The organism is Aquimarina litoralis, from assembly GCF_019295435.1.
Classification (GTDB): domain Bacteria; phylum Bacteroidota; class Bacteroidia; order Flavobacteriales; family Flavobacteriaceae; genus Aquimarina; species Aquimarina litoralis_A.
In genome coordinates this window covers 57,672-115,342 of the sequence record NZ_WEKL01000015.1, presented here as the reverse complement: position 1 = coordinate 115,342, position 57,671 = coordinate 57,672, and the positions used below count along the sequence as shown (strand labels likewise).

General features: G+C 32.9%; 38 protein-coding genes (2 of these 38 cut by a window edge). 17 read left to right on the top strand and 21 right to left on the bottom strand.

Translation table 11 applies throughout. The features are described from left to right. The 6 genes from GBO31_RS10265 to GBO31_RS10240 form a co-directional block, all read right to left on the bottom strand. Positions 1-706: part of a G-D-S-L family lipolytic protein coding region (locus GBO31_RS10265; protein WP_219008243.1), annotated on the bottom strand (this coding region is incomplete at its 3' end). 639 nt of the annotated region lie to the left of the window's left edge; the window shows 706 of its 1,345 annotated nt. Positions 707-728: 22 nt separating this feature from the next. Beyond that, positions 729-3,494 carry a TonB-dependent receptor gene (locus GBO31_RS10260; RefSeq protein WP_219008242.1) on the bottom strand — a complete coding sequence of 922 codons (2,766 nt, stop codon included), beginning with the start codon at positions 3,492-3,494 and terminating at the stop codon, positions 729-731. 287 nt (positions 3,495-3,781) lie between these two features. Continuing rightward, the gene (locus GBO31_RS10255; protein ID WP_219008241.1) at positions 3,782-6,460 is read right to left on the bottom strand and encodes a TonB-dependent receptor; all 2,679 of its coding nucleotides are present in this window, start codon (positions 6,458-6,460) and stop codon (positions 3,782-3,784) included. Positions 6,461-6,659: 199 nt separating this feature from the next. Beyond that, positions 6,660-8,507 carry a glutamine--fructose-6-phosphate transaminase (isomerizing) gene (glmS, locus tag GBO31_RS10250; protein ID WP_219008240.1) on the bottom strand — a complete coding sequence of 616 codons (1,848 nt, stop codon included), beginning with the start codon at positions 8,505-8,507 and terminating at the stop codon, positions 6,660-6,662. A 19-nt stretch (positions 8,508-8,526) separates the two neighbouring features. Further along, the gene (locus GBO31_RS10245; protein ID WP_219008239.1) at positions 8,527-10,341 is read right to left on the bottom strand and encodes a DUF4270 domain-containing protein; all 1,815 of its coding nucleotides are present in this window, start codon (positions 10,339-10,341) and stop codon (positions 8,527-8,529) included. A 13-nt stretch (positions 10,342-10,354) separates the two neighbouring features. After that, positions 10,355-11,164: a glycogen/starch synthase gene (locus GBO31_RS10240; RefSeq protein WP_219008238.1), complete on the bottom strand. Its 810-nt coding sequence runs from the start codon at positions 11,162-11,164 to the stop codon at positions 10,355-10,357. A gap of 108 nt (positions 11,165-11,272) precedes the next feature. On the opposite strand from GBO31_RS10240, the gene panC reads away from it, so the two are divergent. The 5 genes from panC (at position 11,273) to radA (ending at position 16,225) form a co-directional block, all read left to right on the top strand. After that, the gene (gene panC / locus GBO31_RS10235; RefSeq protein ID WP_219008237.1) at positions 11,273-12,121 is read left to right on the top strand and encodes a pantoate--beta-alanine ligase; all 849 of its coding nucleotides are present in this window, start codon (positions 11,273-11,275) and stop codon (positions 12,119-12,121) included. A gap of 19 nt (positions 12,122-12,140) precedes the next feature. Further along, positions 12,141-12,491 carry an aspartate 1-decarboxylase gene (gene panD, locus GBO31_RS10230; protein WP_219008236.1) on the top strand — a complete coding sequence of 117 codons (351 nt, stop codon included), beginning with the start codon at positions 12,141-12,143 and terminating at the stop codon, positions 12,489-12,491. 37 nt (positions 12,492-12,528) lie between these two features. After that, the gene (locus GBO31_RS10225; RefSeq protein WP_343211303.1) at positions 12,529-13,473 is read left to right on the top strand and encodes a lysylphosphatidylglycerol synthase transmembrane domain-containing protein; all 945 of its coding nucleotides are present in this window, start codon (positions 12,529-12,531) and stop codon (positions 13,471-13,473) included. Positions 13,474-13,584: 111 nt separating this feature from the next. Continuing rightward, positions 13,585-14,733 carry an alpha/beta hydrolase gene (locus tag GBO31_RS10220; protein WP_219008234.1) on the top strand — a complete coding sequence of 383 codons (1,149 nt, stop codon included), beginning with the start codon at positions 13,585-13,587 and terminating at the stop codon, positions 14,731-14,733. Between the two features lie 121 nt (positions 14,734-14,854). After that, on the top strand, positions 14,855-16,225 hold the full coding sequence (gene radA, locus GBO31_RS10215; protein ID WP_219008233.1) for a DNA repair protein RadA: 1,371 nt from the start codon (positions 14,855-14,857) through the stop codon (positions 16,223-16,225). Here the strand turns inward: radA and GBO31_RS10210 are convergent, their stop codons facing one another. After that, the gene (locus GBO31_RS10210; protein WP_219008232.1) at positions 16,226-17,659 is read right to left on the bottom strand and encodes a hypothetical protein; all 1,434 of its coding nucleotides are present in this window, start codon (positions 17,657-17,659) and stop codon (positions 16,226-16,228) included. Positions 17,660-17,777: 118 nt separating this feature from the next. Continuing rightward, positions 17,778-18,809 carry an aldo/keto reductase gene (locus GBO31_RS10205; protein WP_219008231.1) on the bottom strand — a complete coding sequence of 344 codons (1,032 nt, stop codon included), beginning with the start codon at positions 18,807-18,809 and terminating at the stop codon, positions 17,778-17,780. Between the two features lie 521 nt (positions 18,810-19,330). Between GBO31_RS10205 and GBO31_RS10200 the strand changes: the two genes are divergently transcribed. Continuing rightward, positions 19,331-19,549 carry a hypothetical protein gene (locus tag GBO31_RS10200; RefSeq protein WP_219008230.1) on the top strand — a complete coding sequence of 73 codons (219 nt, stop codon included), beginning with the start codon at positions 19,331-19,333 and terminating at the stop codon, positions 19,547-19,549. Positions 19,550-19,607: 58 nt separating this feature from the next. Here the strand turns inward: GBO31_RS10200 and GBO31_RS10195 are convergent, their stop codons facing one another. From GBO31_RS10195 to GBO31_RS10180, 4 genes are all read right to left on the bottom strand, one after another. Continuing rightward, complete coding sequence (locus tag GBO31_RS10195) at positions 19,608-24,176, bottom strand: TonB-dependent receptor plug domain-containing protein (protein ID WP_219008229.1); 4,569 nt, start codon at positions 24,174-24,176, stop codon at positions 19,608-19,610. A 2-nt stretch (positions 24,177-24,178) separates the two neighbouring features. After that, positions 24,179-27,028, bottom strand: a complete 2,850-nt coding sequence (locus GBO31_RS10190) for a carboxypeptidase-like regulatory domain-containing protein (RefSeq protein WP_246615838.1) — start codon at positions 27,026-27,028, stop codon at positions 24,179-24,181. 415 nt (positions 27,029-27,443) lie between these two features. Continuing rightward, positions 27,444-27,740, bottom strand: a complete 297-nt coding sequence (locus tag GBO31_RS10185; protein WP_219008228.1) for a hypothetical protein — start codon at positions 27,738-27,740, stop codon at positions 27,444-27,446. 134 nt (positions 27,741-27,874) lie between these two features. After that, positions 27,875-28,474 (bottom strand): hypothetical protein, encoded by a 600-nt coding sequence (locus GBO31_RS10180; RefSeq protein ID WP_219008227.1) that lies wholly within the window; start codon positions 28,472-28,474, stop codon positions 27,875-27,877. A 282-nt stretch (positions 28,475-28,756) separates the two neighbouring features. On the opposite strand from GBO31_RS10180, the gene GBO31_RS10175 reads away from it, so the two are divergent. Then, entirely contained in the window at positions 28,757-29,173 is a 417-nt protein-coding gene (locus GBO31_RS10175; RefSeq protein ID WP_219008226.1) for a hypothetical protein, read from the top strand. 65 nt (positions 29,174-29,238) lie between these two features. On the opposite strand, the gene GBO31_RS10170 is transcribed toward GBO31_RS10175, so the two are convergent. The 4 genes from GBO31_RS10170 to GBO31_RS10155 form a co-directional block, all read right to left on the bottom strand. After that, complete coding sequence (locus GBO31_RS10170) at positions 29,239-30,198, bottom strand: OmpA family protein (RefSeq protein ID WP_219008225.1); 960 nt, start codon at positions 30,196-30,198, stop codon at positions 29,239-29,241. Between the two features lie 137 nt (positions 30,199-30,335). Beyond that, complete coding sequence (locus GBO31_RS10165; protein WP_219008224.1) at positions 30,336-31,100, bottom strand: exodeoxyribonuclease III; 765 nt, start codon at positions 31,098-31,100, stop codon at positions 30,336-30,338. 19 nt (positions 31,101-31,119) lie between these two features. Continuing rightward, entirely contained in the window at positions 31,120-34,497 is a 3,378-nt protein-coding gene (locus GBO31_RS10160; RefSeq protein ID WP_219008223.1) for a CHAT domain-containing protein, read from the bottom strand. A 401-nt stretch (positions 34,498-34,898) separates the two neighbouring features. Continuing rightward, positions 34,899-35,324, bottom strand: coding sequence for a cytochrome c oxidase assembly factor Coa1 family protein (locus tag GBO31_RS10155; RefSeq protein WP_219008222.1), 426 nt, complete (start codon positions 35,322-35,324; stop codon positions 34,899-34,901). Between the two features lie 158 nt (positions 35,325-35,482). Between GBO31_RS10155 and GBO31_RS10150 the strand changes: the two genes are divergently transcribed. Continuing rightward, positions 35,483-38,899 carry a hypothetical protein gene (locus GBO31_RS10150; RefSeq protein ID WP_219008221.1) on the top strand — a complete coding sequence of 1,139 codons (3,417 nt, stop codon included), beginning with the start codon at positions 35,483-35,485 and terminating at the stop codon, positions 38,897-38,899. Positions 38,900-38,947: 48 nt separating this feature from the next. Then, complete coding sequence (locus GBO31_RS10145) at positions 38,948-39,307, top strand: hypothetical protein (protein WP_219008220.1); 360 nt, start codon at positions 38,948-38,950, stop codon at positions 39,305-39,307. Here the strand turns inward: GBO31_RS10145 and GBO31_RS10140 are convergent. Beyond that, on the bottom strand, positions 39,304-42,288 hold the full coding sequence (locus GBO31_RS10140; protein ID WP_219008219.1) for a GEVED domain-containing protein: 2,985 nt from the start codon (positions 42,286-42,288) through the stop codon (positions 39,304-39,306). The two genes, GBO31_RS10145 and GBO31_RS10140, sit on opposite strands and share 4 nt — an antisense overlap. Before the next feature lie 282 nt (positions 42,289-42,570). On the opposite strand from GBO31_RS10140, the gene GBO31_RS10135 reads away from it, so the two are divergent. After that, positions 42,571-45,534, top strand: coding sequence for a proprotein convertase P-domain-containing protein (locus tag GBO31_RS10135; protein ID WP_219008218.1), 2,964 nt, complete (start codon positions 42,571-42,573; stop codon positions 45,532-45,534). 110 nt (positions 45,535-45,644) lie between these two features. Here the strand turns inward: GBO31_RS10135 and GBO31_RS10130 are convergent, their stop codons facing one another. Together GBO31_RS10130 and GBO31_RS10125 are read right to left on the bottom strand one after the other, a co-directional pair. Beyond that, positions 45,645-47,180: a glycine--tRNA ligase gene (locus GBO31_RS10130; protein ID WP_219008217.1), complete on the bottom strand. Its 1,536-nt coding sequence runs from the start codon at positions 47,178-47,180 to the stop codon at positions 45,645-45,647. A 140-nt stretch (positions 47,181-47,320) separates the two neighbouring features. Beyond that, the gene (locus tag GBO31_RS10125; RefSeq protein WP_246615837.1) at positions 47,321-48,202 is read right to left on the bottom strand and encodes a hypothetical protein; all 882 of its coding nucleotides are present in this window, start codon (positions 48,200-48,202) and stop codon (positions 47,321-47,323) included. Positions 48,203-48,280: 78 nt separating this feature from the next. On the opposite strand from GBO31_RS10125, the gene GBO31_RS10120 reads away from it, so the two are divergent. After that, positions 48,281-48,961 (top strand): ComF family protein, encoded by a 681-nt coding sequence (locus GBO31_RS10120; RefSeq protein WP_219008216.1) that lies wholly within the window; start codon positions 48,281-48,283, stop codon positions 48,959-48,961. A 58-nt stretch (positions 48,962-49,019) separates the two neighbouring features. Then, positions 49,020-50,633 (top strand): Ig-like domain-containing protein, encoded by a 1,614-nt coding sequence (locus GBO31_RS10115; protein WP_219008215.1) that lies wholly within the window; start codon positions 49,020-49,022, stop codon positions 50,631-50,633. Here the strand turns inward: GBO31_RS10115 and GBO31_RS10110 are convergent. After that, positions 50,620-51,408, bottom strand: a complete 789-nt coding sequence (locus tag GBO31_RS10110) for an amidohydrolase (RefSeq protein ID WP_219008214.1) — start codon at positions 51,406-51,408, stop codon at positions 50,620-50,622. The two genes, GBO31_RS10115 and GBO31_RS10110, sit on opposite strands and share 14 nt — an antisense overlap. A gap of 44 nt (positions 51,409-51,452) precedes the next feature. Then, positions 51,453-51,914: a hypothetical protein gene (locus GBO31_RS10105; RefSeq protein WP_219008213.1), complete on the bottom strand. Its 462-nt coding sequence runs from the start codon at positions 51,912-51,914 to the stop codon at positions 51,453-51,455. Between the two features lie 219 nt (positions 51,915-52,133). Between GBO31_RS10105 and ileS the strand changes: the two genes are divergently transcribed. From ileS to GBO31_RS10080, 5 genes are all read left to right on the top strand, one after another. Beyond that, positions 52,134-55,538: an isoleucine--tRNA ligase gene (gene ileS / locus GBO31_RS10100; RefSeq protein WP_219008212.1), complete on the top strand. Its 3,405-nt coding sequence runs from the start codon at positions 52,134-52,136 to the stop codon at positions 55,536-55,538. Positions 55,539-55,542: 4 nt separating this feature from the next. Next, positions 55,543-55,926 carry a TraR/DksA family transcriptional regulator gene (locus tag GBO31_RS10095; protein WP_219008211.1) on the top strand — a complete coding sequence of 128 codons (384 nt, stop codon included), beginning with the start codon at positions 55,543-55,545 and terminating at the stop codon, positions 55,924-55,926. Positions 55,927-56,048: 122 nt separating this feature from the next. Then, positions 56,049-56,582, top strand: a complete 534-nt coding sequence (locus GBO31_RS10090; RefSeq protein WP_219008210.1) for an RNA polymerase sigma factor — start codon at positions 56,049-56,051, stop codon at positions 56,580-56,582. 10 nt (positions 56,583-56,592) lie between these two features. Further along, a complete protein-coding gene (locus GBO31_RS10085; RefSeq protein WP_219008209.1) occupies positions 56,593-57,384 on the top strand; it encodes a HEAT repeat domain-containing protein in 792 nt (263 codons plus the stop codon). Between the two features lie 34 nt (positions 57,385-57,418). After that, positions 57,419-57,671 carry the beginning of a DUF4097 family beta strand repeat-containing protein gene (locus tag GBO31_RS10080; RefSeq protein WP_219008208.1) on the top strand. 506 nt of this gene lie beyond the right edge of the window, so the window shows 253 of its 759 coding nt (coding positions 1-253); its start codon is at positions 57,419-57,421; its stop codon lies beyond the right edge, outside the window.

The following is a 57,671-nucleotide window of genomic DNA, read 5'->3' as shown; positions in this document are numbered from 1 at the left end:
CTGTTCCATCACCACCTGATAATGCGTACCCTAACACATCGTTGTTACCAATCCAAAGAGAGAAAAATGTTGGATTCTGCGCCATAGCATCTTGAATCACAGATGCACTTGGATCCGAAGCAATTCTCACATAATATGGATTTGCAGTAGCAGGCATTGTTCCTAAACCAGCAGGATTACCATAACCAGGAGCTAATAAATGGAAACTTTTAGCACCTGGAACTCCCATATTGTTAAAAGTTGAACCAAGATTGGCAGTTCCTTCTGTTGTCGGCACCTCTGGAGAAAAATCCAATTGGTCTGGTATTACGCCCAAAGGGTAAGGTCCAGAATCAAAATCATCATCAGGATTTACATCACTATAAAAATATAATCTTGGCCCAAAACTACCATCCGCCATTGGCATTCCTCCAAAAAGAAGTCCTCCAATATTATCATTCATTAAAGGTTGTGTAAATGTTCCTCCTCCTACTAACCCAAATTGTTGAGACAAAATGTTAGGAAGCGAATTTTCTTGCCCAGCAATAAACAAAGCATTATCTGTAAAACCAGCTGTAAGCGAATTTCCTAAAGCTACATAATTAGAGAAATCTGCCGTTCCCGCTGTAAGAACTACTTCTTGTGTTGTTGTTGAATCATCATCAGATTCACAAGCTATAAATCCAAAAACTAATAGAATCAATAGCCATTTATATTGAATATTCATATTTAAAATATTTTTAGATTAATTATAAGTTATTTATAGATATCCCTATATAATATTGTGATCCTATAAACCCTGTACCAAAAGCTGTAAAATACTCTTCGCCAAGAATGTTTGTTGCTCCGGCTTTTAGCGTTGCTTTTAATTTAGGAATTGTATAATTAATTTGTCCATTAAGAACATTAAAAGAAGGCACATTTCCATCACCAAATGCAGCCTCCCAAAAATAAGCGTCACTCCAAGTCCAGCTTGTATTGAAACCAAAGTTTTTAAACAAACTCGTGTGACCAAAAGATGCTTTTACTTTATGTTCAGGAGTGTTGAAATTTGTTCTGAAATCAGGATCTTCGTTCTCATCAAAATCTTGTTTTGTAAATGTGTAATTCACTCCAAAATCAAAGTTCCCTAATATTTTAGTATCTACACCAACAGTACCACCAAATGATTTAATATCTACATCAGAATTCGTATATGCCTGATATACTTCTGTATCTCCGTTCTGCAATGCAGCAAGCGATAAAGTTCCATCTCCAACTTGTCCATAAAGTGGGACTAAAACATTTTCAGTAGATATAAAATCAGTATAGATGTTATAATACCCACTTAAATCAATAACAAATTTCTTAATCTTAGCACGGTATCCAAGCTCTACAGCAATCACCTTTTCCGGTTCTACTAGATCAACGTTTGAGACGGTAGGAGTTCCATTTAATACAGAATTTAGAGAGAATGAATTTTCGTAAGCTTGTCGACCTACCACATCTACACTGCTGTTTCCAGTTAATAATTGACCATCACCACTTAAATCAAAAGTTCTAACATCACGATCTAAGTTCTCGGAGGCAGATCCTACTAATATTGCTCTACCTACATCTAACCCAATAAATAAATCCTGAGTAGTTGGATTTCTAAAACCACTTTGAGCAGATAAACGGATATTGTGATTTCTATCTGCTCCTGCAGTATATCCGAGTGATAATCTCGGAGAAATATTTCCATCAAACAATTCGGACTTATCATATCGAATAGAACCAGTAATTTTTAATCTATCATCAATTAATTTCTTTTGAATTTGAGTATAAACTCCAAATTCTGAATATCTGATAGGCCCATCGAAATCGGTAAAAATAGTTCCTGCAGAGTTTAGTTTGTATTCTCTAAAAGATCCTCCAACTTGAATATCAGCAAAATTACTAGTAATATGACTAAAATTATAATTAACATCTACATGTCTCAATTGACTAGCGTCTTGAAATTTAGATCCACTAGTAAGATCAGGATCTGTTGTTACTGTATTAAATGCATTTTCAAATTCCGGTGTACCTGGCAAAAATCTTCCTGTATCTGCTGTTTGTCTTGCAATTAGATGCGCTTGTTCTGGTAATTGTCCAGCTAAAGTTGCCTGAACAAAAGCTCCTGCATATTCACCAAACCAAGTCTGATCATCTTTCCATAATCTATTAATGTTTATCCCTGTAAATCTGGAATCATAAGAATCCCCAGCATCTTCATCAGTGATATACCCTCTTATAAAGAAGTTATCATTTTTAATTTCCAACTTATGTTGTTGTAAAAAGAAATTACGAATAGAATATCTGTTTGCTCCTTGATAAATTGTAGTTCCTCGACCAACCTTTCCTAAATAAATGATTTCAAAATCATCCGCAAAAGGACGATAGTGTAATGCAGCATCAAACTTTATACTTTCTGCATTATAATTATTTAAATCACTTTCTAGATATCCTGTTCTACTTACCTCACCATTAGGCAATAAATTTTCTGCTCCAGCTGGTAATATACCTGCATTGACCAAGGCAACACCAACACCTCTAATATTAGTACTAACTTCATCCCCATATACATTAAGTCCATCGTAATTAGGATCTAATCGCGTCCCTGTTATAATATCGTTAGACACGCTCACTTCATTGGTTGCAAACCAATCGGTACCTCTTAAGTATGAAAAATTCACTTTACCTGCGAACTTATCAGAAAACGCATGAGCAATCCTGATTCCGTAGTCATAATATTCATTATCTCCACCTGCTTCTTGAGAAGTTATTCCTCCTTTAAAATATGCACTTATTCCTTGATGATCAAATGGATTTTTACTTGTCATGAATAAAATCCCGTTAAAAGCATTCGCACCATATAGGGCAGAAGATGCTCCTGGAAGTAATTCAATACTGTTTACGTCTAATTCTGTCATACCTAATAGATTCCCTAAAACAAAGTTCAAGGCAGGTGCTGAATTGTCCATTCCATCAACCAGCTGCACAAATCTGGTGTTCGCAAAATCTGCAAAACCTCTGGTATTAACAGATTTAAAAGTTAAACTATTTGTATTAATATCAACTCCTTTTAGATTCTCTAAACCATCATAGAAATCAGCTGCTGGGGTAGTTTTAATTTTTTTAATTCCGAAACGTTCCACGCTCACCGGAGATTCAAATACTCGCTCTGGAGTTCTAGAAGCAGAAATAACAACCTCATCTAACTCTGTTCCTTCTTTTAACGTAACCGTTAAATCAGATGTATTTGATGTAATATCTACGCTAGCAGATTCAAAACCTATACTACTTATAATGATTGTAAATGGAGGTGTTTCCTCCAATGTTAGTGTGAACAGTCCATCAAAATCTGTAACTGTCCCTACTGAAGCTCCTTGCAAAGCTATATTAGCCCCTGGTATGGGTTGATTGTTATCATCAACAACCTTCCCACTAATTGTTGTTTGTGCAGTAGAAATAACGMCCATAAAAAGCATTATTACTAACGTGATTGTCCTCATATCCTGAATTAGTTTTTATGTTATGACAACAATATACGTTTTTTTATCAATTCTTTAAAAAAAAGTTAAAATCATGTGTTTTTCACAAACTTAAGTCCTATATTTTGAAAATTATTCTGTTTATATTAACTATAATTATCTTTTAAACAATTCTAAACCTATCAATACACAATACATAACCCTCAAGTATTCAGTCTTTTAAAGACAAAAGCCTGTCTAGTATTTTAGACAGGCTTTTGTATGATTTTATTACTTATTAACGAATCGACTGTTAATTAAGTATCAAATTAAAAATTGTTAATCGTAAGTCCTAAGTAATATTGAGAACCTATTGGCGCTGTTCCTACAGCAGTAAAATACTCACTTCCTCCAATATTAGTACCACCAAGCTTAAGCGTAGTTTTTAAAGAAGGAATTCTATAATTAAGCTGAGCATCAAAAACTGTAAAAGAAGGAACTTCTCCTACTGCAAAAGCAGATTCCCAAGTATATTCGTCACTCCATTTAATTGCCGTATTAAATCCAAAGTTTGTAAACAAATTATCATGTCCAAAACTTGCTTTAGCTTTATGTTCTGGAGTATTGAAATTAGTTCTAAATCCTGGATCTTCTTCTTGGTCAAAGTCTTGCTTAGCATATGTATAACTAGCACCTAAATCAAAATCTCCGAATACTTTAGCACTAATTCCAAGAACTGCTCCATAAGAATTGATATCTACATCAGAATTTGTTATAGCCTGAAATCCTGCAAAATTACCTGATGCTATAGCTGTTTGAGCCTCTGCACTACCTACTGAACCATCAAGTGGACTAACCACATCAACCGTAGAGATAAAATCTTGATACATATTATAATACCCACTAAGGTCTAGCAATAATTTGCCAAAATCTGCTCTATACCCAATTTCAATTGCTGTAACCTTTTCAGGCTTCACAATATCAGGATTAGCTATTTCCAATGCCGCAGTTCCTCCAGATCTAATAAAAGCTTCAACAGACTCTGCCGTAAATGAATTTTCGTAGGCAATTCTACCTGTGTAGGTAACTCCTGTAGTTGATGTTCTAACAAAACGATCCAAGTTATCAGGTGCAGAACCAACAATCGCTCCTTCTCCAATGTCTAGACCTAAATATAAATCTTGAGTTGTAGGATTTCTAAAACCAGTTTGTATGGAAGCACGTAAATTTCTATTTCTATTCTTACCTAAGGTATATCCAACTGAGAATCTTGGTGAAAAATTACCGTCAAATAATTGAGATTTATCATAACGAACAGATCCTGTAAGCTTCAATCTATCATCTAATAATTTCTTTTGAATTTGAGAATACACACCAATTTCTGAATAATTAATAGCTCCATCAAAATCCGTATAGAAAGTACCCGCAGAGTTTAAAGAATATTCTCTAAATGATCCTCCAACCTGGATATCCGCAAAATTATTAGTGATGTGACCAAAATTATAATTTGCATCCGCATGTCTTAATTCTGTTTTAGATTTGAATCGAGATCCTGTCTGAAAATCTGGCGTACTTGTAACTTCATTAAAAGCAGTCTGGAAACCATCTGTACCCGGTTCTAATCGACCTGTGTCGGCTACTCTTCTTGCTTCTTGATGTCTTTCTTGATCAGTACCTACCGTTGTAGCGAATGCTGTTGCATACTCATTAAACCAATCTGTATCACTCTTCCATCTTCTGTTTATATTTATCCCTGTAAAACGCAAATCATAAGTATCCCCAGCATCCTCAGCGGAAATATAACCTCTTACAAAGAAATTATCATTTCTAACTTCTAATTTATGTTGTTGGAAAAAGAAATCATTTAAAGAAAATCTGTTAGAATCCTGAAATATAGTTTGACCTTTTCCTAGTTTTCCAGCATAAATAATCTCAAAATCATTATTGAAAGGCTTATAATGAATCGCTCCATCGAACTTAATACTTTCTGCATTATAATCTGTTAAATCAGCTTCATTGTATCCTGTTCTTGTAACAACACCCGCACCAGGAAGAATTGCTCTTACCTCATCACCATAAACATTCAATCCGTTATAAGCTGGATCTACAAGTCTGCTTTCTCCTGGATTTTCAATATTGTCTTCACTTACTGCAAACCAATCAGTAGCTGTTAAATAAGAAAAATTCACTTTTGCAGCGAAGTTATCTGTAAAAGCATGAGCCATTCTAATACCTACATCATAAAAATCATTATTACCTGCAGCGTCTTGAGATGTAAAACCTCCTTTGGCATATGCACTTATTCCTTGTTTATCAAAAGGGCTTTTACTTGTCATAAACAATATACCATTAAATGCATTCGCTCCATATAGTGCAGAAGAAGCTCCTGGTAAAAGCTCCACATTTTCTACATCCAGTTCATTCATTCCAATAAGGTTTCCTAAGGCAAAATTCAATGAAGGCGATGTATTATCCATACCATCAATTAACTGAACGAATCTTGTATTTGTAAATGACGCAAAACCTCTGGTATTAATAGATTTAAAAGTCAAACTATTTGTATTAATATCAACTCCTTTAAGATTTTCCAAACCATCATAGAAATCAACAGATGGTGTATTTTTGATCTCTTTTACACCAAATCTTTCAATACTTACAGGAGATTCAAAAAGACGTTCTGGAGCTCTCGAAGCAGATATTACAATTAAGTCAAGGACATTACCTTCAGTAAGCACTATTACTACTTCTTCTGATTCCGAAGTTACTTCAATGGATCCATCCTCATATCCAATACTACTAGCTGTAATTGTAAATGGAGGTTTTTTGGTTACTGTAAGCGTAAAAACACCGTCAAAATCGGTAACCGTTCCAATAGATTCTCCTTTTAAAGAGATATTTGCCCCTGGTATTGGCTGGTTAAAATCATCAACCACCCTACCATTAATTGTAGTTTGAGCATTACCAATGACGCACATTAGCAACGCTACAATAAATGTAATTTTTTTCATAAATAGGTTATTTTAATTTTAAGTTTATTTGGGGGAACTTAAATTCAAGAAAATGAATCTATTAAGATTCGGTCGCGAAACTAACGAAAAAATATTATTCATGCATAATGTTTTTTCATTTTTTTATCGATAAAAAGCAAAAAAGTACGATATATCGTACTTTTTTGCTTAAAAATGATGTTTTTTATCGATTTTTTATTTACTCAACCGTAACTGATTTTGCTAAATTTCTTGGTTGATCTACATTTTTATCGAGCATTACAGCTATATGATATGATAACAATTGTAATGGTATTGTAGTTAGAAGCGGTGTTAAAAACTCAATCGTCTCAGGTATCTCGATTACATGATCCGCTAGAGCCTTTACTGTTTCATCACCTTCTGTAACAATTCCAATAATTTTTCCTTTTCGGGATTTAATTTCCTGAATATTACTTACTACTTTATCATAATGTCCTTTTTTGGTTGCAATTACAACCACTGGCATATGCTCATCTATCAGAGCAATAGGACCATGCTTCATTTCAGCCGCAGGATATCCTTCAGCATGTATATAAGAAATCTCTTTTAACTTTAAAGCTCCTTCTAATGCAACTGGAAAATTATATCCTCTTCCTAAATACAGGAAGTTTCTTGCATTCTTATACGTATCAGCGATCAATCTAATGTGATCATTAGATTCTAATGCTACTTTAACTTTTTCTGGAATACGCTCTAATTCCTGAAGATAATAGTGGAAATCACTATTTGAGATAGTTCCTTTTCTTTCTGCCAATTTTAAAGCAATTAGAGATAGAACCGTTATTTGAGTAGTAAAAGCTTTAGTAGAAGCCACACCAATCTCTGGACCTGCATGGGTATAAGCTCCTGCATGTGTTTCTCTAGAAATTGAAGAACCAACTACATTACATACTCCAAAAACAAAAGCACCTCTTTCTTTCGCTAGTTTTATGGCAGCCATAGTATCTGCAGTTTCACCACTTTGAGATATTGCAATTACAACATCATCTTGATGAATCACTGGATTTCTATATCTGAACTCTGAAGCATACTCTACTTCTACAGGAATTCGAACAAGTTCTTCAAAAATATACTCTGCCACTAAACCTGCGTGCCATGAAGTACCACAAGCGATTACGATAATACGTTTCGCATTCAATAATTTAGCCAAGTTATCATCAATTCCTGCCATTTTTATGATTCCTTCAGCCACTCTTATTCTACCTCTATAGGTATCACTAATAGCATTTGGTTGTTCATAAATTTCCTTCAGCATAAAATGATCGTAACCACCTTTTTCAATTTGCTCCAGATTGATTTGTAACTCCTGAAGATATGGATCTACTAAACTATCGTCTTTTATCTTTCTTACTTTAATTCCTTTTTTTCTTCGAACGATAGCCATTTCACCATCTTCGAGATATATAGCATTATTAGTATACTCAATAAAAGGAGACGCATCTGATGCTATAAAGAATTCATCCTCTCCAACTCCTATCGCTAATGGACTTCCTAATCTAGCTACTACAATCTCATCTGGTTTTTGCTTATCAAAAACAGCAATTGCATATGCTCCAACAGTTTGGTTTAATGCTATTTGAACTGCTTTTCCAAGCTTAACATTTTCTTTGGTTTTAACATCTTCAATAAGATTCACTAATACCTCTGTATCTGTTTCAGACGTAAAAGTATACCCTCTGTTTACCAACTCTTTTCTAAGTGATTCATAATTTTCAATAATCCCATTATGGATAATCACTAAATCGCCAGAATTTGAGTAATGTGGGTGAGAATTCACATCATTGGGAACACCGTGAGTTGCCCATCTTGTATGACCAATCCCAACAGTTCCGTCGGTAGAAATTTCTTTTACTAATCTATCTTCAAGATCTACTACTTTTCCTTTGGTCTTAGACAGTTTTATATCGTTACCATCGTAAAGAGCAATTCCTGCGGAGTCATAACCCCGATACTCTAATCTTTTTAATCCTTTTAATACAATTGGATAGGCCTCCCTATGACCTATATACCCTACTATTCCACACATGATTTATTTTTTTTGTTGATTAATTGGTTGTTGATTCTGTATAAAAAATATCAAGTTTTAATCGTTTTTCTACAGGAACATTTGTCCCATTTCCATAAAGGATAGTTCCTTCATGAGATATTATTGACGAAAAGGGGATAATTAATTCGTCTTCATTATTAGTGGGGGTAAATCCTTCAGCATTAACAACTACGTTAACATTTTGGGACACTGACAAACCTAATTTTACATTTTCAGCATCTTCATTTAATAAGTTAATTAAATATCTTGTTAATTTTATTTTGTAAAACTCACCATTTTGATCACTATCTCTAACAATAGGACCCAAATGATCAGTCGCTGATAATATTGGGCTTGTTGTATTTAATGTAGGATCTAAAGGATAATCAAAAAGAACAGCTCCTGTATCCATATTAAAAATATAAATCCTTTCAGGTTCTGTTTCTCCTGATACCACAAGGTCTTGATTTATATAAAGTTTCATACTCGCTTCATTGATAAGCCAATCTCTACTTTTAAGGAAATCAAGCTCTGTTTTAACCTTTTCTTCTTCAGTAGGATTTTCAATAATAATAGGATTTTCATTTTCATCTAATATGAAATCTCCATTAGCATCAACCTCTACATATTTGTTAAAAAGATCTATTACAGCATACGCGCCTTGACCACCTTTAAGATACAAATTCTCCTCACCATTCTCCACATCTTGATTCGTCAATTCATCTTGAATTGAGCTATTGAGATCAGTGACAATACCGTTTACAATATTATTAGAAAAATTGAATGCTAAATCAGCTGTTCCTCTCTTAAACTCTGTAGTATCTCCATCTCCATCTTCATCATCTGTATCAATTTCATCTGTTTCAGAGGTAAAATAAAGGGTAAAATCAGCGTCAGTTATATCAAAAAACATTAGCACACCATCATTAGGAGCTGAATCGACTTTAAAATAAAGCCCTCTAAAATAGTTAAAGAAGTTATTGGCGTTACTTAGCTCAATGCTTCCATCTCTATCTAAAAAAACCTCTGTAAAATAATTGATAATTTCCTGATTTCCCGTTCTCAAAACATCAGAATCAGAGTTCAATATATTCGCGGCATCCGCAGCAGCATCAGAAAGCAACGCTCGTCTTAAAGCTGGAGCTGAGGTAGCAACTTGAGGCTCTCCATTAGTATCACCATCACTATCGCCATTATCAGCATCATCATCTGATTCATCTGCTTCTGATAACAATCGAATTTCATCTGGTTCAGGTATAAAATTGTTTATTTCAAATAACAATCGTTCTTCAACTGTTGCTCCAAAATTGTCATTGATATCGTTCGAATAATATATTTGTCTTTCCTCTATATCACCTGTTGTATCAAAATCTCTTAAGAAATATCCAGATCGATATACGGATATATTAATTTCATTTGACCCATATATAGAATCCAACTCATATGTATTAACAATCTCTCCATCATCATTGGTTTCTGTCTCAACTAATCTACTAAAATATGGGATCGTTAAAACTACACTATCTAGAACAGGGTTTCTACCAAAATCAGGATTAAAGCCCTCTGGTTGTACCTGTGCTACTATATTGTATGTAGATTTACCATACACCGGATCATTATAAATACCCAATAGATTATTAGGCAAACCACTGGTTTGTACTCTACCGAATTGCTGACTATAAGCTACTGGAGTAGCATTATACTCATTATCTTCAAAATTTACGTCTCCAATTACTTCACTTCCGACTGAATTAAAATCATCATCACACGATACCACAGTTATAACAACAGTTATCATAACCGTTATTTTGATCCAAACTTTCTTCAAATTCATAATAGTTTTCTTGCTACACCAGAACCTCCGTTTGATAGAAGGCTTCGTAGGCATCTGCAAATTCATCTGGTTTTTTATATTCTAATACAGGTTGATCAATAGTCTTTAAATGTTTAGAAAGCTCTTCTGGTATTTCTTCAGAACCTACGATTATGGCATCTGAATTATCAATAGCTACTTTCATAACATTATTATACGTTGGCTTGGCTAAATCTGCGATTTTCTCCTCTGCAATACCGTCAAACTTTACCTTTTCCAACATATTTTTATCTAATGTACCCTTATATCCATGATCATATACAGAAGTCACTATCTTACTATCATTAAATAATGGTTCATTAGCATAATAATTCCTTAAGTACAGTGGCAACATAGATGCTAGCCAACCATGTACATGAATCACATCTGGAGACCAGTTTAATTTCTTTACCGTTTCAATCACTCCTTTTGCAAAAAATATTGCTCGTTCGTCATTATCTGGAAATAAATTCCCGTCTTCATCTGTTAATGTTGCCTTTCTTTTAAAGTAATCTTCATTATCAATAAAATAAACTTGCATCCTTTCTTTAGGGATTGATGCTACTTTAATAATTAGCGGCATATCCAAATCATTAATAACCAGATTCATCCCAGAAAGGCGAATTACTTCATGTAATTGATGTCTTCGCTCATTTATGTTACCGTATCTTGGCATAAAAATTCTAATTTGTCCGCCTTTACTATTTACCATTCTCGGCGCTTCAAAAGACATGGATGAAATCTCAGTCTCTGGTAGGTAAGGTATTACTTCTGATGATACGTACAATATCCTCTTATCTTTCATATGGTCTACTTTTCTCGTCTCCTTCGGAATAAATTTTTGCAAAATTACGAAAATTTATGTAGTCTGCTAGTAATATCTTATTTTTGCACGCCTTTAACTTATAGATAAATGCGGGTACACGAGAAAAGACTGGACATCGAACAAGATGTTGCAGACTTACATAAACAAAATAAAACTATAGGTTTTGTCCCTACAATGGGGGCTTTACATGATGGACATCTTGCATTGGTTCAACGAGCGATTGATCAAAATCAAGTTGTAGTTGTAAGCATATTTGTGAATCCTACTCAATTTAATAAGTCTGAAGATTTAGTAAATTATCCAAGGACATTGGATGCAGATATTGAGTTACTCTCAAAAGTTTCAAAAAACATTATAGTTTTTGCCCCACAACCTAAAGAAGTTTATGGTGCTACAACTTCTTCTTTGAAGTATGACTTTCAAGGATTGGAATTCGAAATGGAAGGTAAGTTTAGACCTGGACATTTTGACGGCGTAGGTACTGTATTAAAACATTTATTTTCAATCGTATCACCAAYAAAAGCTTATTTTGGTGAAAAAGACTTTCAGCAATTACAGATTGTCAAAAAGTTAGTGGAGATTGAAAAAATGTCAGTTGAGATAATAGGCTGTCCAATTTATAGAGAAGAAAGCGGATTAGCGCTAAGTTCTAGAAATAAAAGGCTTAATGAAAAACAAATCCAAGAAGCTCCCCTCATTTACCAAACATTGAAACAAGTTAAGAATGACTTTGGCACAAAAAGTGTACTATATCTAAAGAATTGGGTTTCAAAACAATTCGAAGAAAACTCAACATTGGAATTAGAGTATTTTCAAATTGCTAAAGTATCTGATTTGAAACCAATTCAAAGAAAACAAAAGAACACTAAATATCGAGCTTTTATTGCTGCTTTTGCAGGAGAAGTAAGACTTATTGATAACATTGCCCTAAATTAAAAATAACTAAATTTGTAACATGTTTGTACACGTTGTTAAATCAAAAATTCACCGCGTTAAAGTAACTGGCGCAGACCTAAATTATATTGGTAGTATCACCATTGATCAAGATTTGATGGATGCCGCCAATATTATTGAAGGAGAAAAAGTGCAGATCGTTAATAATAATAATGGTGAAAGATTAGAAACTTATGCAATTCCAGGCCCTCGGAATAGTGGAGAAATCACTTTGAATGGAGCTGCAGCCAGAAAAGTAGCTAAAGGAGATGTGTTAATTCTTATTACATATGCGATGATGGATATTGAAGATGCTAAGAATTTTAAACCTGCGTTATTATTTCCAAATGAGGAAAATAACTTACTAAAATAAAAGAGTGAACCCTAAACTCGTTAAATTTTTAAAAATCGTGCTCCCACTATTGTTGGGAGTTTTTTTAATTTGGTATTTTTTAAGTTCCGCAACTCCAGAATATCGAACTCAATTATTACACAACATTAAAAATGCGGATCCTTATTGGATTGTCGCCTCTCTTATCCTAGGAATTATTTCTCACCTCTCGAGAGCATATAGATGGAAATTTTTGTTAAACCCACTTGGTTATCATATAAAATTACATAATAGTTTTATGGCTATAATGATAGGGTATCTTGCTAATCTTGGAGTGCCTCGTTCTGGAGAGGTATTAAGAGGATTAACCACATCCACTTACGAGAAAATCCCATTCGAAAAAGCTTTCGGAACTATTGTATCTGAAAGAATCACAGATCTTATCATGCTTATCATAATTACCACAACTGCTGGTATTTTACAAACAGAATATTTACTAAACTTTCTTGAAGAGAAAAATATAAACCCTTTATTAACTCTTGGAATTATCCTTTTATTAATTCTTTGTGGTTTTTTAGGATTAAAAATCCTCCAAAAATCCTCCAATAAATGGATTATTAAAATTAGAGATTTTGGAATGGGGCTTTTAGATGGAATGAAAAGCATATTTAATATGAAGCAAAAATGGGCTTTTCTTTTTCATACGATTCTCATCTGGTTCTTGTATATATTGATGTTTTATGTTATCAAATTTGCTGTTCCCAATTTACATGATTCAAGTATAGGAGTAATTCTAGTAGCTTTTGTTGTAGGTTCCTTCTCTATGTCTACCACAAATGGAGGTATTGGTATTTTACCTTTTCCTATTGTAGTAGGTGCAGTTTTTGTTTTCTTTGGTTTTGAAAAAAGTGATGGGGAAGCCTTTGGCTGGATTCTTTGGGGATCTCAGACTGCAATAAATATTGTAGTGGGCGCGTTATCATTCTTATTCCTCCCAATTTTGAATAGAAGTAAAACAACCTAACAAAAAACATTAAACCCCTTATAAACAATAGATTGATTATTTTTACAACTAATTTTACAGATTTAAAATAATTTATATCTTGTCACTCGCTTAACCTTAATCTTACTACTTATGAATAAAAGTATATTTCTAATTCTTGTATCTTTCTTTACATGTGTCTCATATGGCCAGGTAAAATATGAAACTTTCCGATCTATAAAACTAGATCAAAATAGAGATTTAAAGATTCAATTGCCGCGTAACTATGAGAAAAACGAAGACAAAATATATCCAGTTATTATTGTTTTAGATGGAGATCATCTATTTGAACCTGTAGCTGGTAATGTGGATTATTTTTCTTATTGGGAAGATATGCCAGAATCAATTGTAGTAGGTGTTTTACAACGTAAAACCAGAGAGGAAGATTGCAGATACGATTTAGCTAGTTATTTGCCAGAAGGAAAAGGAGCGGAATTTTTTGAGTTTATTGGTCAAGAGCTTTTACCTTATATTGACGAAACATATAGAACTGCTCAATTAAAGATGATTGTTGGTCATGATTATACCGCTAATTTTATAAACTATTTCCTATTTAAAGACAATCCAATTTTTCAGGCTTACATCAACTTAAGTCCGGAGTTGACACCTCCAATGGAAGAACGTCTTTTTAATGTGCTAAGTGGGACAAAATCCGATCTATGGTACTACCTAGCTACAGCAACAAATGATGCAGATAATATCAAGAAAAACTTAATCGCTGTAGACGAAAAACTTTCTACTATAGAGAATCCAGAAGTGAATTATTTCTTTGATAATTTTGATGAATCCTCTCATTACACTTTAGTTGGACGAGCAATTCCAAAAGCGTTAGAAACTATTTTTGAAATGTATCGCCCAATAAGTAAGAAAACTTATAAGGAAGACATCCTTACTTTGGAAACTTCTTTGTATGATTATTTAGTGGATATTTATGATACTACAGAGAAACTATACGGATTCAAACGTCAGGTAAGAATCAATGATTTTATTGCTATTTCTACTGCTATAGAAAAGAAAGAATTATGGGAAGAGCTAGAACCACTAGGTAAATTAGCTATCAAAGAACATCCTGAAACCATGTTAGGATATTATTACCTTGGTTTAGGTTATGAGCAACTAGGAGAACCTAAAAAAGCTATGAGAGCTTATGAAAATGGATTCTTATTAAATGAGGTTGCTTTTCTTACTAAAGATTATATGTTGGAAAAGGTAAATAAAATCAAAGAAGATTTTGGTTTTTAGCAAATTGATATTTTAAGAATTACCATATACAAAGATCCCTGCTTAAAGGGATCTTTTCATTTTTAGACTTTTATAAAAAAACAACTTAAATAATAGTATTTTTACCATCAATTTATAGGATATGGCCAAAACAAAAACTACTTTTTTCTGCCAGAATTGTGGCGCTCAGTATGCCAAATGGCAAGGACAATGTACTTCTTGTAAAGAATGGAATACTATCGTAGAAGAAGTAGTTCAAAAGGCTTCAAAAAATGACTGGAAAGATGCTGGTAGTAACACTTCCAAAGAACGTAGAGCTTCAAAACCATTAAAAATTTCGGAAATTGATTCGAGTCAGGAGGCTAGATACAATACGGATGATGGAGAATTGAATCGCGTGCTTGGTGGTGGATTGGTTCCTGGTTCACTAACACTATTAGGAGGAGAACCTGGTATCGGAAAAAGTACATTATTATTACAAATCAGTCTAAAACTACCTTATAAAACCCTATATGTTTCAGGAGAAGAGAGTCAGAAACAAATAAAAATGCGTGCTGAACGTATTCATTCTAAAACTGATAATTGTTTAATTCTTACAGAAACTAAAACTCAGAATATCTTTAGGCAAATAGAAGAGACAGAACCCGATATCGTCATTATTGATTCTATTCAAACCTTACACAGTGATTATATAGAAAGTAGTGCTGGAAGTATTTCTCAGATCAGAGAATGTACTACAGAATTAATCAAATTTGCAAAAGAAACAGCAACTCCTGTAATTCTAATAGGTCATATTACTAAAGATGGAAATATAGCGGGACCAAAGATATTAGAACATATGGTAGATACGGTACTTCAGTTTGAAGGAGACCGTAATCATGTATATAGAATTTTAAGAGCCTTAAAAAACCGTTTTGGTTCAACATCAGAATTAGGAATTTATGAGATGCTAGGGAGTGGGCTTAGAGAAGTTTCTAATCCTAGCGAAATTCTAATCTCTAAAAAGGAAGAAGAATTAAGTGGTACTGCTATTGCCGCTACTGTAGAAGGCATGCGCCCATTAATGATTGAGATTCAAGCATTAGTAAGTACTGCGGTGTATGGAACGCCGCAACGCAGCGCAACCGGTTATAATCTAAAACGCTTAAACATGTTATTAGCTGTTCTCGAAAAACGTGCTGGTTTTAGATTAGGAGCCAAAGATGTTTTTCTTAATATTACTGGTGGTATTTCTGTAGATGATCCTGCAATTGATCTAGCAGTTGTTGGTGCTATTTTATCCTCTAATGAGGATATCCCAATTGCTAAAGACTTTTGTTTTGCAGCCGAAGTTGGACTTGCTGGAGAAATTAGACCCATCACCAAGGTAGAACAAAGGATTCAGGAGGCCGAAAAACTAGGTTTCTCGACCATTTTTGTTTCTAAATACAATAAAATTTCTAACCGAAATAATACGATCAACATTCAACTTGTTGGTAAAATTGAAGATGTTGTAGAATACCTTTTTGGATAATTAGGTTTTTACATTAGGTCTCAAATAGTCTGGTAGTAAACTAGCTATATATTCAATATGACTTTTTGTATAAGTATCCTTCTGATTATATCTAAAATTATGATATAAATAAAACATAATCAACCTATTGTAATCGTCTAATTCAGAATCTTTAATAATTTTTACCAATTCTGAAGCTATTTCATCTTTTTGATCACTTTCGGCTAATGCCCTACCAACTCTTCTAATATTAGAATAATAGTGATTCTTACTTGGGTTTTTAACCCTAAAGCTTATACCATAAATCAAATCAGAAACATTAATATTTAAAACTTCCAACTCCTTAATATACGTCTCCCTTCTAGCCCATGCATAGCTGCCATCTGAATTTCTGTGAAAACGATCATTCATTATATTAAGATGAGCCCTTAAAAACACATCCCAATTATAACTTTCTGCAGAAAGTTGAGCAATATTCATAGCATGAATTCTTGGTCTTTGATCTTGACTACAACTGCCATAAACTATTCTTCCCCTTTTAAGTTCTAATGCTTTTTCTTTGGAATAATATGAAGCAATATAACCTTCTAACTCATCATGTCCACTATTACTCAAAATAGCTTCACTGCAGGCTTCTTCAAGTAATTGCTTAAATTCTAACTTTTTTGATAAATTTTCTTTTATAAATTTAGTCCTATTTCTATCCCATATTCTATACTTCTGATAATATAATTCATAATCTTCCTCATCAAGATCAGAATACTCCGGTTCTTTTTCATCAAAATTTTGATCTATATACTTGAAGAAAGCAGTTCTTTTGTTTAGTTCTTCGTTTATTATTGTTGATCTTCTACCAGTTTTTCTAGCTTGCTTAGGATGTATTGTCGTAGTTGTATCTATTAAACATTCAGAATACTGTATCATCCTTGCATATGATCTCGGTATTAATTTTGAAATCAATGGTTCATCTAAGTAAAAAACACCTATACTTTTATCTTTATACTTTTTAAATATCCACTTTCTATTTTGAAAACTAGTAAAATTATCAGCGCCAATTATTAAAGACCTTCCTTCTGGTTCTTCACTAATTTCAACTACTTCTTCATTCCTGTAATTCTTATATACCGATTTCACTATCAAATGAAACTTAGGCTCCTCTTTAATTTCATATTTCTTTAGAAAGTCATCCAACGTAATGTTAGACTGCAAATCCTTTACAAGTTTCTCGGTGTTTGATTTGACTTCTATGAAAAAACCTTTGGTTTGGGAAAATGAATAAAACTCCTTAGACAGGTCGCATTTACGAAAAGCTTCATTTTTATCTCCAACAATTTCCTGAAGTTTGGATATAGCTTCTGGGGAATAGATTAATCCATTTTCAAATTCATTAAATTCTGATTGAGCTATCGACGAACATGTCACCAAAAAGGAAAAAAAGAAAACTATTTTTTTCATGATAAAAGTATATTGTTGTTAAGTGCAATCTAGGATATCACAAGATATTCTGACACAAGGATTGAGCCAACTATACTTTTTAACGAGTAAAAGGTCGTCTTTATTTAGTTCTGCTTATTTATGGAGCTGGATTTGGTATTTGTGCATGAACTTCATTAATCTCATTGAGTATCTCATCCGATAATGTTAACTCGATACTACCAATATTCTCTTCTAACTGTTGTAGAGAAGTTGCTCCGATAATATTACTGGTTACAAAAGGTTGCTGATTTACAAAAGCTAATGACATCTGCGTTAAACTAATATCATATTTCTTGGCGATTTCATTATACAATCGAGTCGCTTTATAACTATTCTCGTTCATATATCGATTGTAATTTGGGAAAAGATCTACTCTAGAGTTTTTAGGAATTTCTTCTAAATATTTTCCAGTAAGCATACCAAAACCTAATGGTGAGTAAGGTAAATGTCCCATATTTTCTCGATGTAAAATCTCTGCAAGACCAATTTCATCTTTTCGATTAAGAAGGTTATAAGGATTTTGCACTGTTATCATTTTAGGAGCTCCTTTTCTACCTTCTTCAACATATCTCATCAAACCATATGCAGATTCATTTGAAACCCCTACCTGTCTAATTTTTCCTTGTTTTATAAACTCTTCTAAATATCCTAAAACCTCAGCAAAATTATCTTCCCAAGGATCATTTTCGTCATGAGTATATCCAAGCTTTCCAAAGTAATTCGTATGCCTCTCTGGCCAATGTAATTGATATAAATCTATATAATCGGTTTGTAGTCTTTCTAAACTTTTGTGAATCGCATCTTCTATTTCCTCTTTACTAAATCCACCAGTTCTTATATGTTGAGAAAACTCTGCAGGTCCAACAATTTTAGAGGCAATCACTACATCTTCTCTCTTACCTGATTTCTTTAGCCAGCTTCCTATTACACGTTCTGTACTTCCTTGTGTCTCCTTTTTTGCTGGCACAGAATATAATTCGGCAGTATCTATAAAATTAACTCCTTTACTGATTGCATATTCAATTTGCTCATGACCTTCAGCCTCAGAGTTTTGCTCACCCCAAGTCATGGAACCTAAGCAAATTTTACTAACTTTTATATCTGTATTGGGTAACGTAGTATACTTCATGCAATTATTTAATTTTCTGGAAAATATTAAGATCCAAAATTAAAAACTCTCTTTTTAGATATTCCAAAAATTATCTTAATTAACCTCCAAAGTGGGGATCTTATCTACAGTTATCATACTTCGTTACACAGATTAACTAACAACTAAAAAGCATAAAAAAAACACAATTATTTGATTATTAATGTTTTGTACTGTTTTTCATCTCATGGCATAATTATTTCTAATATATAATTAGTTGCGCTTTGAACTTTGCAATGATGAATAAAAAATAGTATTCACACGTACCAACCAAAAAAAAAGAGAATCATGTATTCTCTATAATAAAGAGTTGTTTCATTCTTCAACTCTGTACTCTTTTAACCTGATAAAGAGCTTCTTAAAAAAGAAGCTCTTTTTTTATATCAAAACTATTTTACACATAAAATTTTCAAAAACATATATAATTATATACAATTTATGTTTTTTGTATATATTTTTATATCTTTAGAATAAATTCACACAATTTATGCTTACTTAAAGTCATGCTCAATACATATTATAGAAATCTCACTAAAAAGGAGAAGCAATTTGCTATCAAAAGAATTGCCTCTAAAACTTATTTTACCGAAGAAATTGTAGAAAAGGTATTAAAACGTTACAATCCACTTATGGAAATTAAAGACAATAGGATTGCTATACATAAAAATTCATACCACAAACTAGTTCGTGAAATTTATAAAGAGTATTCAATGACCGCATAAAAAACGGATGCAGTTTTACCCAAAAACTACATCCGTTTCATACTTTCTTAACTCATAACTATTCTGCTATTTGTAGATGATTACCAAAAATCCATCTCTTATATTCACTAGCATAATACTCATATACTGTACTTGCTGGAGCTTGATATTTCCCTGCGATATCAGCTTTTAGATCTATGGCTATCTTTTTTACTTCGTTAGGAGCAAACTCTCTCCAATAAAAGACTAGATAATTATCAAAGATTTCATAAAATGCCACCTTTTCTTTTTCTAAAATTTCCTTTAATTGCCATGGTTGTACTGATGTTCCTGATGGAATACCGATAATTGCTGTAACCATTGGCAATCCATTTGAGGTAAGATTACTTACTTCAATATTCATTCTTGCATTATCACCAACCTTATATTGATTATTTGCTATAGTAGTTTTCAAATCCACTTGGCATTTTTCTGAGGAATCTGGCAAAAAACTATCCCATTGTATATCTATTGCATATGGAAATGTATGCTCAGAATTTTGAAAGTTAATTTCTATTTTCTGTTTGCCTTTTGTTATATAATCTTCCAAACCTTTAACCTCCACTTTTCCAGATTTATTAATTTGAAGCCTTTGAGTTAGTTTCCTACTATTGATAATTATTTCTAAAGCTTCATCTTGACCAATTATTTTACTTTTTTGGCTTTTTGTATACTCAATTAGTGCTTTTAGGGCCATACAGGTTGATTGTGTAGCGCCAAATCTTCCATGCTTTCTCTTACTTACTAAATATTCAATTCCTTTAGATATTAATGCATAATCTTTATGTTCTTCTTTCATTAATGCTAGAAGAGTAAAAGCTACTGTTTCTATATTTTTTGAATCTCCGTACGATCTAGTTATTGTATTTTCTACAGCTAACTTCCCAAAACCAAACTCCTCAATATGTTCTTTTATTTTGGCAAGAAGCGTATTACCTTTTTCGTTTTCACCATAATTGAAGCTAGCTGCTGCTAACAAAGCCATTCTATAAACATCATTACTTTTTAAAGCTTCATTATAAGTTACTTGATACTCCTTGCTTAGGTCAGTTTGTATACCAGACTCACTAATTGCATAAACTATATATGCATTAGCTACATTCAATGGAGAACTGGCGAAGCTATCGTATCCTTTTTTGCTCTTTTTGAATCCTCCTTTTCCATCTTTTCTACTCATTAACCAATTTACAGTTCGGTCAATCATTTTCTGATCAACTTCGGAGTATACTTCTTTCATTTCAGTGAATTCTAAAAGTCCATAAGCTGTTAATGTTTCATGAGGAGGTGTTTTCCCAAACCATTCAAATCCTCCTTCTTTTGTTTCAAAGCCTATTAATCTTTTGTATCCTTTTTTAATAAAATCCATTGCCTTTTTTTCTATTTCTGGATTACTTTTCCCTGTTTCTCTTAGATATTTTAATACCAAAATATTAGGATACGTACTTGATGAAGTTTGCTCAAAACAACCATATGGTTGTTGTATCATGGATTCAATACCGTTCATTACATCTCCAACAATATCAGTATAAACAGTAACTTCCGCCTTGAGACTATTACCAACAACATTATCTATATGAAAATCAAAAGATTGATCCCTATCTCCTGATATGGAAACTTGTGTTGGGAAATAAGGGCTTAAAATAGTTGCCTCTTTCTTAATTGTATCACTATACTCATTTGATTTCACAGAGGCAGTGATGAAAGTTTTATTCTCTTTAAGAACTGGAACAACTTTGATATTTTTTATCATCGAAGAATTAGCTTCAACGATAACCTCAGAGTTTATACTATCTAATAATTTTATACTTTCAGGTAATTCTAAAGCTAGATCAGTTTTTAACCTTTGGGTAGATTCATTAATAATAGTAACCGGTAAAACTACAGTATCATTGATCGTTAAATAGTTAGGTGCTTTAAAAGCTAAGCGAAGTAATTTTTTAGTACTATAGTTCTTTTCTTTTCTCCCGATCAATCCATTGTAGCCCAATCCTTCTGCTGTTATTTTAAAAGAAGTTATTTCATCTGTGTTATAAAATGATATTTTCGCTTGTCCCAATTCATCCGTTTGTACTACAGGATTCCAATATATTGTTTGTCTAAAATCAGTTCGTTCTGACGGTAATGAAACACCTTGATAAACCGGAATATAAAATTTTTTTTCTATGTAATTAACTTTTAAAACATTATCATTAAAAAACTCAACTGCATAGTTGTTAAACTTAGCATTGTTCAGTTTCTTTTTATTCCAATTGTTAAAATAATTACCGTTTTTTGAAGTAATCAGAATGACTCCACTATTACCCCTACACCCATAAATTGAAGCTGCAGCCGCATCTTTTAGTACTGTTACAGACTCTATATTTGAGGTATTCATAACATTAAAATCCGCAACATTCATCGGTACGCCATCCACTACTATCAAAGGCTGACTATTGCCCGATAGCGCTGCTGCTCCACGAATATTAATCTTTGAACTATTACCATAAACACGATCTGCATTTGAGATTTGTATTCCTCCTATTCTACCTTGCAAAAGCCCTATTGGATCTGTTCCTTCTTCTATCTCCTCTGATTGTACTATTGCTTTACTACCAGTTATTGATTTTTTGTTTGTCACACTATAACCTACAATTACAACTTCTTCTAAGGCAGCGCCATCTTCACCTAGTGCAATAGAAGCTTTGGCTTTTTTACTAATTTTCTTTTGTAAAGGTTTCTTTACTCCAAAAAAGCCTTGTATTTCTGAAGAGTCTTTGATTATTGAGCTTTTTACATTAGCGTACTTTGATTGATTAGGTTTATCTTTAATTATTCGCAACGAAGTATTCGTATCTGTATATGCGATCATTGTGTAAGATTTTCTTTCTAGCTTAAAAGAAAAACGTCCATCTTCTTTTGTTTTCATTGTAAAAGCCTTATTACCATTTGGGTCAAATACAATTAGATATGCTTTCACGGGTGCGCCTTTTTTATTTACTACTGTTCCAGATTGAATAGATTTTTGTTCTAGTCCGAATTTGCTATTCTGCATTGTTATTTCGTTATTAATTAAATAGTCTCTCCAACCATGAGTCAACATTACATAATCTAGTGCTTTAGAAGCTTTCGGTTCCTCTTGATCAAAATAAAATACAGGCTTATGGATCTTTCCTTTTAACTCTGAAGACATTAGAAAATAAGATATTATATGATCCTGTTTATCATCGGCAAAAGAAAGTAATTTGTTATTCGCAACCGCAACCGAAAGATTTGACGAAATTGGAACACCATCCGAATCGGTAGTTTCAATAGTCATTTCTACTTTTTCTCTGGTTTCGTATTGTTCTTTATTCAGAGAAATATTAATGTTCAGTTCTTTATGTAAATTTAGAAATACGAGTCTCTCTGCAATTGGAATATTTTCTTCGGTAAGCAACGTAAACTTGGCAATACCTTTTGGAAAGTCTTTTGTATCAACTGTAACGATTTTCTGGTTACTTTTTATTTTTTTATTTGCTAAAACACCTGTACTATTAGAAATCTCAAGTTTAAGTTCTTTCGGGTTATTGGAAAAGATTTTTAACCTTGTTTGCAAAGAATCACTCATCACGGAGAAACGAACACCGTCTTCATATACTTTAGGTAGTAGGAACTTCTTTTCTGAAACAAATGGTTCTTTTATCTGAGCATAATATGAGCTATTTTTTGATACTTTATCAATATCAAATCCACCCATACCATCATGATAACTGCTAAATTTTGTTATATAATTTCCCTTTTCGTCTATAATATCCCCTGAAATATCTGCTGGTTTTCCGAACTCGTTTATTGCTTTAAAAGCTATAGTATTTTTCGTTCCTGCAATGATTTTACCACTTTCTGGAAAAAACTGTAAATCAATCGTATCTAACAACACAGGAACGCTTCTAGAAATAGACTCTGTAGAACCTTGATGAGGAACTAATATATTTAAAATAACATCGGATGTATTTAAATCAGAAGGTAATACAAAAGCTGGATTTGCCTTACCTAATTCATTCGTTTGTATACTCTTTGAATATGTCTTTTGTCCAGCAATGGCTACCTCAAAAGTTATTTCTTTATTTTTTAAAGGATTATTTTTTAAATCTTTTACCTCAAAATTTGCAACTACTTCTGAGGATTTACCATAACTTTCTTTCTCAAATTTTAACTTCAATAATAAATTCGGTTGTACTATTTTTTGGACAGTAATCTTCTTTGTAAAAAAAGCATCTTCTCCATAATTCCTCATCCATTGTGTGTACATTTTTAAGGTATATATGCCGCCAACCCAATCTTTTTGTATATCAAAATGTCCATATGAATAACCCTGTTGGATAGATAAATTCCAAGATTTTACAATAGCTCCTTTAGGAGAAATTAGTTCTGCATATAATACCTCACTTAGTTTTGTGATTTTATGTTCTGAATCGGTAACATATGATTTAAACCAAATCGTCTCGCCTGGAAAATAGAAAGATCGGTCTGTTTGTGTATATATTTTCTCTATTAGATTAGGTTGTGTTTCCTTTACAGTAAAAGCAATTGATATAGCGCTTAATAGAAATAAAACAATTCCTCTTTTTATATGTTTACTATCTATTTTCATAGTTATATTTTTAAGTTGATTTTAAAACCGATCTCGCTCGTGATTGGTGTATTAAAAAAGTTAAGTCCTTGGCTAGATTGTTGATCAAACAAATTACTATAAGGTGATGCTCCTCGATATTTAGACCATGTAAAAAGGTTGTTTGCGTAAACCCCTATGGTAAAATCTCTCAAAAAGTGATGGGTCTTATTTTTAGCAATATCATACGAAAAATTGATTGATTTCAAATTGATATAGCTTCCATCCACAATAGCATCTTCATCAACTCCCGAAAAGCCATATCGAACAAATTTGTTTCCAGAAAGCCCATTATTAGGATTAGCAAAATCTACTGGAATTGTATTTCTTTCTCCTTGTTCATTGACTCCGTCAAAAACAAAACCCGTAATCTCTCTTTGCTTTGCCGATAATTCAGAAACACCAAGGTAGTTCAGTACATTTTGTGTACCATTCCAAACATCTCCTCCTTTTTGAAAGTCGATTAAAAAACTACATCGAAATCTTTTCCAACTAAATGAATTAGTAAACCCTATCGTATACTTTGGAGTTGGATCTCCAATAACCTTTTTATCTAAAGCAACTAATGGATACCCTTGATCATCAATGATGATATTATTTTGATTGTCTCTTTCGTATGCAGACCCCACAAATACTCCAGCAGGTTGGCCTTTGATTAGATTTTTTGAAACCGAGGAAAATCCTGCAATCGGTATACGATCACTACTATCCAAAATATCTAATACTTCAGTTCTATAACTAGAAAATACAATTCCAGGAGTGTAAGAAAAATTATCATAACCGAATATGTTCACATTCATATTTGCCTCAAACCCTTTATTAATGACATTAGCTATATTCTTAAGTTGAAAATTGTTTTGTTTCAAAACAGGAAATACGCTATTGTCTATTCTATTGTGAAAATAAGTAGCCCCAAAATCAAGGTTGACTCTATAGAATAGCTCTATCCCTATATTTGTTCCAAGTTCATAACTCTCTTTTTCTTCAAGAGCTATATCATTGGTCACAAATAAATCATTATTGGCTGTGTATGAAAAGCTTTCTTGTGGATTGATCAACAAACTATTATGACTTTGATTTTTATAGAATAATGGGGTGTCATTTACATCAAAAGTTGTTCTTGCAGAAAGAGTGAACCTTCTTAACCAATGTATATGCATATGATTTTCAAGATCAGCTTTAATTTGAAGTGTTGGTAACAACCACTTGCTATTTTGTATGGAAGAGGCATAAGAATTATTACCTGCAATTATTGTGGTACTCAGATCAGCGATAGTATATGCGAATTTGTGCAACATACTAAAGGTATTTCTTTCTAAACTTTGAGTACGTTCACTACTTATTTGTGGATTATTAAAATCAAAGCCAGAAAATTGTGCTGCCTCAAAAAGACGATAATTCAAAGTCTGATAGTTATAATTAATTTTAGAGTCAACCTTTATTTTAGAGCGGTCATTATATTTCTCCAATCTAAATACTACATTAGAATCGAATTCATTTGCATCAATATTTTTCCCGCTTGTATATCCTTCTGAAAATCCAACAGTACTTCTTGGCAGGCCAAACTTTTCTTCACGTGAAGCATTAGAATAGTGAAAAATAGTTTTAAAATAGGCATCATTAGAAACTCTAAATCTATTTTGTAGACTTGCAATAATGATATTGTTTGCTACTTGATTTTGGTTCGTTTTTAACAACCACTTTGGATTGTTAAACCTATTACTAAAACTCCGTTGCATATTATCCAAAAGTTGGATGCTTTGCTTATTTTCAAAACTTATCGGAGTTGTATATGCATTAAGTAACAAGTTATTATGAAAACCATTAATATTTGGTTGGTTATCGATAGTATTGTTGTACTTAATAAAAGCATCCCATAAGACAGGTTTGTCTAATCTTTTCGAATTCTTATAAGCTAATGTAAACTCATTATGTGTACTTCGTTCTTCTCCAAAAATGTCTTCAACGGTGCTGTTTTGAAAATCAACACTATAAAAATCATTCTGTGTTGAAACGTTAACAAACAAATTATTTGATGTTTTAACGGATGTTCTAAAAATACTATTGTTATAAATATTTGCTGGGCTACCATTCCCATTTCCTAAAGAGACTAACCTTCCGTTTTGATCAAAGTCATATGCAGTTCCATCAAACTCTAAGGATTGTATTCTAGGACCAAATGAAAAAATTTCATTGGTCTCCGGACCGAAAAAGGTATTCTGGCCATTGAATGGAATTCCTTGGGCATACACCGACTGAAGCTCTGGAAGATTGGTATTCTTTACAAATTGAAATCCGACATTAGAATTCCATCCTAGTTCATAATGTATAGAGGGACGGAAGTAAGAGAGTTTTACTTTATCATTTCTAACGTCAATTTTTCTAATCCTCGAATGATCGAAATATGCCCCATTTTTATTATACGTTTTGAATACACTTTCCAGGCCCGGAATTTCTACTTTTTCTTCAGAGATATTCTTGATCGCATTAGCATAAGCATCACTTCTTATCTTTTGGATAGGTTCTTTCTTAATCATAGCAGCACTACTTTCTTCTCCAAACATTTGGGGAGTAACTAACACCTCTCTACGATTAAAGCCTATATATGAAAAAACAAGAATATCGCCGATGTTACATTTTATACTATAATTTCCATCGAAATCTGTTTGTGTTCCAATAGTGGTTCCGCTAATCATTATATTTACTCCTGGCAATGGTAAACCACTTTCATCTGAAAGAGTTCCAGAGACTACCCCTTCCTGACCAAATGCCTGGATTGAGATTAAAAATATAAGAGCTATTCCATACTTGATAAGTATTCTATTCTTCATCATAATAAGTTATTTAGTTACTTCCAAATGTATTTTACAGGACTGCAGTAAAAAATGAAGAATGAGGGAACCATTACTTTGGTTGAGGGAAATAACGTTTCATAAAATGTGGGAATATTATAAAAAAACGGACGCAGTTTTACCCCATAACTACATCCGTTTAACAACTAACCAACCTAAAAAATTAATTCCTCTCGCATCCAACCTTAATTATCTTTTTAGATTGATGTAAAGGTATTACCAAAGGGTTATTTATAAAACCATGATTGAGGGAAACGGTATTTTGAGTGAGGGAAATAATAGATTGTATTATACAACTATTGACAAGAAAGTTTTAAAAAAAATAAATATAGAATTTGCTCTCAGAGCATTAAGAAAAGTTCTTAAATAAAAAAAGCGCTTATTGCGCTACATTCATTTATGACATTGGTAATATTTCTATCACTTTACCATAAACATTTTTGGTCCATCCATTGATGCGACCACGGTTATTACCAATTAGTAATCCTCGTTTTACATTTTTTCCTTTTACTAAATGTGTAAAACAGTTTCCTCTTACTTTACAAAAAACAATATCTCCTGCTTCACAGTCTTCCCAATTCACGGGTTCTAAAACAACAGGTTGTTTAGATTGTAAAATAGGTAACATAGAATTACCAGGTTCTTTGGAGACAATCGTCTCGCCATTCAATAGTTTTTGAATTTTCCAATTCATAATCATAGTTTTAAAAATTAATATTTAATTCAAAAACTATGGAGTATGGTTTTTACAAAGAACTTGTACTTTCGTACATTGCAAATATAGCTATTTTTTTAAAGATCTTTTATTATAGAGATTAGATAAGAATACTACTGATCATCTTCATCATAGTCATCTTCATCATCATAATCATCTTGTTTGTCTTCTTGTTTATCTATTTGTTTATTCGCTTTTTTTGAAACGCCACATTTTCTACGAACAATTCTCTCTGAAAGTGCTGCGGCATTTCGCGCATGACTCTCTGAAGCACGGCCATCTTTCATAATAGCGTCATATACCGATTTGTTTTCAATAAGTCCTTTTAGAATACAGGTAAAACCTGGGCTATCTTTTCCCTTATAGCGACTCTTTTTCTTAGGCTTTGTAACCAACTCATCAAACAAGCGTCTTTTTACTACTTGATCCTGCTGAACCTCTACAATAAACTTATATAACAAGTTTTCATCTTCGGGTTCCATATCATTTACCTTATCCAGCACATTGGAATACTCATCATTGGTAAAATCAAAATATTGATAGAAATCGAAATAACTACCTTGATCTTCTTCTTCTTCCTGCTCTTCACCATCTTCAGAATATTCATCACTTTGGGTTTCTTCTTCCTCATTATACTCTTCTTCTTCGCTTTCCTGACTTACTCCCGTAAATACACACAATACTAGTAGTATAAAAATGGGTGTCTTCTTCATTTGTTTCATAGTTTTAAATTGATCTGGGTATTATAAACGTCTGATACTGTTCTTTTGTTATCTGTTTTCCTGATTTTTATAGGTTTTACTATATGCATATTTAAGGATTTTATTTTTGACCTCTAAATTCATGGCACACTTTTTGGAAACTTCAAATTAAAATGGTTATTTTAAACCCTATTTTTTAAGATAACTTTAATAATAAATCTATAATTATTCCGTTTTGGAATACGTGAAATCAAATACGTAGTTTTGATACTAAATTTATAACACCCAAATATTATGAAAAAACTAATGCTACTTTTATTCTTAGTAGGCGCTGGAGTAACTACACAGGCTCAAGAAGATTGGAAACAACTTCCCGAAATTTTCGAGAGAGTATATAGTCTTGCCACAGATCTCAATGAACAAACAAATAAAGTTACAGCGCAAGGAAGTGTGATATCTATTACAACAGCAAAAGGGACTATTTCTGTTGAACAAAAATTAGATCCAAAGAAAGCAAAAGAGTTAAAGCATTATCAATATACGCTATTGACTTCTAGTGGAAAATCTATTTTGTTAGATAAGATGAATTCTGAAAGAGTAATCGAAACTTTTCAAGCAAAACTCCTTAAATTAAAAGAAGAGCTAAGAGTCAATCAAGATGCTGACGTAGAAGAAATTTTAGGAAATTTATTTGATGGAGGAGGTAAATAATCTTCAAAATCCAAACATAAAAAAAGCGCTCAACTTGAGCGCTTTTTTTATGCAGATATATCAAATTATATATCATTTAGCAGCTTAGAAATTTCATCTAACTTAGGTGTTAGAATCACTTCTATTCTTCTGTTTTTAGCTTTACCTGTTGATGTTTCATTAGAAGCAACTGGTGAGTATTCTCCTCTTCCTGCAGCAGTAAGATTTTGTGCATCTATTTGTGGATTCTTTAATAATAAATCTACAATGGCAGTGGCTCTCTTGGTAGAAAGATCCCAGTTTCCTTTTAGTTGTCCGTTACCGGTATACGGTACATTATCGGTATGCCCTTCTATCAGTACTGCGATATCTGGGTTCTCTCCAAGAACAGATCCTAATTGCTTTACGGCTTGTCTTCCTTGCGTACCTACTGCCCAACTACCCGAATCAAATAACAGTTTATTTTCCATAGAGATATACACCTTCCCGTTTCTTTCTTCAACAGTTAGTCCTTTTCCTTCAAAATTTCGAAGGGCTTTAGAAATAGCAGATTTTAATGCTTGCATCTTAGCATCTTTGGCAGCAATCAATCCTTCTAATTCATCTACACGTTTAGAACGGCTGTCTAAATCTCTTTGTAGCTTCTCTAATCGATTACGTTCTGCCGCTAAGGTTCTCTCTTTTTCTTCTAATTGTGATAATAGCTCTCTATTTCTCTTATTATTTGCATTTAGCGCAGCAGCACTATTCTTTCCTAAAGCATCATAGGAGTTTTTCAGATTTTCATAGTTCGAAGAAAGGGCATCATATTTAGTGCGTAACTCATCTCTTTCCGCTTTTGTTTTTTCGTACACTTCATTCAGCTGATCCATTGCCAGCTTATCAGCATCACTTGTTTTTTGTAACGCTTTATACTTATCCTGTAGGGTTCGATTTTCTCTTTTCAACCTTGCATACTTGCCTTCCAATTCTTTGTGAACTTTAGAAGAAACACAAGAAGTAGCAAACGTTCCGATAAAAATGATTATTAAAATTCTTTGTAACATATTTTTTGTTTTTTCTGTCAGTCTGAGCTTCCTCTATAGGCGAACAAGTCGAACACTGACAACCTCTTACTATACTAATATAACACTTCGACAAGCTTAGTGTGACAATTTAGTACGACAATTCTTAGTACTATTTTTTATACGTTTAATTCTACCATAATCGGACAATGGTCACTATGTTTAGCCTCTGATAAAATCACTGCGCGTTCTAATTTATCTCTTAAAGGTTCAGCAACCATTCCATAATCTAATCGCCAACCTTTATTATTTGCTCTGGCATTGGCTCTATAACTCCACCATGAATAATTATGAGGTTCTGAGTTAAAATGCCTAAAGGAATCTATGAATCCACTCTCCATAAAATTGCCAATCCATTCTCTTTCCACTGGTAAAAATCCCGATACATTCTTATTACGCACCGGATCATGGATATCTATTGCCTGATGACAGATATTATAATCTCCAAGAACAACCAGATTAGGATATGTTTTTTTAAGTTCATTAACATATTCCTGAAAATCTGCCATATACTTTAACTTATGATCCAATCGATCTAGATTACTCCCACTAGGTAGATACATACTCATTATGGAAACTCCATCAAAATCAGCACGTAGATTACGACCTTCATGATCCATATAGTCAATTCCAGTACCATATTCTATATGTTTCGGTTCTGTTTTAGATAAAATAGCAACACCGCTATATCCTTTTTTCTGAGCACTATACCAATAATTATAGGAATATCCTGCTTCTGCAAAAACATCCAGTTCTAGCTGTTCCTTATTTGCTTTGATTTCTTGTAAGCAGATGACATCTGGATCTGCTTGTTGTAACCATTCTATAAATCCTTTTTTTAAGGCTGCACGGATTCCATTTACGTTATACGATATTATTTTCACAAGCTCTATTTTAGGTTTATTATTGTGCTTGACTAGTTGTCAAAGCATTCTTTTTTCTGTACCAAAACAAACTTACTAAGATCAATGCTAAAACACCAAACCCAATCCACCAATATTTTGAAGTATCATTTTGCAACTCAATGACAGCAGTATCACCTAATAGGTAAAATCCTCCCCAATAATAGGGATGATTCGTTTCTTGATTGGTAGTCGTAAGGAACTGTAACTTTGCCTGCTGCAATGCTTCTGCTTTATTTTTACCGTCTTTTAAGTTTCGATAAAAATACTCCATGATTTTAGGAGTGGTTTCATCAGAAACTTCCCAGTTGGTTAACAATAAGCTTTTGGTTCCTGCATATTGAAACGCATTTCCTAAACTCATGATTCCTTCTCCTTTTGCAATTTTGCCAGTTCCTGTATTACAGGCACTCAAAACAGTTAGTTCTGCAGGAATATCTAAGGCAAATAATTCATGACTGTATAAATAATTATCCTCTACAGTGTCCTTGCTTTTTGTGAAATATAACTTAGAATTTTCTGGCCGCTCATTATCTACATCTCCATGTAAGGCAAGGTGCAAAATATTATAAGCACCTGCATGCTGTTTAAAATTCTGTTCTGTAGCCTCTGAACCATAGAAATATTGTCCATCTACAATATTTGCAATGGCACCGATTTCTTCTCGCGTTCCTGGTAGATCAGTACCTGAACCTCGTAGACTTCGTAAACGTACATTTGTGGTTGTTGTAGCATTATCTTCTCCTGAAAAGGAAAATGCCAAGCATTCTTGCAAGGTTTTGGAATCTGGTTCTTGCTCCAGTTTATCTCTAAACAATAAAGTTGCAGAATTGGCATAAGATATTGCATAATCCTTCAGTAAGTATGGCCAGTTTGTAGGATTGTTAGAAGCACTTTCTCCAGTCAATAACAAATCAAAATTAAGGTGCCAAAGGGGACCATCTGGCACAATAATCAATTGGCTACCTACCAATTCTTTTCGGATCGGAGCAATTAATGTTTCATAGAGTTCATACGAAATTTCTTTATAGGCCTCATAATCCTTGGTAATAGCACTTTGAAATTCTTTAATCTGCTCTTCTAATTTTGAAGTTGATAGTTCTTTTACAGCGATGTTACTCTTTGAAATAGTGAAAGCATAAGTAGTGCTATCGGCAGTGAAAAACTCTAATAAAGTGGTTTGATCATCCAATTTTTGTTGTACTTCAGTTACAGAAATCACTTCATTATCATATTTAAGCTGATGGTATTTGGGATAGTTTTTTTCTAAAACTTCAGTTAAAGAATCTTGCCGACGAGAAATATCGAAGAGTTTGCTTTGATGGGTAAATAATTTTGTTGAATCAATTTTTACATTTGATAATTGTTCATTAACCTTAGACTCGTAGTAGGCTTTATCAATCTTAACACTCTTTTCTAATTCAATCAAATCAGGAGATAAACCTGAAAAGCTTTTAGCATTTGAGTCTTGCAGCAAATCTTTTAAAACACTGGATCTACTTTTTTCAGAGTATTCATAAGCATTTTGTAGTAAATTCGGATCGTTATTAATTACGAATAATTGTAAAGTTGATTGTATTGCTCCTCCATACATCTTTTTTACAGCTTCGGAAACGAGCAACTTCTCTTTATAGCCAAATAAAAAGTGTCTTGTTGTAATCGCCAAAGTGTCAGCATTTTTGTAATTATCAATACTATTTTTAAGATAATTAATATCATTTTCTTTAAAATAAAGATCTCTGTATACTCCACCTTTACCAGTATACGCATACAACAATGCTTTTAAGGTATTAAAATCACTATTCTCAATTAATTTATTTAAAGATTTTTTCTTGTCAAAATCCAAAACCATATCATAATAGGACATTGCTTGTTTAAGCTGTTTTTTCTTTCGATAAGAATTTCCTATTTGACAATAAGTTCTTAAAACCCTATAATCCTTTTCATATACATTATTCTTATAAACTTTTAATGCCTTGTTTTGATAGTACAAAGCAGAATCATATTGTTTGTTTTTTAAATATAGTTCTCCAATATCAAAATAGTTTTTGCCAAGATCTAAATGGTCTTTCCCAAGGGTTTTAACCTTAATCCTTTCGGATTTTTTAAAATATGACAATGCTTGCTTCATATCTTCTTTTAAAAAACTAATTTGACCTAAGTTTAAATACGAAGTAGCAACATCTGGGTGAATTTTGCCAAATAATTTTTCTCTAATCTCATTAGATTTAATTGAATAGTGTAAGGCCTTTTCATATTGGCCTAAAGCCATATGAATAGAAGCCATATTATTGTACGTCGATGCAACATAGTAACTATCAACTTCATTAAACTTAAAAGAAATTTCTAGAGCTTTCTTAGTATAAAAAAGAGCTTTTTGGAACTTACCTTTATCTCCATATTTATAAGAAATATTACTATAATAATTCACAAGCTTCAAGTTATCCTCTCCATAGACTTGTTTGGCTATTTCTATTGCCTTTTCCAAATATTCTATTGAACCATCAAGGTCTCCTTTTTTATATAAGATTTTAGAAATATTATTATAAAAAGATGCTATACTACTATGACTATTTCCTGAAACTTGTAATTGAATAGCTAAGGCTTTTTTATAATAGGCCAACGCTTCTTCATCTTTTCCTAATCTTTCATAAATGGTTCCAATATTATTGTAGTATCTAGCTATTTGTGGGTGATCTTCTCCCAATCTCCTTTTTTCTAAAAATATTGCCTTACTCATAAATTCTATAGAAACCTCATACTTTGCTTTTATATAATAAATCCTAGCTAAATTGTTATATGAAAACGCCAGAAAAGAATTGTCTTCACTTTTATCTACATTGATAGCTTTTTTAAATTCCTCTTCTGCAGAAGTAAAATCATTCTCTGCCAAGTAAACTTGACCCAGATTATTATAGGACTCAATAATTCCTGAAGTTTTATTTTTAGAAGTAAATACACCTTTGGCAATTCTGAAATAATCTTTAGCTTTTTTCCAATTTGTTTTTTTTAAGTAGTATTGTCCAAGGTTATTACATGCTCTAGCCCTTTCTAAATTACTTACATCCAAATAATTATTAGAGATGCTTAACGCAATTTCAGCTGATTTTAATGATGCATCATATTTTGAATATTCGAAATAGCTTTTAGAAATCCCATTATAACAACCAACTACTCTCTCCCATGCTTTTGATTTTTCATAAATAGGTAGTGCTTTTTCAAAATAAACAATGGAGCTATCTAACTTTCGATCCACTAATAAAGAATCTGCCTTTTTAAAATATTGAAAGGCTTGTAATGTATCTTGTTTAACTGTATTTTGAGAAAATGCAAAATGGGTAAACAATACAAAAATGACGAGGGTTTTTAGTGGTTTCATAGGGATATGGTTTATAAAAGCATTACCAAGATACTGGAAAATTACTTTTGAGATTACTATATCTTATATTACTTGGTACCCAAGTGGAGCAAAATGTTACCTTAAATTTTTGATTTTTCACATATTAGCTGCTAATCTTTTAAAACCTCAAGAATAGATTTCTCTCTTAAGAGAGATAGTATTTCAGCTTGCTCCAAAAAGCAAAAACTAGAAATTTTTAGTATGCTTGGTTAGCATTTAAACTTTCTTAAAAACACATCTCTAGCTCCTACTTTGACTAAGCTCAACACAAGTTTCAATAAGGGAATCTTAATACTTTTGTTTTCCGTTCTACAACAAAATTCTAAAATCACAATTATAGATTCTAGCCTATGCTGGAATGACAAAACAGTTATTAATTTTCATTCTCCAAAAACTTCAATCATCTTCTTTGGCTTTTTAGTTCTTATTCTAATCATTTCATAATGCCAAGTATTATTGGATTTATTAGCAACAATATCTAATTTCCCTTTTTGTTTAGATCCCTTGATACCAACAGTCATAATAGCCTTATTCTTTTCTGTATATCGAACTTCACCTTCAAGCAACTCAAAAACCCTTATTGGCTTCAGCTCTCCTAATAACGCGATTACACGTTGATCTTCTTGTACTATTTCAAAGGCATTTCTATATACTGAAGGGTCCACTACGGCTTTTGTAAAATCTCCAATGGGTTTTCCTAGCAGCACTAATATTGTAATAAAAAAACCACTTATCAATGCTAAAAGACCTAAAACCCAACCCCTATTTTTTTGCCACCAACTCTTTTTATCTATGCTATCTATCATAAATTTTTGTTTAAATACCCACGAATTCACAAAACATACCACTATATTTAGCGTTATCGCTATTATAAAAACCTTTCCAATCAATAGTTGTTGCACAAATCATAGTAATTTAAAGGCTTGGCGTGCCTCTATTTCTGAAAAACTTTAGTTTTGTATCGATGCGCATTTTTACGGTTTTAGGTTTTTTATTATTTGTTAGCACTTATGGTGCATATGGGCAAGATATTTCTGGAAATTTCAGAAGTAAAAAAGTACCTGTTACTGATACTATTCATATAGATTCTGTAAGTATTAATTCTTTTAAGTTCAAATTACTTTCCAAAGAAGGCTCCGTTATAGACAGTACATTATACAACGTGAACTTTGAAAATGCATCTGTAATAGTATCTCCAAAAATAAAATCGCAAAATGATTCAATTACCTTACAATACTATCGATACCCTGATTTCTTGACTAAAAAGTATTTTGAATTTGATCCGTCGATTATTGTTGAAGAAAGTGGGAATTTGCAAAAACTATACAGCTTATCTGAAGCGAATAATAAAAAAGAGTTTACGCCTTTTGATGGACTCACTACCAATGGTAGTATATCTAGAGGAGTTACCGTAGGTAGTAACCAAAATACCGTTTTAAACTCTGAATTGGACTTACAAATTTCTGGAAAAATAAGTGACAATATCTCCTTAAGAGCTTCTATCCAGGATGCTAATGTACCTGTACAACAAAGTGGATATTCGCAAAATCTTGATGAATTTGACCAAGTCTTTATTGAACTCTACAGTAAAAATTGGAATGTGAGAGCTGGTGATGTACAATTACAAAACACCACTAGTTACTTTAATAGATTTACTAAAAATGTACAAGGTATTTCTATCAATGGAACTTTGAATCACCCAGAATCTAAAACAGGTTTGTTTGCTTCGGGTGCATTGGTTAGAGGTGTTTTTACCAGAAGTCAATTTACCGGACAAGAAGGAAATCAAGGTCCGTATAAATTAACAGGACCAAATGGAGAACTATTTATTCTTATTGTATCCGGTAGTGAGCGTGTATATGTAAATGGTTTATTATTAGAACGAGGAGAAAATAAAGACTATATTATTGATTACAATGCTGGCGAAGTTCGTTTTAACCCTACTTATCCCATTACATCTGATATGCGAATATCTATCGAATACCAAACTACTGAGCGGAATTACTCCAGAATTATCGTGTATGGTGGTGGGGAACATACAAGTGAGAAACTAAAAATCGGTGCCTTTGTATATTCTGAAAATGATGCAAAAAATCAACCTTTACAACAAAATTTAAGTGATCCTCAAAAAGAAATTTTATCCAACGCTGGTGACAATACTACACAAATGATTTCTCCGTCGGCTGTTCCAGACGTTTTTAGCGAAAATAAAATTCTGTATAGAAGAGATATGATCAATGGGCAAGAAGTTTTTGTGTTTTCCAATAATCCCGAGGATGAATTATTTAATGTACGATTTTCCTTAGTAGGAGATAATCAAGGAGATTATATTGTTGGTGATGTAAATACGATTAGTAGGATTTTCGAATATGTGCCTCCTATCAATGGTGTTCCACAAGGTAATTATGCTCCTATTGTACAACTTGTGGCTCCTACAAAACTTCAAACCGCTGTTGTGCAAGGGTCTTATGTTCCTACCAAGAAAACAGCTATATCCTTTGAAATTTCCGGTAGTAAAAATGACCTGAATCTATTTTCTGATATCGATGATGATGATAATGATGGTGTTGCTGGAAGACTTCAAATAAAACAGAATATCTTTTCTAGAGATAGTAGCTGGACTATGAATGCTTTTGCTAATGGAGATTATATTCAGAAAGAATTTAAAAGTATTGAACGAATTTATAACGTAGAATTTAATCGAGATTGGAACTTGAACAATCCACTTGGGGATCAACAATTTTTCACTTCTGGCTTGGAACTTATTCATCCAAAAAAAGGCTTTACGAGGTATTCTTTCCAACATCTTAATTTTTCTGAAAACTACAATGGAAATAGACATTTTCTAAGTACTGAACTAAATCTAGATAAATTAGGAGTTGCTGTATACTCCAGTTTATTAAATAGTAAAAATGAAACCCTAGATGCTAGGTTCTTTCGGCTGTATAGTACATTTACCTATAGTTTTCCTAAAAACTGGATCGGTGCTAAAATAGCTACAGAGGAGAATAAAGAAATCAACGTAAGTGACCAAACCTTTACCCTAAACACACAACGTTTTAAATCTTATGAAATATATAGCGGAGTAGGAGACAGCACCAAAATCTATGCAGAAATTGGATATAGACATCGTATTAATGATAGTGTAAGAAATAATCTATTAGACAAAATAAGCACCTCTAATACATACTTTTTAAAATCTAATCTATTAAACACAAAAAATACCCAGTTGTCATTATTTGTTAACTACAGAACTTTAGATAATGAAGATATCAATCGAGAAGATGAGCAATCATTGAATTCTAGATTACTTTACAATCAACGGTTTTTTGGCGGTAAAATCAATTGGAACACTGTATTAGAAACCAATAGTGGAACATTACCTCAACAAGAATTTACATATGTACAAGTAGATCCAGGACAAGGAACGTATACTTGGAATGATTATAACAATAATGGAGTACAAGAATTAGAAGAATTTGAAATTGCGCAATTTACGGATGAAGCTATTTATTTAAGAGTTTTATTACCCAATCAGGTTTTCGTTAAAACCCATCAAAATAGACTTAGTCAAATTATTACGCTAAATCCTCTTTCATGGTCAGGATCAGAAAATAAAACGAAAAAATTACTGTCACATTTTTACAATCAAACTTCCTATATCGTAGACCGTAAAAATCTACGTGATAACAGTTCTTTTGATATCAATCCGTTTCGTAGCAATGAAAACGAATTAGCCCTCAACTTGAGTTTTAGGAACACCTTATTCTTTAATAGAGGAAAACAGCACTACACTACTTCTTATACATTTCTTTCCACAAAAAACACCAACTTACAAGTAACCGGACTTCAGGAAAATAGTGTAGATAGTCATCAATTAACATTTGCTCACAAAATGGCAAAAACATGGCTTTTTGACTTAAAGAACGAGCTCATTACTACAGAAAGTATTTCTGAAAACTTTAGCAATAGAAATTACATCTTAGAAGGGTATAAGATCGAACCCAAACTTTCTTATTTACTTTCATCTCAAACACAGYTTAGCGTATTTTATTTATTAAATGATCAAGAAAACACCTCTGGAGAAGAAATATTAACTCAACAAAAATTAGGGGTTTCTTTTATGTACGCCAACAAACAACAGGTATCTATTACAGGTGAATTTAATTATTTTAAAAATGATTTTACAGGAAATGCTTTTTCGCCTGTTGGATATCAACTACTCAGTGGTTTACAGCCTGGCGATAATTATACTTGGTCTCTTTTGGTGCAAAAAAAATTAACAAAATACTTAGATCTTAACGTATCTTATTTAGGAAGAAATAGTGAAAACAACAGTACAATTCATACAGGAAGTATTCAACTTAGAGCGTATTTCTAATATTTTTCTCATCTTTACAAACACAAATCTCTTAATTCTTCAATTACAATGAAAAATACCTTCAAAATTTGTTTATTCTTACTAATTCTCTCATTTCATAGTTGTAGTTCTACAAAAACGGCTGATGGAAATGACGGAAAAGAAAGTGCTCAAAATGTAGCTGCAACGGATATGACACAAAAAGGGTTTAAAAAAGCTACTTTATCTACTTCTAAATCTAAAGACTGTCCATATATTTTAAGTGTAGATGATTCTAAAGAACAGCTAGATCCTATCAATATTTTGGATTTCTTTGAAAATGAAGTTCCTGAAAAAGTATGGGTAAAATACGGTAACTTAAGAATGCGAAACAGATGCGTAGAAGCCAGACCTGTAACTATCATAGAAATTAGTAAAAGAGCTGATTAATTAACCGAAAATTTTGCAGATTTTCCTGTCTTACCACTTCCTAATCTAACAAAATAGATTCCGGTACTGGCAAAAGACATATCCAGTAAATATGTAAATCTGCTATTGGCATCTTTCTCAACCAAATTGGAAACTATCGTTTTTCCAGTAATGCTATATATATTCAATCTAAGAATATCATCAGCATTACTATCACTCATAGTAATTAAAAATTGGTTATTTGGTTGACTAAAAACCGTAAGGTCTGAATTTGGGTTTGTGTTTTCACCAATTTCTACCGTATAATCATGTGTAGTTCCAAATTGCATAGAGCCACAAGGATCATTAAGATCTGCACCATTGTTAGTATTCGTATCTCCTGCTCTCACTCGTAATATACGTGTCCCTAAAGGAGCATCACTTGGTAATGTAAAAAGAAATGTCTGGTCCACATTTTCTTGAGATATAACTTCATTTCTTATAATCAATTCTTCATCTTCAAAAATGGCATCATCATCGAGATCAATCCATAAAGAAAGTTGTTCTGCGTCACCTTCTGCAAAACCGGCTTGAACTGTCAATGAATACACTCCAAGAGATCGATCTAGATTAATAATCATAGATGTAAAATCCTCATAACCATTTCCGCATGTGATATTTTTATTTGAAATATTAGAAAGTTCAAAAGAAGATAATCCGTCTCCAAATCTACCACAATCTGATGTAGGAGCACAAAGTTGATGAATAACTACTCTTGAAATTACATCATTGGTAGTATCCTGATCCGTAGTTAAAGTAGTACCTATTTCAAAATCGTATCTTCCAAACTCAGATAAATCTGCAGTAGCAGTAAAGGTATACTCTACAGACGCTCCAACTGGTATAGATCCGGCAAAAGTTTCAGTAATAACATCACCACCATTAATAGCATAAAATACTGGGATATTAGATTGTGTTGAACCTCCATAATTTCTTATAAGAACCGTGATCTCTTCAGCAGACGAAATTCCACCACCTGATATTGGGGATACTAAACTAATAATCCCTACATCATTTAGAAATAGGTTATTTGCTTCTCTATTTGCACAATTATTTTCTGGTGTTGCATCTCCAGTCAAATTCGTTTCTGCTTCGATTAGTAAGATATTACCAGCAGTTAAATCAGCAGTGGTATTAAATGTAAAAGAAGCTGTTTGTCCAGCAGCGATAGTTCCTGTAAAAATTTCATTTACTGCAGAACCCCCATTAATGGAATAACTAACAGGTATATTACTTTGTGCTGTATTTCCAAAATTTTTAATGGTTACAGTAATACTCTCCGAAGTCGTAAAAGTAGCATCTTCTGGCTCATCAATACGTATCACTCCTACATCGTTAGCAACATTATCTGCAATTTTAAATACTCCAACAATATTTCTAGCATTATTACCTGAATTCTCAAAATATTCTGCGATATGCCAGAAGGTTTGATCATCCCTTGGATCTACGGTAATTTGAGCATAATCTCCATAACGATTTCGTGTGGTTCGATCCACATCTGTTCCTATTGCGATTGTTTGTTCAGCAAAAGTCATGGTTCCCAGAGGATCATCCGCCAATCTTCCGGTATATCTGATTGATGCAAAACTATCTTGATTAGCTCCATCAGCTACCGTACCCATCGTTGTATATCCCATTCCGATATTTCCAAAAATATCCATTACCATACTTCCACACCAAGCACTTTTACCATCTGGAGAAGTATACGTTCCTTCTTGAAAAACAGACCAAGGTTGACCATCACCATTTTGCCGAAGCTCATACCATCTAATAGCAGAAACATTATCAGAATCCTGACGATCATCAATATCAACCGGAAAATTAAGTACTACAGAGTTATAGTCACAAAACCTCCTGTAATTAGTAGCGTACATTACAGTTCCTTGTAAAACGTCTATATCTTGACCATCAGTTCCAGGTTGTGGTAAATTTGCAAAAGAACCTCCATCAAAAGTGGAGTCAAAAGGAGTAATATTTCCGTTACTTACTGTAAGTTCTTCAGCTTCAGTAATAGTTGATTCTTGAGGATTAATCCAATCTACACTAATAGTCCATAGTTTCAATGCATCTTCATTTACTCCTTCCCAAGCATCATCCTGAAAATAAATAATTCTAGCATCTCCTTCTGGTGGTAAAGTATTACCAATAGCATTAAAAGAAGCTGGGCTATAAAAGCCACCTATTCTAGCTCCCGGCAAAGGAAATCCTATCATTTGAACTGTTTCTACTCCATCAAGCATTTGTTCTCTATCAATTACAAATACAACATCACTTGTTTGTTGTTGTCCTTGATCCTTGTTTGCAGTAACATAATAACCATCAGACCAGATTGAAAATTTAGTGTAGTCAGGAAAACTTCCTGTATTAAAACGATACGTAAACCAACCATCATTTACTGGATCAGAACCTCTACATACCGCAACCAAAAAACCATTTGGAGTATCACTGAATTGTGTAATCACAAATCGATCTGCAAAACTATCATAAAACACAATTGGATCTCCAAGTGTTTCACCAGGAAAAATATTAGCTAATGAGCTAGAGGGCACCAATACATTTCCATTTCTATCATGAATTGCAAAAGCAGAATTTTTGGCACTCACATAATGATTCGGACCAATTGCACCTGACGGATCTGAAGGAGAAACTGTACTGGAATTAGTCTCAAATATTAATGAAGGGGCTTTACCATTTCTATAGTTAGCCATATTTCTCTGTTTAGAAACCAAGGCATCTTGCCGCTTTGGCAGACCTTTTCCGGGCACTACTTTGTTAGCATCTGTTCTTTTGGGGTTTACTTCTCCTTCTCTAGGTTCTTCAGGAATTAATTTTTTACCTATTAAGGAACCAACCTCTTTCATGTAACTTGAAGAAGTAACTAAGGTAGCCTTACTAGTTTTTTTATTTTGAGAAAAACTTGCTACACAAAAAAACATAAAAGAAAAGAAAACAATCCTTTTCATAGCTTATTAAAGAGAGTTTGAATCGAGAAATATCTTAATTTTTACAGCAAAATACAACTAATCCAACAAAATTTGGGATATATCGCATTAAGTAATTATCATTACAACGAATAAACAGTCAAAAATATTCTTACAAAATCAACTTAAGTTTTTGAAAAACCCATTAAGTATTCTTCAAAATAATCAACAACAATCATCTTTTTTACAAAAACACAAAGTTAAATGTAGGGATATTAACACTAAGTATGTTTATTATATAACAAATCAAACAAAATAAAGATCATGTTTAAAAATTCACTTTTATTAATCCCATTACTATTATTTATTAGTTTGGGAACTTTTGCACAAACAAAACCCGGTGCAAAACCTAACTCTTACTCCAAGTCTACCTCGATGAGAGTAGCACCTCCAATTAGTTCTAAAAAAACACTTATACCACCTAAAAACTCAGATGAAGAAATTCGAGATGGGCGGTATTCTAAAGACAATAGACGCTCTAAAGGTAAATTGATTATTGGTAAAGGATCAACTGGAGATGACATTTTAGCAAAAGCGCAAAATTCATATTCACAACGTATTCCTGGATTAGATCCGGAGCTCGTTTTTGATACAACCGAAAAAAATAGTCAACCTACTGATCCTTCGTTAGCAATTGGTCCGGATCACGTTCTTGCAGTATTTAATACAGGATGGAGAATTTTCGATAAAACTGGGAATCCTCTTACTGCTGAAATTTCACCAAACAATATTTTTTCTCCTAATAGTTGCTGTGATCTTACCATATCATATGATAATGCTGCTGATAGATGGGTAATGTCTATATTATATTCAACTGATGGTCATGTCGAAGTTGCAGTAACCCAAGGACCTGACCCAATTAATGATGCTTGGTCTGTATATTCTTTTGATAATATTCAGGATTACCAAAAAGTATCTGTATGGTCAGATGGGTATTATATGACTGCCAATGTAAACTCAGGAAGTGCAGCTACATCTGATGCTGTTTTTGCATTAGAAAGAGACGCAATGTTAGCTGGGGCAGCTAGTGCTCAGATCATTGCTTTTCCTTTACCAGGAATCGCCACAGATGGTTTTTATGCTCCACAAGCGTTTAATGTTAGTAATGACAACTTACCTGCTACAGGAAATGCTCCAATAGTATATATGCAAGATGATGCCTTTAGTGGTATTACTGAAGACCATATCAAAATATGGACAATTAATGTAGATTTTACAACACCTGCTAACTCTACAATTTCTCAACCTACTGAGTTAGCAACTACTCCTTTTATTGGAGCGTTTGATGGAGGTTCTTTTGCAAATCTTACACAACCAGGAGGTCAGGATATCGATGCTTTACAAAATACTATTATGAACCAAGCACAATTCCGAAAATTTCCTACTCATAACTCAGCCTTATTTAATTTTGTAGTTGATACTGATGGTGGAGCTGGAGAAATAGCTGGAGTACGTTGGTATGAATTACGTCAATCAGGTGATGGACAGCCATGGACAATCTACCAAGAAGGAACGTATACTTCTCCAGATGGAAAAAATGCCTGGAATGCAAGTTTAATTATGGACGACAATGGAAATATAGGAATGGGGTACACCGGTATGGGTGGTACTACTGATACTTTTGTAAGTTCATATTATACAGGAAGATTTGCTGATGATCCATTAGGAACTATGACAATAGATGAAACTTTAATTGCAGCTGGTGGAGGAAATATACCAGGTTCTGAAAGATATGGAGATTATAGTAAAATAGATATTGATCCTTCCAACGGAGAAAAATTCTGGTTTGTAAACGAATATGTAAATGCTGCTGGTAATAGAGCAAATGTTGCAGGTGTATTTCAAATTGCTCCAAGCAACACTAATGATGTTGGTGTAATTTCAATTAATCTTCCTGCAGAAGCAACTTTCACAAACGCTGAAGATATCACGATTGATATTCGTAATTTCGGAAGCGCTCCTGCTTCTAATTTTGAAGTTAGCTATCAAGTAGATGGTGGAGCTACAGTAACAGAAACATTTACTGGCACTATCGAATCTGCAAGCATTGCTACTTATACGTTTACGCAAACAGCAGATCTATCTGTAGAAGGTCAAACATACACTATCACAGCGTCTACAAACTTAACAAATGATGAACTAGACACCAATGATCAGACTTCTATTATGGTTACTCATTTAGCTCCAAATGATATAGGAGCTGTAGCATTAACTTCTCCAGTTTCTAGCGATGGATTAGGAAATGAAACGATTACGATAACAATTGAAAATTTTGGTACTCAAGAGCAGTCAAACTTTGACGTTTCTTATAGTGTAAATGGAAACCCTGCAGTGACCGAAACAGTAACTGGACCACTTGCTGCAGATAGTACTTTGGATTATACATTTACACAGACTGCAGACTTATCACAATTAGGCTCTTATGAAATTGTGGTAACGACACTATTATCTGGAGATGCAAATGCTAGTAACAATAGTTTTACCGCTACAGTAGAAAATCTTACATGTAATACTGCTGAAAACACAACTCCTGTAACAATTAGTGCTAGCGGTACTCCAACCATAACTTCTGAGATAGAAATCACAGATAGTGTTATCATTTTAGATTTGAACGTATCAGTTAATATAGAACATACTTGGAATGAAGATTTGACTATTACGTTAACAGCGCCAGATAACACCACTTCTGTTGAATTGACAAGTGGTAATGGAGGAAATAGTGATAATTATATAAATACTATGTTTGATGATGAAGCTGCTAATCCTATTACCGGAGGAACAGGACCTTTTACAGGAACTTTCCAACCAGAAGGAAGTTTAGCAGATTTTAATGGATTATCCTCTGCAGGAACTTGGACACTTACTGTTTCAGATGGAGCGAACCAAGATGGTGGTCAATTATTAAATTGGAATATTGAATTCTGTGAAGTTGAAGAGGTTACATTAGGTGTTGATGAAAATCTTGATCCAAATAACCCTCTACAAATTATTTACAAGGAAAATAATCAATTCGAAATTAGATTTGAATCTGAAGCTGTTACTGATCAATTAGATATGGATATTTTCAATCTTAGTGGTCAAAGACTATTAAACTATAGATTAGACAAAATAAATAATGTAGGTTATGTATATGATCTTGATATGTCTTACGCTTCTGCTGGGATATATTTAGTTCGAATCAAAGACAAACAAAATAAATCTAAAATCAAAAGATTCGTTGTTCGATAAACGATAATATGATATCATAAAAAAAGAGGTCTAAAAATTTAGACCTCTTTTTATTTTATATGATTTAAGATATAATCTTTTATCCCAAATCCTAGTAAGAATTAAAAATTCTATTTCAACCAGTTTTCTGCATCTACTTTATCAGAAATAATTGATTTTAATTCTGAAATTGGAACACGTTTTTGTTCCATAGTATCTCTATCTCTTATAGTAACAGATTGATCGTTTAATGTATCATGATCTACTGTAATACATATTGGCGTACCTGCAGCATCTTGTCTTCTATATCGTCTTCCTATAGCATCTTTTTCATCATATGCCACATTAAACTTCCATTTTAGATCTTCTACAATTTTTTCTGCTACTTCCGGCAAACCATCCTTTTTAACTAATGGTAAAATTGCAGCTTTTACAGGTGCTACTACTGCAGGAAGTTTTAGTACAACTCTACTAGATCCATCTTCTAATACCTCATCTTGCAAAGCCGTAGAAAATACTGCTAGGAACATTCTGTCTAATCCAACAGAAGTTTCTACCACATAAGGAACATAACTTTCTTTTAATTCAGGATCAAAGAATTGTAATTTTTTACCTGAATATTCTTCATGCGCTTTAAGGTCAAAATCGGTTCTGGAATGTATCCCTTCTAATTCTTTAAATCCAAAAGGAAAGTTGAATTCTATATCAGCAGCAGCATTGGCATAATGCGCTAATTTATCATGATCATGAAAACGATAGTTTTCTTTTCCTAATCCTAAAGACAAATGCCAATTTAAGCGTGTTTCTTTCCAGTATTCATACCATTTCATTTCCTCTCCTGGTCGAACGAAAAACTGCATTTCCATTTGTTCAAACTCTCGCATCCTGAAAATAAATTGTCTGGCAACGATTTCATTTCTAAATGCCTTTCCTGTTTGTGCAATACCGAAAGGAATTTTCATCCTTCCTGTTTTCTGGACATTTAAGAAGTTTACAAAGATTCCCTGAGCCGTTTCAGGCCTTAAAAATAAATCAGTAGCTGACTCAGCAGAAGCTCCTAGTTTGGTTCCGAACATTAAATTAAACTGTCTAACATCTGTCCAGTTTTTGGATCCAGTTTCTGGATCGGCAATACCAAGTTCTTCAATCAACGCTTTTACATCCGCTAAATCTTCATTTTCTAATGATTTAGCCATACGCTGTAATACCCTTTGTTGTTCTGAAAGGTATTTAACAACTCTTGGATTCGTTGTTACAAATTGCTCTTCATCAAAAGCGTCTCCAAAACGTTTTTTAGCTTTAGCGATTTCTTTTTGAGCTTTTTGGTATTGCTTTTCTGCATAATCTTCCAACAATACGTCAGCTCTATATCTTTTTTTCGAGTCTTTATTGTCTATTAATGGATCATTAAATGCATCCACATGACCAGAGGCTTTCCAAGTGGTAGGATGCATAAATATTGCAGCGTCTAAACCAACAATATTCTGATGCATATACACCATACTTTTCCACCAATATTCTCTAATATTTTTCTTCAGCTCAGCTCCATTTTGTCCGTAATCATATACAGCACTCAATCCATCATAGATTTCACTAGAACCAAAAATATACCCATACTCTTTGGCGTGGGCAATAACCTTCTTAAATTTATCTTCTTGATTTGCCATGGCGCAAAAATAGTCGAATTTACAACAATTGAAAACGAATTTATCCAATTAATGTTTAAGCAAAGTAATTTCTGACAAAAACATAAAAAAACCACCATATTCCTAGAAATACGGTGGTTACAATATTATTGTAAACTATATTATTTTAATTCAAATTGCGTGTTAGAAATCATTCTTGGGCCAGAGAATAAATTCACTACATAATTTCCTTTCATTAACTCTCCTTCTTCAGCGTCTACTAATACACAAACATCTAAAGCATCATTTTCATAAAATACTTTATTACGACCGCTATAAGTTAGCACTGCATCGTCAAAGTTAACTGAAATTTTATCTCCAATAAGATTGTTTTCTGGGTTAATAACCTGAACAAACAATTCTTTGTCTCCTTTTTCTGTTAATTTATTAGGTGATAGTGTAAAACATACTCTTACTTTTTCTGCTCTACTAGATCTAGACGTTGTAGTAATTTTACCACTATTACGAACTCTTACACCTTCTGCTTTAATACCTGAAGCCTGTAGTGCCGATCCTCTTTCTACGATTTCAGCAAGCTTACTATTTTGAGTGGCAAGAGAATCTGAAAATACTATTCTTTCTGATAATGCCGTAGACGTACTATCTAAATCTGTTGCTAGCTGAGCATTAGCAGTTGTTAAACTATCCGCAAGTTTAAATAATCTTTCACGTTCTTTTTTCAGCTTGCTAACTTCTCTTCTGTATCGAGCTATTAATGCAACGTTAGCTTCATAATCTTTTAAACTATCTAACAGAACAACAACACGTTGTTTTTCTTTTAATAAATGATCATCCATTACCTCATTAAGAGCAATTGCATTATCATATTTTGTTATTAATTCTCCTAATTCGCTTTCAATTAAATCTTTTTCTTGTTGCAAAATTGCTTTTTCTCTCTTTTCTTCGTTGTAAAACTTATACGTAAAGATCCCCAGAATTAATAGAAGAGCTCCCAGAACACCGATTAGTATCTTAAGGGTCAGGTTATTGTTTTGAGTTGTCATAATAAATTTCTAATTTTTGATGGTTACGTTATATAGTAAATTTAGTTAAATATAATAATTAATGTTAATTCACCTAATATGTTAAGCGACTTGGCTTATTTATTTTACCCTATATATTGTGCTGCTTGTGACAGTCCATTATACAAAAACGAAAAGATCTTTTGCACCTCTTGCAGACACGAGCTTCCGTTGGGTAATTTTCATAAGGTTAACGCTAAAAAGATCGAAAAAGTATTTTATGGGCGTGCCAAAATAGAAAATGCGACCTCATTACTAGTATTCGAAAAGGACAGTTTAGTCCAAAATCTCATTCATAATTTGAAGTATAGAGGGCAACAAGAAATAGGAAAAGAATTAGGCATTTGGCTAGGGCATGAACTTACGCAATCTGATGCATATCAGAACATTGACATCATAATACCTGTACCTCTTCATCCTAAAAGACTAAAAGAAAGAGGTTATAATCAGGTCGCTAAATTTGGACAAGAAATTGCTAAGCAATTACAAGCGGATTACATTGATTTTGTTTTGAAAAAAAATTCTTACAACGAAAAACAATCCAAAAAAAACCGTTTATCTCGTTGGTCAAACACTTCTGAAACATTTGGAATCCAAAATGAGTCTATATTAATAAACAAACATATATTACTTGTAGATGATATCGTAACTACTGGAGCAACTTTAGAAGCTTGCATCCAGGTTTTGAAATCCATACCTAGTATTAAAATTAGTATTGCCACCATGGCGATCACTCAATAGATTTTTTGTTTGYTATAAATAGTCGTTTCTTTGTGTCTTTAAAAATCGTAATGGAGCTATGTATAAAAGATTCTATACAGTATTATTTACTGTTTCTTCTTTATTATTAATCGTTGGTTGTGCAAAAAAAGGTACCATAACTGGTGGTGAAAAAGATGAAACTCCTCCAAAATTTGTAAAAGCTACTCCACCTAATTATTCGACTAATTTTAATCGGAATGAAATTCGAATCTATTTTGATGAGTATATCAAATTAGAAGATGCTCAAAAGCAGATTATCATATCTCCTCCTATGGATCCTAAACCTGAAATCACTCCTTTAGGATCGGCTAATAAATATGTGAAAATTAAATTCCTAGATACGTTGTTAGAAAATACTACCTATAGTATAAATTTTGGCCAAAGTATTGTGGATAATAATGAAGGTAATCCAAATCCTTTTTTCAGATATGTTTTTTCCACTGGAGATTCTTTGGATTCTTTGCAAATACAAGGTACTGTAACTGATGCTTTAGAAAAAAAACCAGACTCTTTTATCAGTGTTGCTTTATACGAAGTAGATGAGAATTATTCAGATTCATTAGTCTTTAATGAAGTTCCCAGATATGTAACCAGTACTTTAGATAGTATTAATTTTAACCTAGATAATCTTAAAGAAGGAAAATACAAGCTCATTGCTTTAAAAGATGCTTCTTCTAATTACACCTATCAACCCAAACAAGATAAAATTGGATTTTACGAAGAGATAGTAACATTACCAGAAGATACAGCAAAAGCATTTACTATCAATTTATTCAAGGAAATTTTAGATTTTAAAGCATTAAAACCCAAACAACTTTCAAAAAACTCTTATGTTTTTGGATATGAAGGCGAATTTGATGCTATGGAAATTAATTTGCTTAGTAAAACTCCAGAAAATTTTGAAACTAGAATATTTCCAGAGCGAGAAAAAGACACTTTAAATTATTGGTTTAGACCTTTTTTTGAAGCAGATTCTTTAATTTTTGAGGTAACGAATAGCAAAAACTTTCGGGATACGCTAGTAGCCAGATTCAAAGATCAATACAAAGACTCTATTAAATTAACTAGCAATGTTACAGGAAGTTTAGCTTTTAATAAGGATTTTACGCTCTATTCTAATACTCCATTAGAAAAGATTGATGAAAAATTAATCAAATTAATTGATAAAGATACCCTAGACGTGCCTTTTTCTGTTGCATTAGACAAAGTTCAAAATCAGGCTAAATTCACCTTTGAAAGAACGGAAAGTAATAATTACAAACTAGAGTTATTACCTGAGGCCATTACGGACTTTGTTGGAAATGTAAACGATAGTATTACTATCAACTTTAGAACAACAAAGTTAGCAGACTACGGAACCATCTTTTTTACGCTAGAAAATGTAAAACAATATCCTGTAATCATCCAGGCTACAGACGACAGAGGGAATTTTATTGATGAAAAGATTATCACAAAAGAAGAAACCGCAGTTTTTGACAATCTTGATCCTGGAAAATATAATTTACGTGTCATTCTTGATAATAACGGAAATGGAAAATGGGATACCGGTAATTTCTTGAAAGGAATTCAACCAGAAAAAGTAATCTATTATCCCGAAGTATTAGAAGTAAGAGCTAACTGGGAACTAAAGCAGACTTTTATTTTGGAATAATCCTAAAAGGATCTGCATCCTGTAAGAAAGGTAGTTTTTCACGAGTCTTTTCGATATGTTCTTTATCCAAGGTTGCATATAAAACAGCTTCTCTTTCTATAGGATTTTCTTCTATAACAGTATTACCTAGCACATCATAAACAGCTGAGTGACCGTTATATTCGTATCCCTTACCATCCAAACCAACTCGATTAACACCTATACAATAGGACATGTTTTCAATAGCTCTGGCTTGTAAAAGCGTATCCCAAGCATTTATGCGAGGTTTCGGCCAACTAGCCACATATAGCAATACATCATAATCAATAGTATTTCTTGCCCAAACGGGAAATCTAAGATCATAACAGATCTGAGGTTTGATCTTCCAACCCTTATAGATAATTAACACTTCTTCATCGCCAGCAGTAAAAACTTCTTGTTCCTTAGCTAATGTAAATAATTGATGTTTATCATATTTCTGGATAGTTCCATCTGGTCTTACAAACAAAAAACGATTGTAATAATTCCCTTGATCTTGTATAATAACGCTTCCAGCAATCGCACAATTCTTTTCATTAGATAATTTCAGAAGCCATTGTACTGTTTCTCCATCCATCGTTTCCGATACTTCAACGGCATTCATCGTAAAACCCGTAGTAAACATTTCTGGCAAAATGATGATGTCTATCTCTGATGAAATACCATTAATTTTTTGCTCGAAAGCAGCTCTATTTTGAATAGGATTTTCCCAAGCTAAATGAGATTGAATTAATGCAATTTGTAAAGTAGTACTCATAAACTAAAGATGAATTAAATTTAAATTATATGAAACTGGCACTATTATTCCTCTTCATCATTTATGATCATATCAAAATGTGCTGATTTCTTTTTTGAAGAAACCGTTATTCTTTCGACCACCGATGTATCTATTTTATGAATATCCTGTTCTTCTATAACAAAATCTACCTGTGTGATACTTTTATTAGATACATTAGAAAAATCTGATTCTATTTCCTGCATATCCGAAGCTAAATTTAATTCAAAATTCTTTCCTGTGATTAATAGCTCTGCTCCTTTCCAGGTTTTGATATGAAAACTTCCTATAATAATTGTTTTTACATAATAATATCCTGCTAATTCTATAACATCCATATAGATTTCATTGGATGGTGATTTGGCAAACTTTGTTCCATCTACTTGGATTATAATATTTTCAGTATGGGTATCTACATGTAATTTTTCCATCGCCCTTATATTACCCAGAGCTGCTTGTACTTTAAGCATGGAACGTTTTAAACTCATAGTTGTGATTTAGGTTTCAAAAATAACTTTTCATTAGATAATGATCATTAATCTTATGTACTTTTTGTTCCTACAATAGAAAAAGCTCAAAATAAAGGTCGGAAATGACTCAATAACCTAAATTTTACCTAATAATAATACTCAATATTTGAGCAGTTTACACTCGTCATTTTTCCAGAAAATCATTATTTTCGCAGACTTAATAGAAAGAACGATCAAATGAGCACGAAGTTTCCTGAATATAAAGGACTTGACTTGCCAAAAGTGGCAGATGACATACTAGAATTCTGGCAACAGAATAATATTTTCGAAAAGAGTATTTCTGAGCGCGAAGATGCGACTCCTTTTGTATTTTTTGAAGGACCTCCATCTGCAAATGGATTACCAGGAATTCATCACGTTATGGCTCGTGCTATTAAAGATATTTTTTGTCGTTATAAAACCCAAAAAGGATTTCAGGTAAAACGAAAAGCCGGATGGGATACGCATGGACTTCCTGTAGAGCTTGGTGTAGAAAAAGAATTAGGAATCACTAAGGAAGATATAGGTAAGAAAATCACCGTAGAAGAATATAATGAAGCTTGTAAAAAAGCTGTAATGCGTTATACAGATATTTGGAATGATCTTACCGAAAAAATTGGATATTGGGTAGATATGGAAGACCCATATATTACCTACAAATCCAAATATATGGAAACGGTATGGTGGTTACTTTCTGAAATTTACAAGAAAGGATTGCTTTATAAAGGATATACCATACAACCGTATTCTCCAAAAGCAGGAACTGGTTTAAGTTCTCATGAATTAAATCAACCTGGAACATATCAGGATGTAACAGATACCACAGTGGTAGCTCAGTTTAAAGCTACAAAAGAAACATTACCATCATTTTTAACAGATATTGATGAGGATATTTATTTCTTAGCGTGGACGACAACTCCTTGGACATTGCCTTCCAATACAGCTTTAACTGTTGGTCCAAAAATTGACTATGTTTTAGTAAAAACATTCAATCAATATACATTCGAACCAATTCATGTAATTCTTGCTAAAAATCTGGTTGGAAAACAATTTAGTGGAAAATTTGTTTTAGCAGAAAATCAAGAAGAAGTAAACAATTTTAAACAAGGAGATAAAAAAATCCCTTATTTCATTCTTAAAGAATTTAAAGGAGCAGATCTTATAGAAATCAGATATGAGCAACTACTAAATTATGCGCTTCCGCATGATAATCCGGAAAATGCATTTAGAGTTATATCAGGAGATTTCGTAACTACTGAAGATGGTACAGGTATTGTACATACAGCACCAACTTTTGGAGCAGATGATGCCCTGGTTTCTAAACAAGCAACTCCAGAAGTTCCGCCATTATTAGTAAAAGATGATAATGATAATTTAGTTCCTCTAGTAGATCTACAAGGTAAGTTCACTAAACATGTAGGAGAGCTTGGTGGAAAATATGTGAAGAATGAATATTATACTGATGGTGAAGCTCCTGAGAAGTCAGTTGATGTAGAAATCGCTATCAAATTAAAAACAGAAAATAAAGCATTTAAGGTAGAAAAATATGTACACAGTTATCCAAACTGCTGGCGTACTGACAAACCTATTTTATATTATCCTTTAGATTCTTGGTTCATCAAAGTAACGGATTTTAAAGATCGCATGCATGAACTAAATCTAGGAATCAACTGGAAACCAAAAGCGACCGGAGAAGGACGTTTTGGAAACTGGTTAGCAAATGCAAACGACTGGAACTTATCCAGATCTCGTTTCTGGGGTATCCCATTACCTATTTGGAGAACAGAAGATCGCAAAGAAGAAATGGTGATCGGATCTGTAGAAGAATTAAAATCTGAAATGCAGAAAGCAATAAATGCAGGTTTCATGGAAGCCGATATTTTTGCTGATTTTAAAGTGGGTGATATGAGTGAAGAAAACTATGACAAAGTAGATCTTCACAAAAATGTTGTAGACAAGATTGTTTTAGTTTCTCCTTCAGGAAAACCAATGAAACGTGAAAGTGATCTTATCGATGTATGGTTTGATTCTGGATCAATGCCATATGCGCAATGGCACTATCCTTTTGAGAATAAAGAAAAAGTAGAAGCTGGAGAGAAAAAAGCAGATTTTATAGCAGAAGGAGTAGATCAAACTCGTGGTTGGTTTTATACCTTACATGCGATCGGAACTATGATTTTTGATGATATCGCATATAAAAATGTAGTGTCTAATGGTTTGGTATTGGATAAGAATGGACAAAAAATGTCCAAAAGATTAGGTAATGCGGTAGATCCTTTCGAAACCTTAAAAACCTATGGTCCTGATGCCACTAGATGGTATATGATCAGTAATGCAAATCCTTGGGATAATCTAAAATTTGATTCTGAAGGAATTGGCGAAGTACGTAGAAAATTCTTCGGAACCCTTTATAACACCTATTCTTTCTTTACACTGTATGCGAATATTGATAATTTCAATTATTCAGAAGCTGATATACCATTGGCTGATCGTCCAGAAATAGATCGTTGGATTTTAAGTGAGCTACATACACTTATCAAAAGTGTGGATGAATATTATAATGATTACGAACCTACAAAAGCGACTAGAGCTATTTCAGATTTTGTACAGGAAAATCTAAGTAACTGGTTTGTTCGATTAAGCCGAAGAAGATACTGGAAAGGTGATTACGAACAAGATAAAATTTCAGCATATCAAACATTATATACTTGTATGCTAACAGTTGCAAAACTTGGAGCTCCAGTAGCGCCATTTTTTATGGATCGTTTGTATAAGGACCTTGTCGCTAATTGTGAACAAGAATCTTTTGAAAGTGTACACTTATCTAAATTCCCAGAATTTGACGAAAGCTATGTAGACAAAGCATTAGAACATAAAATGCAAAAAGCGCAGTCTATTTGTTCTTTGGTTCTTTCATTACGTCAGAAAGAAAAAATCAAAGTTCGCCAACCATTACAGCGAATCATGATTCCTGTTCTAAATGATGCTGACAAAGCAGAGATCAATGATATTGCAGATTTGATTAAAAGTGAAGTAAATGTAAAGGATATAGAGCTATTAGACGATGCTTCTGGTATATTAGTGAAACAAATCAAGCCAAATTTCAAAAATTTAGGTCCTCGTTTTGGAAAAGATATGAAGCTGATAGCCAGCAAAATACAGTCTTTTGATCAGGAAACTATTAAAATTCTTGAACAAACGGGAAGTTTTGACTTAGAAATTAATGATAAAATTATTACTTTAGGTACCGATGATGTAGAAATCAGTTCCCAGGATATTGAGGGTTGGTTGGTTGCAAATTCTGGATCCCTTACCGTTGCTTTGGATATTACCATAACTCCAGAACTTAAAAAAGAAGGAATCGCAAGAGAGCTTGTAAACAGAATTCAAAATATCCGTAAGGATAGTGGATTAGAGGTGACTGATCGTATAGAAATTGTAATAAAAGAGAATAAATCTATACAAGAAGCCGTAGCGACGAATGAGACCTACATCAAGAATGAAACCTTAACCGATACAATTGAGTTTGCAACAGATGTAATAAATGGTACAGAAATTGCGTTTGACGACATTGCAACCCAATTGGTAATAAAAAAACAGTAATTGTATGGCAGAAGATGTAAAAGTAAGGTACAGTGACTCTGATCTATCAATGTTTAAAGAAATCATTGTAGAAAAAATGGAGAAAGCTAAGAAAGATTTGGAATTACTTCAAAGCGCTTACAAAAATGATGGTAACAATGGTACAGATGATACCTCTCCAACATTCAAAGCTTTTGAAGAAGGAAGCGAGACTATGTCTAAAGAAGCAAATACGCAGTTGGCTATTAGACAAGAGAAATTTGTGCGTGATTTAAAAAACGCATTACTACGTATTGAAAACAAAACATATGGTATTTGTAGAGTAACAGGAAAATTAATCAACCCAGAGAGATTAAAACTTGTTCCGCATGCTACCCTTAGTATTGAAGCTAAGAACATGCAAAAATAAATATCAAAATATTGTAAATTTAAAATGCTTTCCAAATTGGAAAGCATTTTTTTTTATCCTAATGTAACCTTTTTAAAAAACACAGGTATTACTAATAGAAGCTAACCAAAAAGAGTGACATCTTGAAAAATTTAACTGACGAAGAATTAATGATTCTAGTATCTGAAGATAATTTAGATATGATGCGTATCCTATTCGAAAGATACCATATAAGAATATTTAATTTTCTATTGAAGATGACAAAAGATAGAGATGTCAGTCAGGATATTACTCAGGAGGTTTTCTATAAAGCAATTAAATATAGAAAATCGTATAAAAAAGGAAAGTTTTCATCTTGGATCTATACCATCGCTAGAAATATTTTTTCTGATCACTATCAAAGTAAGAAAAATAAAGATCAACGATTAGATGAAGTCGAGTACAAACTAGAAGAGGAAGAAACAAGCTTTATAGAAAAAAGTGAAATCAACGAGCAACTGAAAAATGCTTTAGAAAAATTAAATCAGAGTGATAAAGAACTTGTGATTATGAATCGTTATCAAGGAATTAAATATCAAGAGATTGCCGAAATAACAGGATCTACAGCAGGAGCTGTAAAAACTAAAGTACATCGTGCCATTCATAAGCTAAAAGATCTTTACCTACAAAATATATAACACCATGGATATGGACTGTAAACAAATAGAAGAAAAATTGATCGATTATTTAGATAATAATCTTGACCCTACAGAATATGATGCCATTACAGCACATCTTTCTTCTTGCCCTAATTGCCAGGAATCCTTAAAACAACTTCAACAAATGTTTAAGGAAATCGAAGATGAAAAAGAAGAAGTACCTAATCAAAATATAAAGACGAATTTTGAAGAAATGCTACTAACCGAAAAAGCATTATTACAAGATTCAAAAGTAGTTTCTCTACATCAACCACCAAAAACCTATTGGAAAACAGCTATTCAAATTGCAGCTACAATTGCATTGATAGTTTCCGCATATTTCTTTGGAAAACAGCAGAATCAGGAATCGTTCTATGAAGAAATGGCTGTATTACAAAAAGAAAAAAAACAACTCAAACAAGAAGTTACCATATCACTTATCGAAAATGAATCCGCTAGTAAACGCTTACAAGCAGTAAACTATGCTGAAGAATTCGAAAAACCAAGTAATGACATATTAGAGGCTTTAATAAGTAAAATGTTTTACGATGATCATATCAATGTGCGACTAGCTGCAGCAGAAGCACTTACTAAGTTCTCAGACTCAGAGATGGTTCGTAAATCATTAATAGATGCTCTGGAGATAGAAAAAGATCCAGGCATGCAAATTGAATTAATTCAAATATTAGTTTCCATACAGGAAAAACGCGCAATTCCTTCTATGGAAAAGTTACTTCAAAACGAAGAAACACCAAGTTATGTAAAAGATCAAGTAACTATTGGTCTTCCTAATTTAATTTAAAATTTCAATCAAAAGACATTAAAAAATAAAACAAATGAAAAATATAGCAATCGCAATAGTACTTTTTATTACTATCGGACAATTAAAAGCGCAAGAAAACTACACGCAATCTTTGCAAGGAGTAAAAACAGCAGTTATCGGTTCGGCATCAGGTGTAATCATTAAATCGCATGATAAAAATGAATTAATGATCGTTGGAGAAGATCGAAAAATGCCAGAAAAAGCAAGAGGTTTAAAAGCAGTTTACGCAGGCGGAAGTGATAATACTGGATATGGAGTATATGTAC

Coding starts and splice junctions, on each gene's coding strand:
- GBO31_RS10175 (WP_219008226.1), top strand. CDS start 28,757: ATGAAAAAACTAATGCTACTTTTATTCTTAGTAGGCGCTGGAGTAACT.
- panD (WP_219008236.1), top strand. CDS start 12,141: ATGTTTGTACACGTTGTTAAATCAAAAATTCACCGCGTTAAAGTAACT.
- GBO31_RS10155 (WP_219008222.1), bottom strand. CDS start 35,324: ATGATAGATAGCATAGATAAAAAGAGTTGGTGGCAAAAAAATAGGGGT.
- GBO31_RS10115 (WP_219008215.1), top strand. CDS start 49,020: ATGTATAAAAGATTCTATACAGTATTATTTACTGTTTCTTCTTTATTA.
- GBO31_RS10125 (WP_246615837.1), bottom strand. CDS start 48,202: ATGACAACTCAAAACAATAACCTGACCCTTAAGATACTAATCGGTGTT.
- GBO31_RS10200 (WP_219008230.1), top strand. CDS start 19,331: ATGCTCAATACATATTATAGAAATCTCACTAAAAAGGAGAAGCAATTT.
- GBO31_RS10185 (WP_219008228.1), bottom strand. CDS start 27,740: ATGAATTGGAAAATTCAAAAACTATTGAATGGCGAGACGATTGTCTCC.
- GBO31_RS10110 (WP_219008214.1), bottom strand. CDS start 51,408: ATGAGTACTACTTTACAAATTGCATTAATTCAATCTCATTTAGCTTGG.
- GBO31_RS10190 (WP_246615838.1), bottom strand. CDS start 27,028: ATGATGAAGAATAGAATACTTATCAAGTATGGAATAGCTCTTATATTT.
- GBO31_RS10205 (WP_219008231.1), bottom strand. CDS start 18,809: ATGAAGTATACTACGTTACCCAATACAGATATAAAAGTTAGTAAAATT.
- GBO31_RS10130 (WP_219008217.1), bottom strand. CDS start 47,180: ATGGCAAATCAAGAAGATAAATTTAAGAAGGTTATTGCCCACGCCAAA.
- GBO31_RS10085 (WP_219008209.1), top strand. CDS start 56,593: ATGGACTGTAAACAAATAGAAGAAAAATTGATCGATTATTTAGATAAT.
- GBO31_RS10180 (WP_219008227.1), bottom strand. CDS start 28,474: ATGAAGAAGACACCCATTTTTATACTACTAGTATTGTGTGTATTTACG.
- GBO31_RS10240 (WP_219008238.1), bottom strand. CDS start 11,164: ATGAAAGATAAGAGGATATTGTACGTATCATCAGAAGTAATACCTTAC.
- GBO31_RS10255 (WP_219008241.1), bottom strand. CDS start 6,460: ATGAAAAAAATTACATTTATTGTAGCGTTGCTAATGTGCGTCATTGGT.
- GBO31_RS10145 (WP_219008220.1), top strand. CDS start 38,948: ATGAAAAATACCTTCAAAATTTGTTTATTCTTACTAATTCTCTCATTT.
- glmS (WP_219008240.1), bottom strand. CDS start 8,507: ATGTGTGGAATAGTAGGGTATATAGGTCATAGGGAGGCCTATCCAATT.
- GBO31_RS10105 (WP_219008213.1), bottom strand. CDS start 51,914: ATGAGTTTAAAACGTTCCATGCTTAAAGTACAAGCAGCTCTGGGTAAT.
- GBO31_RS10210 (WP_219008232.1), bottom strand. CDS start 17,659: ATGAAAAAAATAGTTTTCTTTTTTTCCTTTTTGGTGACATGTTCGTCG.
- GBO31_RS10095 (WP_219008211.1), top strand. CDS start 55,543: ATGGCAGAAGATGTAAAAGTAAGGTACAGTGACTCTGATCTATCAATG.
- radA (WP_219008233.1), top strand. CDS start 14,855: ATGGCCAAAACAAAAACTACTTTTTTCTGCCAGAATTGTGGCGCTCAG.
- GBO31_RS10140 (WP_219008219.1), bottom strand. CDS start 42,288: ATGAAAAGGATTGTTTTCTTTTCTTTTATGTTTTTTTGTGTAGCAAGT.
- GBO31_RS10120 (WP_219008216.1), top strand. CDS start 48,281: ATGTTAAGCGACTTGGCTTATTTATTTTACCCTATATATTGTGCTGCT.
- GBO31_RS10160 (WP_219008223.1), bottom strand. CDS start 34,497: ATGAAACCACTAAAAACCCTCGTCATTTTTGTATTGTTTACCCATTTT.
- GBO31_RS10220 (WP_219008234.1), top strand. CDS start 13,585: ATGAATAAAAGTATATTTCTAATTCTTGTATCTTTCTTTACATGTGTC.
- GBO31_RS10245 (WP_219008239.1), bottom strand. CDS start 10,341: ATGAATTTGAAGAAAGTTTGGATCAAAATAACGGTTATGATAACTGTT.
- GBO31_RS10170 (WP_219008225.1), bottom strand. CDS start 30,198: ATGTTACAAAGAATTTTAATAATCATTTTTATCGGAACGTTTGCTACT.
- GBO31_RS10135 (WP_219008218.1), top strand. CDS start 42,571: ATGTTTAAAAATTCACTTTTATTAATCCCATTACTATTATTTATTAGT.
- GBO31_RS10195 (WP_219008229.1), bottom strand. CDS start 24,176: ATGAAAATAGATAGTAAACATATAAAAAGAGGAATTGTTTTATTTCTA.
- ileS (WP_219008212.1), top strand. CDS start 52,134: ATGAGCACGAAGTTTCCTGAATATAAAGGACTTGACTTGCCAAAAGTG.